This is a genomic window from Corynebacterium sp. HMSC076G08 (genome assembly GCF_001811515.1).
GTDB lineage: Bacteria > Actinomycetota > Actinomycetes > Mycobacteriales > Mycobacteriaceae > Corynebacterium > Corynebacterium hiratae.
Genome location: NZ_KV805035.1, coordinates 1 through 43,018, shown reverse-complemented (window position 1 = coordinate 43,018; position 43,018 = coordinate 1). Strand labels below are relative to the sequence as shown.

General features: G+C 61.1%; 37 protein-coding genes, 5 tRNA genes and 1 pseudogene. 25 read left to right on the top strand and 18 right to left on the bottom strand.

From position 1 onward, the window contains the following. Nucleotides 1-606: 606 nt before the first annotated feature. The 3 genes and pseudogenes from HMPREF2806_RS05555 to HMPREF2806_RS05545 all read right to left on the bottom strand — a co-directional run bounded on the left by HMPREF2806_RS05555 (nucleotide 607) and on the right by HMPREF2806_RS05545 (nucleotide 5,218). A complete protein-coding gene (locus tag HMPREF2806_RS05555) occupies nucleotides 607-1,023 on the bottom strand; it encodes a hypothetical protein (protein WP_070516658.1) in 417 nt (138 codons plus the stop codon). A gap of 346 nt (nucleotides 1,024-1,369) precedes the next feature. Continuing rightward, nucleotides 1,370-1,843: pseudogene (locus HMPREF2806_RS05550) on the bottom strand (transposase family protein); the annotation flags it as partial. A gap of 111 nt (nucleotides 1,844-1,954) precedes the next feature. Further along, nucleotides 1,955-5,218 (bottom strand): ExeM/NucH family extracellular endonuclease, encoded by a 3,264-nt coding sequence (locus HMPREF2806_RS05545; protein WP_232745292.1) that lies wholly within the window; start codon nucleotides 5,216-5,218, stop codon nucleotides 1,955-1,957. Between the two features lie 228 nt (nucleotides 5,219-5,446). On the opposite strand from HMPREF2806_RS05545, the gene purS reads away from it, so the two are divergent. The 3 genes from purS to purL are packed head-to-tail and all read left to right on the top strand — an operon-like array spanning nucleotide 5,447 to nucleotide 8,665. Then, the gene (purS, locus tag HMPREF2806_RS05540; protein WP_039676532.1) at nucleotides 5,447-5,677 is read left to right on the top strand and encodes a phosphoribosylformylglycinamidine synthase subunit PurS; all 231 of its coding nucleotides are present in this window, start codon (nucleotides 5,447-5,449) and stop codon (nucleotides 5,675-5,677) included. Beyond that, the gene (gene purQ / locus HMPREF2806_RS05535; protein WP_049154757.1) at nucleotides 5,677-6,339 is read left to right on the top strand and encodes a phosphoribosylformylglycinamidine synthase subunit PurQ; all 663 of its coding nucleotides are present in this window, start codon (nucleotides 5,677-5,679) and stop codon (nucleotides 6,337-6,339) included. Before purS ends, purQ begins: the two co-directional genes overlap by 1 nt. Before the next feature lie 28 nt (nucleotides 6,340-6,367). Continuing rightward, complete coding sequence (purL, locus tag HMPREF2806_RS05530) at nucleotides 6,368-8,665, top strand: phosphoribosylformylglycinamidine synthase subunit PurL (RefSeq protein ID WP_070516656.1); 2,298 nt, start codon at nucleotides 6,368-6,370, stop codon at nucleotides 8,663-8,665. 137 nt (nucleotides 8,666-8,802) lie between these two features. On the opposite strand, the gene HMPREF2806_RS05525 is transcribed toward purL, so the two are convergent. Both HMPREF2806_RS05525 and HMPREF2806_RS05520 read right to left on the bottom strand, forming a co-directional pair. Further along, the gene (locus HMPREF2806_RS05525; RefSeq protein ID WP_070511040.1) at nucleotides 8,803-9,762 is read right to left on the bottom strand and encodes an Abi family protein; all 960 of its coding nucleotides are present in this window, start codon (nucleotides 9,760-9,762) and stop codon (nucleotides 8,803-8,805) included. 267 nt (nucleotides 9,763-10,029) lie between these two features. Continuing rightward, nucleotides 10,030-11,067: an alpha/beta hydrolase gene (locus tag HMPREF2806_RS05520; RefSeq protein ID WP_070516654.1), complete on the bottom strand. Its 1,038-nt coding sequence runs from the start codon at nucleotides 11,065-11,067 to the stop codon at nucleotides 10,030-10,032. Between the two features lie 243 nt (nucleotides 11,068-11,310). Between HMPREF2806_RS05520 and HMPREF2806_RS05515 the strand changes: the two genes are divergently transcribed. Then, nucleotides 11,311-12,012 carry a PAQR family membrane homeostasis protein TrhA gene (locus HMPREF2806_RS05515; RefSeq protein ID WP_070516652.1) on the top strand — a complete coding sequence of 234 codons (702 nt, stop codon included), beginning with the start codon at nucleotides 11,311-11,313 and terminating at the stop codon, nucleotides 12,010-12,012. Nucleotides 12,013-12,042: 30 nt separating this feature from the next. Here the strand turns inward: HMPREF2806_RS05515 and HMPREF2806_RS05510 are convergent, their stop codons facing one another. The 3 genes from HMPREF2806_RS05510 to HMPREF2806_RS05500 all read right to left on the bottom strand — a co-directional run bounded on the left by HMPREF2806_RS05510 (nucleotide 12,043) and on the right by HMPREF2806_RS05500 (nucleotide 16,188). Next, entirely contained in the window at nucleotides 12,043-12,678 is a 636-nt protein-coding gene (locus tag HMPREF2806_RS05510) for a DUF6891 domain-containing protein (RefSeq protein WP_049157184.1), read from the bottom strand. A gap of 95 nt (nucleotides 12,679-12,773) precedes the next feature. Beyond that, a complete protein-coding gene (locus HMPREF2806_RS05505; RefSeq protein ID WP_070516650.1) occupies nucleotides 12,774-14,858 on the bottom strand; it encodes an acyl-CoA dehydrogenase family protein in 2,085 nt (694 codons plus the stop codon). Between the two features lie 31 nt (nucleotides 14,859-14,889). Next, complete coding sequence (locus HMPREF2806_RS05500; protein WP_070516647.1) at nucleotides 14,890-16,188, bottom strand: acetyl-CoA C-acetyltransferase; 1,299 nt, start codon at nucleotides 16,186-16,188, stop codon at nucleotides 14,890-14,892. A 185-nt stretch (nucleotides 16,189-16,373) separates the two neighbouring features. Here HMPREF2806_RS05500 and HMPREF2806_RS05495 point away from each other — a divergent pair, with 185 nt between their 5' ends. Together HMPREF2806_RS05495 and HMPREF2806_RS05490 are read left to right on the top strand one after the other, a co-directional pair. Further along, nucleotides 16,374-17,714: a 3-oxoacyl-ACP reductase gene (locus HMPREF2806_RS05495; protein ID WP_049157178.1), complete on the top strand. Its 1,341-nt coding sequence runs from the start codon at nucleotides 16,374-16,376 to the stop codon at nucleotides 17,712-17,714. Next, on the top strand, nucleotides 17,715-18,644 hold the full coding sequence (locus tag HMPREF2806_RS05490) for a MaoC/PaaZ C-terminal domain-containing protein (RefSeq protein WP_070511034.1): 930 nt from the start codon (nucleotides 17,715-17,717) through the stop codon (nucleotides 18,642-18,644). It begins immediately after the preceding gene. A 42-nt stretch (nucleotides 18,645-18,686) separates the two neighbouring features. Here the strand turns inward: HMPREF2806_RS05490 and HMPREF2806_RS05485 are convergent, their stop codons facing one another. Continuing rightward, nucleotides 18,687-19,721, bottom strand: coding sequence for an acyl-CoA thioesterase (locus HMPREF2806_RS05485; RefSeq protein ID WP_070516645.1), 1,035 nt, complete (start codon nucleotides 19,719-19,721; stop codon nucleotides 18,687-18,689). Nucleotides 19,722-19,754: 33 nt separating this feature from the next. Between HMPREF2806_RS05485 and HMPREF2806_RS05480 the strand changes: the two genes are divergently transcribed. Genes HMPREF2806_RS05480 through purM form a run of 3 tightly spaced genes read left to right on the top strand, consistent with a single transcriptional unit; the run spans nucleotide 19,755 to nucleotide 22,754 of the window. After that, the gene (locus tag HMPREF2806_RS05480) at nucleotides 19,755-20,159 is read left to right on the top strand and encodes a sterol carrier family protein (RefSeq protein WP_070516644.1); all 405 of its coding nucleotides are present in this window, start codon (nucleotides 19,755-19,757) and stop codon (nucleotides 20,157-20,159) included. Nucleotides 20,160-20,193: 34 nt separating this feature from the next. After that, entirely contained in the window at nucleotides 20,194-21,687 is a 1,494-nt protein-coding gene (gene purF / locus HMPREF2806_RS05475; protein WP_193394662.1) for an amidophosphoribosyltransferase, read from the top strand. A 14-nt stretch (nucleotides 21,688-21,701) separates the two neighbouring features. Then, entirely contained in the window at nucleotides 21,702-22,754 is a 1,053-nt protein-coding gene (gene purM, locus HMPREF2806_RS05470; RefSeq protein WP_070516640.1) for a phosphoribosylformylglycinamidine cyclo-ligase, read from the top strand. Between the two features lie 111 nt (nucleotides 22,755-22,865). On the opposite strand, the gene HMPREF2806_RS05465 is transcribed toward purM, so the two are convergent. Together HMPREF2806_RS05465 and HMPREF2806_RS05460 are read right to left on the bottom strand one after the other, a co-directional pair. Next, nucleotides 22,866-23,093: a DUF3073 domain-containing protein gene (locus HMPREF2806_RS05465; RefSeq protein WP_049157167.1), complete on the bottom strand. Its 228-nt coding sequence runs from the start codon at nucleotides 23,091-23,093 to the stop codon at nucleotides 22,866-22,868. A gap of 188 nt (nucleotides 23,094-23,281) precedes the next feature. Further along, a complete protein-coding gene (locus HMPREF2806_RS05460; protein WP_070516638.1) occupies nucleotides 23,282-24,343 on the bottom strand; it encodes a CAF17-like 4Fe-4S cluster assembly/insertion protein YgfZ in 1,062 nt (353 codons plus the stop codon). 30 nt (nucleotides 24,344-24,373) lie between these two features. Here HMPREF2806_RS05460 and HMPREF2806_RS05455 point away from each other — a divergent pair, with 30 nt between their 5' ends. Further along, nucleotides 24,374-25,261 carry an aminodeoxychorismate lyase gene (locus HMPREF2806_RS05455; protein WP_049157163.1) on the top strand — a complete coding sequence of 296 codons (888 nt, stop codon included), beginning with the start codon at nucleotides 24,374-24,376 and terminating at the stop codon, nucleotides 25,259-25,261. 18 nt (nucleotides 25,262-25,279) lie between these two features. Here the strand turns inward: HMPREF2806_RS05455 and HMPREF2806_RS05450 are convergent, their stop codons facing one another. Then, nucleotides 25,280-25,954 carry a heme-binding beta-barrel domain-containing protein gene (locus tag HMPREF2806_RS05450; protein ID WP_049157161.1) on the bottom strand — a complete coding sequence of 225 codons (675 nt, stop codon included), beginning with the start codon at nucleotides 25,952-25,954 and terminating at the stop codon, nucleotides 25,280-25,282. Nucleotides 25,955-26,017: 63 nt separating this feature from the next. Between HMPREF2806_RS05450 and HMPREF2806_RS05445 the strand changes: the two genes are divergently transcribed. After that, a complete protein-coding gene (locus HMPREF2806_RS05445) occupies nucleotides 26,018-27,058 on the top strand; it encodes a diacylglycerol/lipid kinase family protein (protein WP_049157159.1) in 1,041 nt (346 codons plus the stop codon). On the opposite strand, the gene HMPREF2806_RS05440 is transcribed toward HMPREF2806_RS05445, so the two are convergent. After that, entirely contained in the window at nucleotides 27,055-27,891 is an 837-nt protein-coding gene (locus HMPREF2806_RS05440; RefSeq protein ID WP_070516637.1) for an LmeA family phospholipid-binding protein, read from the bottom strand. The two genes, HMPREF2806_RS05445 and HMPREF2806_RS05440, sit on opposite strands and share 4 nt — an antisense overlap. A gap of 33 nt (nucleotides 27,892-27,924) precedes the next feature. Between HMPREF2806_RS05440 and mshD the strand changes: the two genes are divergently transcribed. The 5 genes from mshD (at nucleotide 27,925) to pstB (ending at nucleotide 33,061) form a co-directional block, all read left to right on the top strand. Continuing rightward, a complete protein-coding gene (mshD, locus tag HMPREF2806_RS05435; RefSeq protein WP_070516635.1) occupies nucleotides 27,925-28,839 on the top strand; it encodes a mycothiol synthase in 915 nt (304 codons plus the stop codon). Between the two features lie 173 nt (nucleotides 28,840-29,012). After that, complete coding sequence (gene pstS, locus HMPREF2806_RS05430) at nucleotides 29,013-30,122, top strand: phosphate ABC transporter substrate-binding protein PstS (protein WP_070516633.1); 1,110 nt, start codon at nucleotides 29,013-29,015, stop codon at nucleotides 30,120-30,122. A gap of 143 nt (nucleotides 30,123-30,265) precedes the next feature. After that, nucleotides 30,266-31,315, top strand: a complete 1,050-nt coding sequence (gene pstC / locus HMPREF2806_RS05425; protein ID WP_049157156.1) for a phosphate ABC transporter permease subunit PstC — start codon at nucleotides 30,266-30,268, stop codon at nucleotides 31,313-31,315. Nucleotides 31,316-31,328: 13 nt separating this feature from the next. After that, nucleotides 31,329-32,246: a phosphate ABC transporter permease PstA gene (pstA, locus tag HMPREF2806_RS05420; protein ID WP_070511015.1), complete on the top strand. Its 918-nt coding sequence runs from the start codon at nucleotides 31,329-31,331 to the stop codon at nucleotides 32,244-32,246. 41 nt (nucleotides 32,247-32,287) lie between these two features. After that, a complete protein-coding gene (pstB, locus tag HMPREF2806_RS05415; RefSeq protein WP_046649300.1) occupies nucleotides 32,288-33,061 on the top strand; it encodes a phosphate ABC transporter ATP-binding protein PstB in 774 nt (257 codons plus the stop codon). A gap of 116 nt (nucleotides 33,062-33,177) precedes the next feature. Here pstB and phoU read toward each other — a convergent pair whose 3' ends face one another. Together phoU and dusB are read right to left on the bottom strand one after the other, a co-directional pair. Further along, a complete protein-coding gene (gene phoU, locus HMPREF2806_RS05410) occupies nucleotides 33,178-33,906 on the bottom strand; it encodes a phosphate signaling complex protein PhoU (RefSeq protein WP_049157153.1) in 729 nt (242 codons plus the stop codon). Nucleotides 33,907-33,974: 68 nt separating this feature from the next. Continuing rightward, complete coding sequence (dusB, locus tag HMPREF2806_RS05405) at nucleotides 33,975-35,120, bottom strand: tRNA dihydrouridine synthase DusB (protein ID WP_046649299.1); 1,146 nt, start codon at nucleotides 35,118-35,120, stop codon at nucleotides 33,975-33,977. A 176-nt stretch (nucleotides 35,121-35,296) separates the two neighbouring features. Between dusB and HMPREF2806_RS05400 the strand changes: the two genes are divergently transcribed. Beyond that, complete coding sequence (locus HMPREF2806_RS05400; RefSeq protein ID WP_046649298.1) at nucleotides 35,297-36,799, top strand: acetyl-CoA hydrolase/transferase family protein; 1,503 nt, start codon at nucleotides 35,297-35,299, stop codon at nucleotides 36,797-36,799. A gap of 90 nt (nucleotides 36,800-36,889) precedes the next feature. Further along, a tRNA-Lys gene (locus HMPREF2806_RS05395) sits at nucleotides 36,890-36,962 on the top strand. 67 nt (nucleotides 36,963-37,029) lie between these two features. On the opposite strand, the gene HMPREF2806_RS05390 is transcribed toward HMPREF2806_RS05395, so the two are convergent. Continuing rightward, nucleotides 37,030-37,362 (bottom strand): metal-sensitive transcriptional regulator, encoded by a 333-nt coding sequence (locus tag HMPREF2806_RS05390; RefSeq protein WP_046649297.1) that lies wholly within the window; start codon nucleotides 37,360-37,362, stop codon nucleotides 37,030-37,032. Nucleotides 37,363-37,445: 83 nt separating this feature from the next. Here HMPREF2806_RS05390 and HMPREF2806_RS05385 point away from each other — a divergent pair. From HMPREF2806_RS05385 to HMPREF2806_RS05365, 5 genes are all read left to right on the top strand, one after another. After that, a tRNA-Glu gene (locus tag HMPREF2806_RS05385) sits at nucleotides 37,446-37,521 on the top strand. A 34-nt stretch (nucleotides 37,522-37,555) separates the two neighbouring features. Next, nucleotides 37,556-37,632: transfer RNA gene (locus HMPREF2806_RS05380), tRNA-Asp, on the top strand. A gap of 234 nt (nucleotides 37,633-37,866) precedes the next feature. Beyond that, nucleotides 37,867-37,940: transfer RNA gene (locus HMPREF2806_RS05375), tRNA-Asp, on the top strand. A gap of 20 nt (nucleotides 37,941-37,960) precedes the next feature. Next, nucleotides 37,961-38,033, top strand: a tRNA-Phe gene (locus tag HMPREF2806_RS05370). Nucleotides 38,034-38,131: 98 nt separating this feature from the next. Further along, nucleotides 38,132-38,425, top strand: coding sequence for a GNAT family N-acetyltransferase (locus tag HMPREF2806_RS05365; RefSeq protein WP_049157635.1), 294 nt, complete (start codon nucleotides 38,132-38,134; stop codon nucleotides 38,423-38,425). A gap of 18 nt (nucleotides 38,426-38,443) precedes the next feature. On the opposite strand, the gene epsC is transcribed toward HMPREF2806_RS05365, so the two are convergent. Further along, entirely contained in the window at nucleotides 38,444-39,007 is a 564-nt protein-coding gene (gene epsC / locus HMPREF2806_RS05360) for a serine O-acetyltransferase EpsC (protein WP_118779504.1), read from the bottom strand. A 114-nt stretch (nucleotides 39,008-39,121) separates the two neighbouring features. Continuing rightward, the gene (gene cysK / locus HMPREF2806_RS05355; protein ID WP_175973585.1) at nucleotides 39,122-40,060 is read right to left on the bottom strand and encodes a cysteine synthase A; all 939 of its coding nucleotides are present in this window, start codon (nucleotides 40,058-40,060) and stop codon (nucleotides 39,122-39,124) included. Nucleotides 40,061-40,313: 253 nt separating this feature from the next. On the opposite strand from cysK, the gene ramA reads away from it, so the two are divergent. Then, a complete protein-coding gene (gene ramA, locus HMPREF2806_RS05350) occupies nucleotides 40,314-41,153 on the top strand; it encodes an acetate metabolism transcriptional regulator RamA (RefSeq protein WP_046649294.1) in 840 nt (279 codons plus the stop codon). A 21-nt stretch (nucleotides 41,154-41,174) separates the two neighbouring features. Then, entirely contained in the window at nucleotides 41,175-42,443 is a 1,269-nt protein-coding gene (murA, locus tag HMPREF2806_RS05345) for a UDP-N-acetylglucosamine 1-carboxyvinyltransferase (protein ID WP_046649321.1), read from the top strand. Nucleotides 42,444-43,018 lie beyond the last annotated feature (575 nt).

The window sequence follows — 43,018 nt, the reverse complement described above, 5'->3', positions numbered from 1 at the left end:
GGGCACCTGGGGTACACCCTATTGTTACGCCGGTGTGCGGCAGAATGTTTCCTGCAAAATAGGGCCGTTACTAGCATTGTTTTAGACGTATCTAGCGGGGTCTAGGCCTTATGTCTAGGCCTTATGTGCTATGTCCATAGGGTTTGAAGCTCCATCAGTATTGCTGGCGGGTGTCCGGCTGCACTGTTGGCGGCGTCTAGCGCGTACTCGGCACTACATGAGGGTGTTGGAGACGCCACGACTCGGTGGTGTTGCGTCAACTTCTACTTGGAAAAGCCAGTTCTTGTGGCTAGCTTCAAACAGATCATCGCGATGTGCATTGAAGATGATGGGGTCTTTACGCGTTTACAGCCAACTACCCGCGCAAACACATGCAGATAAGCGTTTGGTGCTCTTGGGGCAGAGGTTTAAAAGCGTTCATTCGCTTGAAAATGCTGTTTTGCTGAGGTCATTACATGCGCCAGCTTCTCATACGGGCGCGTACGAAGGTACGGTTCCCTCTCTAATTAGGCGTGGTTCATTGAAAAGCGTGTACCCCGAGGAGTTTTCCCGGGGGCACACGCGTGTTTCTCTTAGCTCTTGAGAGCCAAGGAAGTTAGGGCCAATCTACTTAACAACAATCTTTACCATTACCGGCTCGTCATTGACAGTTACTTCCTGACTACCCTCGAGCGCTCGCGCGGAGGAAAGGCTGGAAAGCCCCGAACAAGATGCATTGATGGTATGTGAACCAGGTTCCAACGCGTAGAAGTACACGCCATTGGCATTAGTCGTGTGTACCTTTTCCTGCGAAAGACCAATAAGCCTACATTCGCCTGCCGGGTTACCACTGGAGGTTACAACCTGAATCGTTGAGTCTTCTGCATTGGGCTTCTGCTGCTCATCGTCGGGGAGACCTTGGCCTACACTGATTCCAACAACGAGGGAAATAATGCCCAGAACGGTACCAATGAGTCCGAGAAGATTACTGGGGTTATTAATGAGAGCTTGAACCTGAGCTGGAACCGGGATCGGTGGCTGCATTGTTTTGGATCTCCTTAATGTCATTGAAGGTATTCAGCATGCTTGGGCTGATACGTAGGGCACTGTTTTCAGGGTAGCCGAGCTGACTGATGCCATGCGTGTGAATGCCGATGGCAGCGTTGTCTGTGGTATAAACCGGCGAACCGCTTTGTCCGCCCGTGGTGTCTAAGTTATAGCAGAGTCGAGTTTGGGTTCCTGGCTGAAGGATTCCGCTCTCATTGTCCACAGTTGTCCGTAGTCGCGAATCAGGCCACTACCCTTCTCTCCTGGAAATCCGGTGACAGTTGCTTTTTGCCCGGAGAAAGCGGAAGAAGTATCGCTCGGTTTAATTCCAAACCAGCTGGAAGACTTGGTTGACCAGATCCCATCCCACACCGAGCGCTTTGGCGGTAGTCGACACACTCATCCGATCAATAGCAAGGCGCTGCAAGATCCAGCGAGTGACCCGGTGAGTGAGCTTGGAGCCGTCATCCGTGCAAGCCAAGGAGGCCTGGAAGATCTTTGTCTTACATGAGGCGGCTGTGCACAGGAATCTAGGGACTGTTACGTGCAGCCTAGTGGGGAATCCGACGACAGGAAGATCAACGAGTCGGCGAGTGGTGTGGTCGCGTAACTTACCTGACTGCCCGCAATCCGGGCACACGCCGATAACGGCTACTGGTGTGGCCCCAATGATGGTCAGGGGCCCGGCATCGGCGGCACCGGTGATGGCAAGTCCGATTTCCGCGGTACAGCAGATGGTGTCGGCAACGAGGTTTCCAGTAGGCACTTCACAGTGCGGGTCCCTGGTGTGTTCAGATGGTTGATTAGGAACTTTCATTTTCACACCAGGGGCCCTATATGTTGTGGTGACCCGCTGAACCCGTCGTGGCCAACTTCACCTCGCTACGCACTCTGAAACCGGAAGAGCCATTAAACTCAGGAGAGCGCTCTATTCAGACTCGGTTGGCGCGCAGGCTGCGGCGATGATGCCAAGCGCAGCCAGTAGACCAATGCCACCGGCAGCGTACTGAGCCTCACGCGGGAAATTGCGAGTGAGCGACTCAATCTGCTTCTTCACTGGCTCAAGGCCTGGGATGTTGAGCTTTGCGCCGAAGCTTCCGAGGAAAGCCAACGGAATGGCGAGTGCTGCTGGGATGGTGAGGCCGAGGACCGTCGGCAAGCAGCGCTCACTCACAGAGGAACCACCTGCCGGGGCGGCTGGCTTGTCGCCGGACTTGACGGTTTCTGAGGTGCCGTCGGTGTAGGTGATGACGAGGTTACCGTCGGCATCCGTGGTCACGAACTTAATGCCGCGGCCGTCCTTGCCATCTTTACCGTTTGCGCCATCGCGGCCTGGTGCGCCATCGAAGCCATCGCGGCCCGGCGTGCCCTGGTCGCCCTTCGCGTCGGCGAGGGTACCGAGAATCTCAGAGGTGCCGTCGGTGTAGGTGACGACCACCTCGCCCTTGTCGTTGGTCGTCACGGACTTGATGCCACGGCCGTCTTTACCGTCGGCGCCGTCCTTACCGTCCTGGCCGGCGTCGCCCTTGTCGCCCTTAGGGCCCTTGTCGCCGTCCTTACCGTCCTTGCCATCGGCGCCGACGACCTTGCCAGCATCCTCGGTGGTGCCGTCGGTGTAGGTGATGATGAGATGTCCGTTATCGTCAATGGTGACGGACTTGATGCCGCGGGCGTCGTCAGTCGGCGCTGGGTCCTCGGTCTTGTCACAGTCCTTAAGATCGTCAGCAGAGCGGGAAACCTGGGCAAGGTTGAAGCCCACCTTGACCGGATCGTGGTCGGAGGAGCGGTACGGGTTATCGGACTCAAAGACGTCCCCGCCGGTGTAGTTGCGGCGAGAGTACTCCATGGCAATCGGCTCATCGGAGTTGATGTTCCAGGTCTGTGCCGCCTTGGCGCCGACGTGCTCGTTGGCCAGGATGTGGTCGAGGGAGCCGAGGCGGCCGGAGAACTGGTAGGAGGCCACGTCCTGCCAGTCCTCTTGTGCGTTGAGCTCCTCAACCGGGATGGTGTAGCCGGCGTTGCGGAAGACGGAGATGGCATCTTCCTTGGAGTAAGCGTTCAAGTCACCCATGACGAAAGTGGCCTTCTCCTGCCACTGTGGCTGCTTGGACAAACCATCCAGGACTGCCTGGGCGTGGGCATTGCGCACGTTGGGGTTGTTGCCCTGGCCGTCGCCGGTGTCCTCGTCGCCCTTAGCCACCGAACCCTTGGACTTGAAATGGTTGGTGACCACCACGAAGGAATCCGGGCCCTCAGCAGTGCATTTGTCGGAGACGGGCTGGAACTCGGCGGCGAGCGGGGTGCGGGCGGTGCCCTTGAAACGCTCGTCCTCTAGCAAGGTGGCCTCACCTACTGGCTGGACGCGGTCCTTCTTGTAGATAATCGCGGTGCGGATGACATCCGTGTCCGCCGCGGAGTTCGCTGGGGCCTTGACGTAATCCCACTTCTCAGAACCCGCGCGGGAGTTGAGTTCATCTACGAGGTACTTCACGGCATCGTCATAGGTGCCCCCCACGGTGTTCGCGGCGTTTTCGATCTCCGACAAGCCAATGACATCGGCATCGAGGCCCTCCAGCGCGGTGAGGATCTTGCCCTTCTGGTCATTGAACGCGGACTCGGACCACGCCCCGCGGAAGGTGGGGCTGTCGGAGCCGACGCCGTTGCCAAAGCGGTTCTTGTACGCCTTCGCGCCGTTGTCCTCACCCAAGTTGATGAAGAAGTTCAGCACGTTAAACGCCGCCACGGTGTAATCGCCAGCCACCTGCGGGGCCTCCGGGCGGGCCGGGTCCCACGTAATCGGTAGGTCTGCGGTTACGGAGTCACCCGTAATCATCGTGGTGGGCTGGAAGCGCCACTGCTCGTGGCCGTAGCCCAGGATGACGCCAGAGTCGGCAAACTCCACCTGGTTGGTGGTGCGGATGGTCTTCACATCCGAGCCGTTCTGCATGATGTACGGCAGCTTCGTCGACGCGCCATCGCGGGTGAAGTCACGGGTGGAGCCGTCATCCAAGATGACGTACTTCGCCGCGTTAGACGCTTCCATGTCCTTTTGTTCCTGAGTACCCGGGGAGACGATATCGGTAGGTTGGCGCAGCGCCTCCGTACCCGGGGCCAGGCCCAACTCGCCGTAGCGGTTGAGGCCGTAGTTATCGGTCACCGTGTGCACGCCGGGCTTGAGCAGCATGGACTCGAGCTTTTCGCGGGCCTCGTCGCCTTCCGGCAGGGCATCGATGGTCAGCGGGGTGACGGGATCGAGTGCGGTGTCGAGGACGGAGCCTTGGGCTAGGGCGATTTGGGTCTGGCCGTAGTACTCGTCGACGGAGCCAGTAACCTCGACGGATTCCCCAATCTTTGGGTAGAAGCCGGTGCCGCCGGTGTAGACGAAGACGGCCTCAGAGGCCTCGGTCGGCGCAGTTTGACCCGTGCCCGGAGTCTGGATGGTGAAACCGTTGAGGGACTTCTCACCCTGCCACATGGCGGTGACAACACCCTGGGTGGTGACGTTCTGGCCCTTGAGTGGGGACTCCGCGCCGGTGCCCTGGATTTCCGGGATGGTAACGGTAGCGCCCGGCTCGGCCGGCTGCGGGTCCTCCGGTTGCGGGTTCTCCGGCGCGGTGGCGCCGCCGCCGGAGGAGGTAGGAGTCGGGCCGGCGGTGCTGAAGTCGGCGGCGTTGTCGTCGGTGTCGGTGCCGGCGTCATCACGCTGCGCGGAGGTGGTGTTGCTCAAGGAGGAGGTAGGGGAGCCCTCGCTGAGCGACGTCTCCCCGTACCCCACCACGTCGACCTCGGCCCCGGAGGCGTCGTAAAGCTTCACCGAGCCCTTGGAGCCGGACATGCTGAGACCGCCCTCAGCATCCGGGGTGGGCAGCGGCTCGCCTGTGCCGCCGCCACCTTCCTGGATGAGGTAGTAGCCGCCAGCCGGGATGGAACCGTTAAGCGTGGTCTTTCCGCCGGAGTTGCCCTTGGACGAGAAATACTCCACGGACCATCCGGTGAGGTCGATGGCGGAACCCGTTGGGTTGTAGAGCTCGATGAAGTCGTTGGTGAAAGGGGCGTTCTTGTTGCCGCCGCCACCGTAGACCTCCGAGATGACGGCAGTGGAGCCATCCACCGCGGCGCCGGCCTGGGGGACAACGACGCAGGTAGACACTAATGCAGCGATGGCGAGAGAGCCGATGCGTGTGAGGCGCATGAGAGGTTCCTTTAATCAGCGAGAAAATGACAACGCATCTGGTTCTACCTGCCTTCGCCGCCACGGGATACCGGAGGACAACGCGCGAGCTGGGGGTTAAGCCGGGATTCCCCAAGAATTCTTCAGCCGTTTGGTTTGAATTCACCACCCCAAAGATTCCGAATCTTTCCCGCTGGCGGGATAGACTGGCGGGGCACCTATACTCACGCACAGTAAGGCAGAATTTTCATGGCTCGTGTAGTTGTCAATGTCATGCCCAAGGCCGAGATTTTGGACCCGCAAGGTCAGGCCGTCGTCCGCGCGCTGGGCCGCCTGGGGGTTGCTGGTGTCAGCGACGTGCGCCAGGGCAAGCGCTTTGAAATTGAAGTCGATGATTCGGTCAGCGCCGAGGAACTCGAGAAGGTTGCGTCCACCCTTCTGGCGAACACCGTGATCGAGGACTACGAGGTTATCCAGTAATGAAGATCGGCGTTATTACCTTCCCCGGCACGCTTGACGACGTCGACGCGGCCCGCGCCGCCCGCACCGCCGGCGCCGACGTCGTGTCCCTGTGGCATGCGGACGAGGACCTGCGAGGAGTGGACGCCGTCGTTGTTCCCGGCGGCTTTTCCTACGGTGACTACCTGCGCTCCGGCGCCATCTCTGCGCTGGCCCCGGTCATGCGCGCGGTGGTGGAAGCAGCGAATAAGGGCATGCCGGTGCTCGGCATTTGCAACGGCTTCCAGATTTTGACGGAGGCCGGCCTGCTGCCCGGCGCCTTGACCCGCAACCAGGGGCTGCACTTCCACTGTGTGGATACCTACCTCGAGGTGGCGAACGCGCAGACCTCCTGGACCAGCGAGTTTGAGCAGGGCCAGCGGATCCTGATTCCGGCTAAGCACGGCGAGGGCCGCTTCCAGGCGGACGCGGAGACCGTGGAGCGCCTCGAAGGCGAAGGCCGCGTGGTCTTCCGCTACACGGATAACTTCAATGGCTCCATCAACGACATCGCCGGTATCACCAACGAGGCCGGCAACGTGGTGGGACTCATGCCGCACCCGGAGCACGCCATCGATCTTCTCACCGGCCCGTCCACCGACGGTCTGGGTTTGTTTGTGTCCGCCCTCAAGGTCGTCGCTTAACCCGCGCCGACGGTTATAAGGAGAAACAATGACCGTACACAACGACACCGTCGAGCAGGCGGCCGCGCAGCCCGAGCTGGAGCAGCCCTACCGCGAGTTGGGCCTGAAGGATGACGAGTACGCGCACATCCGCGAGATCCTGGGCCGCCGCCCCACCGACGCCGAGCTGACCATGTACTCGGTGATGTGGTCGGAGCACTGTTCTTATAAGTCCTCCAAGACGCACCTTCGCTACTTCGGCGAGACCATGACCGAGGAGATGGGCTCCAAGATCCTCGCCGGCATCGGTGAGAACGCCGGCGTGGTGGACATCGGAGACGGCAACGCGGTGACCTTCCGCGTGGAGTCCCACAACCACCCGTCCTACGTGGAGCCGCACCAGGGTGCGGCCACCGGCGTGGGCGGCATCGTCCGCGACATCATGGCCATGGGGGCTCGCCCGATTGCCGTGATGGACCAGCTGCGCTTCGGCCCGGCTGATGCTCCCGACACCAAGCGCGTTTTGCCCGGTGTTGTCGGCGGTATTTCGCACTACGGCAACTGCTTGGGCCTGCCCAACATTGGCGGCGAAACTGTTTTTGATGAGTCCTATGCCGGTAACCCGCTGGTCAACGCGCTGTGCGTGGGCACGCTGAAGGTGGAGGACCTCAAGCTCGCTTTTGCCTCCGGTACTGGCAACAAGGTCATGCTCTTCGGTTCGCGCACCGGCCTCGATGGCATCGGTGGCGTGTCCGTGCTGGCTTCTGACACCTTCGAGGACGGCGCCGAGCGCAAGCTGCCGGCCGTGCAGGTGGGTGACCCGTTCGCGGAGAAGGTTCTCATCGAGTGCTGCCTGGAGTTGTACAAGTCCGGCATCGTCGTGGGCATCCAGGACTTGGGCGGTGCGGGCCTGGCCTGCGCCACCTCCGAGCTGGCCGCCGCCGGCGATGGTGGCATGGAGATCAACCTGGACAACGTCCCGCTGCGCGCAATGGATATGACCGCTGCAGAGATCCTCGCCTCCGAGTCCCAGGAGCGCATGTGTGCCGTGGTGACCCCGGAGAACGTGGAGAAGTTCAAGGAGATCTGCGCGCATTGGGATGTCACCTGCGCTGAGATCGGTGAGGTTACCACCGGCAAGCACCTCATTATCCGCCACCAGGGCGAGGTCGTCGTGGACGCCCCGGCCGGCACCATCGCGGACGAGGCCCCGGTCTACGACCGCCCCTATGCCCGCCCGGAGTGGCAGGATGCGCTGCAGGAGTTCCAGGGCGTCGAGAAGCAGGACCTCACCGTGGCGCTGAAGAAGCTCGTGGCCTCCCCGGCGCTGTGCTCGCGTGATTTCATCACCAACCAGTACGACCGCTACGTGCGCGGCAACACCGTGCAGTCCCACCACGCGAACGCTGGTGTGCTGCGCATCGACGAGGAGACCGGCCGCGGTATCGCGGTATCGGCCGATGCCTCTGGTCGCTACACCAAGCTGGACCCGAACATGGGCACCCGCCTGGCGCTGGCGGAGGCCTACCGCAACGTCGCCGTCACCGGTGCCCGCCCGGTGGCCATTACCAACTGCCTCAACTACGGCTCCCCGGAAAACCCGGACGTGATGTGGCAGTTCCGCGAGTCCGTGCATGGGCTTGCCGACGGCGCCGTGGAACTCGGCATCCCCGTCTCCGGTGGCAACGTCTCCTTCTACAACCAGACCGGCGAGGAGCCGATCTTGCCGACGCCCGTCGTGGGTGTCCTCGGCGTTATCGATGACGTCCACAAGTCCATCGGCAACGAGCTCGGCCTCGTGGAGGAGCCGGAGGTACTCGTGCTGCTGGGTGAGACCAAGGATGAATTTGGCGGCTCCATCTGGCAGCAGGTCAGCGCTCGTGAGCAAGGAAATGAGTCGGAGAATGGTTTGAATGGTCTGCCGCCGCAGGTGGACCTGGCCAACGAGCAGCGCCTCGCGGACTTCTTCGTGGGCAACGAAGGCTTGACCGCTGCACACGACATCTCCGAGGGTGGCCTTGCCGTCACCGCATTCGAGATGGCCAAGCGCAGCGGCGTGGGCTTGAGTCTGGACCTGTCCAAGGTCCATGAGGATGCCTTCGTGGCTGCCTTCTCCGAGTCCGCCTCCCGCGTGCTCGTGGCGACGACCGCGGACCGCGTCGACATGCTGCTGCAGCGCGCTGAGGAGTGCGGTGTACCGGCCGTCGTCGTCGGCCAGACCACCGACAACGGTGAACTGGAACTCGGCGGCGAGTCCATCGCCGTTTCTGAGCTGCGTGAGGCCTGGGCTGCAATCCTGCCGGACCTCTTCGGCCACGCGGTCGGGGCAAACTCCGTGGTGGAGTAGGCCCCACTCACGCTGCTTGTCCCGCAGTTTCTAGAAGAAAAGCCCAGCTTCGGCTGGGCTTTTCTTTCCCCGAAGAGCCGCTTCGTAAGACCCACGAAATTCGCAACTGTTTGTTGCTTCAAAGGCATGAAAAGAACTTAAAGTGTCTTTTCATCCCAGTCGCTTTGAATTCCGATACTGGCTTTTTCAACAAGAGGATTCGTGAGGAAGTGCTGGTTTAATGATGCCACTACTTTGTCAGGCCAGGTAGTCCCAGGGGACACGGTTCGTAGCATATGCGCCATGACAATTAAAGCGCCGAATAGCTTTTCACTTTGAATCTCTGGCAGGAGGTAAAGGCTCCCATTGCTACGGATAACTTCAGTTGGAGCCGGAGCAAAAGAACGATTCCATAGCCTTCCATGGTGCGCACACGTATTCCGAATGATAGTTAGCTGCTCGAGCCAACTTGCCAGCGGATGTTTTTTCGTAAGTTTTTGCTTCTGATTCCTATTCAAACTAGCGAAGTCGATCTTTATATCCAGCGCTTCCGAAATCGATCGCTGATCGTTGGATCCTAAGCCTGCATAGAGCTTTGAAATATCCGAAAAATCGAGCACTTCAGCCACAACCCACATGGGATACTGTCCACCGTATTCATCAATGTAGTGCTTCACGGCGTCGTTCTTCTTTGCCCTCGCGAGTCGTCCATACGCTGTACTCAGCCACGACACGTGGTCGAAGTTTGGCCGAAAGTCGTCTGAGCGGAGGTAGAAAGTAGGATCATTGGGGTGTCGAGTACATAGCAGCTCGACGAGCTTGGTTCGCATCGCTACTTCGATTCGCTCCATTCCGTCATGGATCAGGGTGCGGAGTTTCCTATCGGCTTCATATAAGGAGATGACGTGCACAAAATCGGTACCATCGACGAAGTGACTTGAACGACTAGTTCCGTCTTCATTGAATTGTCTGGCTGGATACCAATAGGCAGAAAGTCGGTAGTAGCTAACGTGTGAAAACCATTGTTCAGCTAAAGCTTTGTCGATCTTCATGCCACGGCTTTGCAACCGAATAATATGCTCGTCAATGGTCGCTGCTGGCTTGAGCGATGAAGACATGGGAAGCCAATCTAGAGAGGGGACGAGTTGTTGTGGGGATCGGTTCGGCGGAACGGCGTAAATAGAGATCCAGCCCACTCCGAGTTTCCGAAGAGAAACCGGGCGGGCTGAACTATTAACCAGCATTTTACCGCAGGACCTTGAAATGCGTCAATCCCACTTTTCAGGTAGACGTGCACGTTGAAGGTCTAGTTGTTCATCCGAGGCTCTGTGAAATTAGGGTGCATCGGGGACATCGCCCGAAGTGAGGCGGCAACCTGTTATTACTTAAGCACCGATGGTGCGGGCGATGGTCTGGTCCCAACTCAGCTTCATTTGGTGGGAGAAGAGGCCGAAGGTGTGCGAGCCTTGGGGGCTGAAGTAACGGTTCACGCGCACCCCGGCGTTGCGGGCGTTGCGGGTGAATTCCTCCGAGCAGTGGTTGGCCACCATCTCTATCGCGCGGGGCCCGAGCCACTGGCTGGGCTTGTTCGTGCCATCGATGGGGCCCGGGGTGCCGGAGGCCGAGCCCACGAAGACCTCGACGTCGCGAAGGCGGCCGGGATTAGCGTTGGGGTCGTGCTCGAACCACTGCGGGGAGCCCGGCAGGCCCCACGCGTTGAAGGAGGAACCACCGCCGTAGGCCATCATCGCGGTTGAGGTGGGAAAGCCAATCGCGCCGGAGCGCACCGGGCAGCCGGAGTAGGAGGCCGCGGCCTTGTAGCGCTGTGGGGCGTGGCCGGCGATGTCGAGTGCAGCACCGCCGGTGGAGGAAACACCACCAATGGCATCGCGGCCGGTGCCGTGGAATTCTGCGTCGATCAGCGGGGGCAACTCAGTGGTCATGTAGGTGTTCCACTTGTTGACGCCCAAGATGGGATCCTCGGTATTCCAATCGGTGTAGAGAGAATAGGCACCGCCGAGTGGCATCACCACGTTGACGTTCTTGCCCACGGCCCATTGGCGAATATCGGTGTGCGTCATCCAGTTCATGCCCGCTTGGCCGCCCTCCACGCCGGGCAGCAGGTAGAAGGAGGGGCGCGGCTTATCACTCTCGGGGAGCAGGACGTTATTGGAAATCACCGCACGGTTGGCCGGGGACCACACGTCCACCACCCAGTGGTTGCCGCCCATGTGGCGCTTTGAGGTGATGAAAGGCTCGTCGCCCAGCCAGGGCTGCGGGTTGGTCACGCGCGAGGAAACCTCGCCGATCGTGCTGGACTGAGCGGAGGCGGAGCCGACGCCTGCCGACGCCGCCCCCAGCGCCACCATGGCGGCTGCGAGCAACGCCGTGGTGCGGCGAGGACCTGAGACATAGGAAAACACAAATAGTGGAGTCTACTTTGTCGGCGCTTCCGAACTGCACATAGCAGCAGAAAACCTGGCGGTATCTTTCTCTTAGCCCTTGTCCGATGCAACGCCCCGCCGTATAGTTACGGGTACGTAAGTTTTGAGGGTGAATGCGTTAGTCGCATGACCCGCATTTCAGACAAGGCAAGGGCCCTCACTATGAACGCACCCAGTGCTCACATATCCTCCCCGCAAGAGTTTCCAGTTGAAGACAGCTCTATGCGCGAACACAGCACGATGGAGCAGCTCATCCAGCGCACCTATTGGATGGCGGACCGTGGTCCGCGTCCGCTGACGCGCGGCTGGGGCCATTTCTTTGCTGCGATTGCTTCCCTCATCGCATCGACCGTCCTCATCACCTTTGCGTGGATGACGCTGCCGTGGTGGCAGGGGCTCGCGGTGACGGTCTACGGCGTCGGCGTGGTGGGGCTCTTTACGGTCTCGGCGCTGTACCACCGTTGGCCGTGGGTATCAATGCGCGCGGTGCAATGGTGGCGACGTGCTGACCACGCGACGATTTCTGTGTTTATCGCGGCGACGTACACGCCGCTGTGCGCCATCGTGCTGGAGCCGACGCAGGCGCTATGGATGCTAACTGCGGCGTGGGTGGGCGCCATCATGGGCGTGGTCTTGAATTTGGTGTGGATCAATCATCCGCGGTGGTTGGATGTGGTGGTCTACCTCGTCCTGGGCTGGCTCATTCTGCCGCTGCTGCCAAACCTGTGGCAGTCCGCGGGGCCGGCTGTAGTGTGGCTGCTGTTCGCAGGTGGGGTGGTGTACTCGCTGGGTGCGTTGATGTACGGCTTCAAGTGGCCGGGGCGTAATGCGCGCTGGTATGGCTACCACGAACACTTCCACACCGCGACGATCGCCGCGGCGGTGGTGCACATGGTAGCCATCTGGATGGTTGTGGCGGGCTAGCCCTATACAGGGCTAGCGTTGTGGGGCTATTTACTCGGCATCGGTGAGATCTTCGGCGAGGGGGAATTCGAGAGCGACGTCCTGGCACAGAACGCGCGCTGTCGTCGAGCCATTCCACTCGGGATCAAAGCCCACGGCGCGCAGGGCCTCGACGAGTTGCTCGCCGACCTTGATGGTTGCTTCTTCGTTTTCCTCCATCGCGGAGAAACCGAAGTACAGCTCGCCGTCGTAAATAACTCGGCTGATGTCCTGTCGGTGGCAGTAGGCATAGCCGCTGCGGCCTTCCTTCTCAGCGAGCTTGGAGCCTACCCAGACGCCGTCTGAGAGATCCCAGGCCTCGTTGAACGTGAAGGAGATATCGCGCTGAGCAAGCTCCTCGCGCAGGGCTTCGAGGCGCTTAACATCCTCCGACTTTTCTGTGACCAGCCGGCCGTATTCTGCGGCGACTTCGTCGATGATGGTGTCAAAATCCTCTGGATAAGGTTCCTCGTAGCTGGCCTCCCATTCGGAGGGGTCATCGAGGACTTCAATGTAGTCGTTGTGGATGTCCTGGCGAGATTCGCCGTGGCAGAGGCGCAATGCGATGTCATTGCGAAGCGGACTTGGCTCAAGGAGATCATCGGCGGGTGGGAAGGAACTGGAGAACATCGGATGCTGTGTGGTCATAGCTCAGAGAGTAACCAGCCCCTATCGCTACTTTCAGAAAACTAGGGAGGGCACCCCGCCAGATGGCGAAAGTGCCCTCACTATGCGTGGAGTGACTAGACGTGGAGCGGATCCACTCCGGCCTCGGTCAGCATCGGGATGTTGTGTACCTCAGGCGGAACGCCGAAGGCATCGACGAGCACGACGGACCACGGTGCCAGCGAATCCACGAGGTCGTTGATGGCGGCGCGGGCGGCCTTGATCCGGCCTGCCGGGATCAGGTTGTGTTCCTGGTACCAGCCCGCGTGCTGGACCAAGGTGTCGAAGACGAAGAGGTGGCGCAGCTGCTCAAAGACCTGGCGTGCCAGCGAACCTTCCTCAAGACGCTCCTCTGCCTCAATCATGGCCTGGACCAACAAGGTATCCACGCGGGCCCAGCCGGCGGCGATGAGGTGATCCTGGCACTGATCCACGATGGCGGCAGCCTGCACCTTATCGGCCTTGCGGGCCGGCTGGATGCGGCGCACGAGGGAGAAGAGGATGGACTGGGCACGGTCGTCGATCAGCTTGGCCTGGTAGGTGGCGTCGAAAAGCGAAGCCTCGGAGGGGTTCACGCGGTCCACGAGGCTTTGCAGGCGGGTGGTGAATCCATAGCGGCGACGAACCACATCGGTGGCGGTGGAGGCTGCGTATTTCACGGTGTCCCACGGGCTCATGTCATTCATCGCGCGGCCATAGGCGGTGAGCAGGTTCTTGCCCACCATCTGGATGAGCACGGTGTTATCGCCCTCGAAGGTGGCGAAGACATCGGAGTCAGCGCGGTAGGTAGTCAGGCGGTTCTCCGACATGTAGCCAGCGCCGCCGCAAGCCTCGCGGCATTCCTGGATGGTGCGGGTGGCGTGCTGGGTCTGCGCAGTTTTGATGGCCGCGGCCAGGGATTCCATCTCGCGGGAGGCGAACTTCTGCTCCTCGGTCGGCTCCGTCACTGACCACGTGCCGTCCTCGTGCTGATCGTTTTGCTCCTGGTAGCGCTCCAGAATCTGGTTGTAGAGCAGGTGCAGCGCATAAGTGCGGGCCAACGGAATGAGCAGACGGCGGCGGTGCTGGCGGTGTTCGATGAGGCGCTTCTCAGCGCCGGTCGCGCCCTCAAACTGGCGGCGGCGGTTGGCGTAGCGGATGGCGATGTCCAGGGATGCCTCGGTGGCGGCACCCGCTGCGCCGGATACGCCGATGCGGCCGCGGATGAGAGTGCCCAGCATGGTGAAGAAGCGGGCATTCTTGGACTCGATGGGGGAGGTGTACCTGCCATTTTCGTCCACATCGGCGAAGCGGTTGAGGAGGTTCTCGCGCGGCACGCGGACATTGTCGAAGCGCAGGGTGCCATTGTCGACGCCCACCAAACCACCCTTGTGGCCATGATCACCCAAGGTCACTCCCGGCAGCTCGTTGCCTTCTTCATCGCGGATCGGGACGATGATGGCGTGCACGCCGTGGGAGCGGCCATCGCTGTCAGGGGTGATCAGCTGGGTGAAGACGACGGCCGCACGGCCGTCCTTGGCGGCGTTGCCGATGTAGTTCTTCACCGCGGAATCGGAGGGGGTGTTGATGACGAACTCGTTGGTCTCTGGGTCGAAGGTGGCGGTGGTTTCCAGGGACTGCACGTCAGAGCCGTGGCCGCGCTCGGTCATAGCGAAGCAGCCTGGCAGCTCCAGGCTGGCGGCTTTCTTGACCCACTCGAGGTGGCGTTCAGTGCCGAGCTGATCCAGGGCGCCGCCCCACAGGCCCCACTGCACGCCGGACTTAATAGCCAGTGAACCATCAACCCAGGCTAGGCCCTCCAGGGTGAAGGTGGACAGGTTCGGCTTACCGGAACCGCCGTTGGCGCGGCGCAGGCCGTGGTTGAAACCGCCGAAATCGCGGACCTTGGAGAGGTTGTCAAAGGTGTGCTGGCGCTGCTCTGCCATCGGCAGGTCCGGCTTCGGGAAGAGCGAAGGGTCGTTGAGGAAGGTGCGCAGCTCCTGGCGGAAGGCGGCGTGGGGGCCGTCGAGAAGCGCAGCCAGTTCTGTGGCCACTGAGGGCTTCGGGGTGGTGGGCAGGCGGTGCGGGCTGCGGGCCTCGGCCTTGGGGGCGTCGGTCGTGGCCTGGTTGTTGAGTTCTGGTGAGACGGATTTCGTGTCCGAGGAAGACTTGGTGAGTGGCATGGTGGGGGTCCTTTCTGGGGAGGGAAGTTTCTTAACGCTCGACGATGGCTGCAACACCCTCGCCGCCGGCCGCACAGATGGAGACGAGGGCGCGCCCACCACCGTTTTCTTCGAGAATCTTGGCGGTAGTGGCGAGGATGCGGGTGCCGGTGGCGGCGAAGGGGTGCCCAGCGGCAAGGGAGGAGCCCTTGACGTTGAGCTTGGCGCGGTCGATGGGGCCCAGCGCAGACTGCAGGCCGAGGCGCTCGCGGCAGTAGGTCTCGTCCTCCCATGCGGACAGGGTGGCGAGTACCTGGGAGGCGAAGGCCTCGTGGACTTCGTAAAAGTCGAAGTCCTGTAGCGACAGGTTGTTGCGCTCCAGCAGGCGCGGGACCGCGTAGGTCGGCGCCATGAGAAGCCCATCGGGGCCGTGGACAAAATCGACCGCCGCGGTCTCGGAATCGACGAGGAAGGCGCGGGGCTCGATATTGTGCTCGGCTGCCCACTCCTCGGAGCTCAGCAGGGCGACGGAGGCGCCGTCGGTCAGCGGTGTGGAATTGCCCGCGGTCATGGTGGCCTGCGTGCCGTGCTGTTCGGCATCGCGCTTGCCGAAGACCGGCTTGAGCTTGGCTAGGGCCTCCAGGGAGGAATCCGGGCGCAGGTTGGTATCGCGGTTGACGCCGAGGAATCCGGTGGTGAGGTCATCGAAGAAGCCCTCTTCCCAGGCCTGATGGAGGTTCTGGTGGGAGGCGAGTGCCAGCTCGTCCTGGGCTTCGCGGCTCACGTTCATTTCGCGGGCGGTGATGGCGGCGTGATCTCCCATGGACAATCCGGTGCGCGGCTCGCCGTTCTGCGGCTGCTCCGGGGCTAACTGCGAGGGTCGGATGGAACCGATGAGCTGGGCGCGCTGAGCGGCGGTCTTGGCGCGGGTGAGGTTGAGCAGCGTGCGGCGCAGGGTGTCATTGACGGCCAGCGGGGCATCCGAGGTGGTGTCCGTGCCTCCCGCGATGCCGGCGGAAATTCGGCCCTGGGCAATGGCATCGCCGACGTGGATAGCCGCCGCCAGGGAGGTGCAGCAGGCCTGCTGCACGTCAATAGCTGGGGTGGTCGAGTCGAGCGCGGAACCGAGGACCGACTCGCGAGTGAGGTTGAAATCGCGGGAGTGCTTGAGCACGGCACCCGCGGCGACGAGGCCGAGGCGTTCGTCGTGCAGCCCGTAGCGCGCCACGAGGCCGTCGAGCGCACTGGTGAGCATGTCTTGGTTGGACGCGTGAGCGTACTGCTTATTGGAGCGAGCAAAGGGAATGCGGTTGCCACCGAGGATGGCTACGCGGTGCGGGGGGTTGGTCATCAAAAACTCCTTCGCGAGTGGTCTGGTGCGAATCGCCCCAGTGGGAGGGGGTAGCAATCCCACCGCGCGTTTCGCATCACAACTAAGGTGATATTGTTAGTTCTATCACTCAATTAACGGGCCTTGCAACTAGCAAAATAATGCTCGCAAGGTTGTGAAGATCTCAGAAAGGAATGCGTCACCTTATGCCGCACGTCACCATTGCCGAGAAGCTCATCAACTCTCCGCTTGCCGCCAAAGCGGGTGTACCCCAGGGCCACCCCCTGCGTCGTCATAAAGTAGGCGAACCGGCGCTCGATGGCCCCATCGTCATTGGCGGCCAGGGACGCATCGCCGACTTTCTTCGCTCCCAGCTAGCCGTGGATTACCAGATCATCAACGCCTCTGCGGAGGCCCCGCGCGCCGCCCTCGTCTTCGATGCCACCGGCCTAGAGACCCCCGAGCAGTTGCGCGAGCTGTATGACTTCTTCAACCCACAGATGCGCAACCTCCTGCCGTGCGCGCGCCTCGTGGTTGTCGGCACCACCCCGGAGGCTGCAGATACTATCGACGCCCGGATTACCGCGCGCGCACTCGAAGGCTTTACGCGCTCCTTGGCCAAGGAGATGCGCAAGGGCGGCACCGTGAACCTGGTGTGGGTAGATCCTGCGGCCACCGCGGAGGTGGAGTCCACCCTCCGCTTCTTCCTCTCCGGGAAGTCGGCCTTCGTGGATGGCCAGGTGGTCCGCGTGGGCGCGGTGAGTGAGGGCTCCCCCGCACGCGGAGGTGAGTCAGCGAAGTGGGAGAAGCCGCTCGACGGGCGCCTCGCGGTGGTCACCGGTGCTGCTCGCGGTATTGGCGCTACCATCGCCGAGGTGCTGGCCCGCGACGGTGCCAGCGTCATCTGCATCGACGTCCCGCAAGCTAGCGAACACCTGGCGAAGACCGCGAACAAGGTCAAAGGCACCGCGCTGCCTCTCGATGTCACTGACCCTCAGGCCGCGGACAAGATTGCCCAGCACGCCCAGGAGCGTCATGGTCGAGCTATTGACGTCATCGTCCACAACGCTGGAATCACCCGCGACAAGCTGCTGGCCAACATGAACGAGGGGCAGTGGGACGCTGTCCTTGCTGTTAACCTGCTGGCACCGGTACGCATTACCGAAAACCTCCTCGAATCCGGAGCCCTCGCGCCGGGGGCGGCCGTGGTTGGTGTGTCCTCCATGGCCGGCATTTCCGGCAACCGCGGCCAGACCAACTACGCCACGACGAAGGCAGGCATCATCGGGCTCGTTGATTCCTTGCGCTCCGTCTTGGCGGAGAATGGCTCCACCATCAACGCTGTTGCCCCCGGATTCATCGAAACCGCCATGACTGCGGCGATGCCCACTGGGCCGCGCGAAATCGGCCGGCGCCTGAACTCACTGCAGCAAGGTGGTTTGCCTGTCGACGTCGCGGAGACCGTCGCCTTTTTCGCTGCCTCGGCCTCCGCCGCGGTGAGCGGCAACACGGTCCGCGTGTGCGGCCAGAACCTCATGGGAGCATAAATGAACGTCACCACACTCAACGAGATTCCTGACCTTCCCGCCCTTTACCGCTCACTCATGGTAGGCGCGGTGCCCATCCCCGGGCTGGGGGCCGGCAAGCGCAAGGTCGACGACCCGCAGACCGCCTACCGCGTCGAGGGAGTGCGCGTCGATACCGCGCACCTGGCTCGCTACTGCCAAGCCACGGGCCTGCGCCTGGGCAATGAGTTGCCCGCCACCTACCTGTATGCGCTGGCCTTCCCACTCGCAATCAAGGTGATGGCGGCACAGGACTTTCCTTTTCCCGCAGTCGGCGTGGTGCACCTGTCGAACCGCATCGAGCAGACCCGCCCGCTACGCGTCGACGAAAGCTGCGACATCTCCGTGCACGCGGAAAACCTCCGCCCGCACCGCAAGGGGCTGGTCATCGATATGGTGACCACGTACAGCGTGGGTGGTGAGGAGATCTGGCGCCAGACTTCGGTTTTCCTAGGCCAGGGCGCGAAATTCACCAAGGACACCCCGCGGCAGGTGCGAACGCGCCCTGAAGCCGAGCGCTTCCTCGACTTCCCTGATGATGAGGCGGGAACGCCCACGGCAACGCTGCGCTTTAGCCCCGAGAGCACCCGCGTTTATGCCGCGGCATCCGGCGATAAGAACCCCATCCACGTCTCCACCGTGGGCGCCAAGCTCTTCGGTTTTCCCGCGCCCATCGCGCACGGCATGTATACGCACGCCCGGATGTTGTCGGTGCTCGACGGCACCCTTTCAAGTGCTGTACGCATCAGCGCGGACTTCTACAAGCCGGTTATTCTTCCAGCGACGACGGGCGTGTTTGTGGCTCCGAGTGTCGCCACAAACACTGAGATCGGAGCGCGCACCGTCACGTTGCGCAAAGCCAAGGATCCGAGCACCCTCCACGTGGCGTGTCGGGTTGAGCCGCTGAACTAGCTGCGGCCCCGCCCTAGTGATGGGGTGGAGGGCTGGCCTAGGTTAGTCCACGTGCTGGTGCTGTGGCGCCACCACCAGAGGCTTCGGGGAGTACTTGCCGCGCAGGCCGCGGAGAATACCGGCGTGCTCCCACAGGCGCTTGTCTTCTTCGGTGCGGGGGACAAACTGGCGGGCGGCGAGCGGCTGCCAGTCAGCGTCCATGCCCATGTAGGCCACAGTGGCGTGGATGGCGGTTTCTAGTTTCTCGCGGCCACCGCGCGGGTTACCCGCGCGGACGTGGATCGACATTTGCATCGAGCGGGTATCCGTGCGCATCATGCGGGCATCGACCTCGATGAGGTCTCCGATATGGATAGGCCGGTAGAAGCGAATGCCGCCGGCATAGACCGCCACTGTGTGCTCTCCTGACCACTCCATGGTGCAGGCAGCGCCGGCCTCATCAATCCATTCCATGGCCGTACCACCGTGGACATTGCCGCCCCAGTTGACGTCAGTGGGCTTAGCCAAGAAGCGGGTGACCATTCGAGGGGCATCGGAAGGGCCATCATAAGTCTGCTTTTCCATCTCCGCTTCGATGGCTTGGCGCAGCTCGATGCGGGATTCCGCGGCTTCCCACACACGCTGGTGCTCTACGGTGTCCGGAACCAGCGGCGGCACGGCGACCGACTTACCTGTTTCCGTGTCCTTGGCCACGAAGATGACGAGGCAGTCGCACGCGCGGGTAAAAATGCCATCGCGCGGGTCGGCGGAAAGCACCTCGTTGACGATGTGCATGGAGGAGCGCCCCGTCATCGCAATGCGCGAGCGCACCTCCACGAGGTGGCCTGAGGGGATGGGGCGCGTGAAGTGAATGTGGCCCACATAGGCCGTCACGCAGTACGTACCCGACCATTGGACCGCACAAGCATAGGCGGCCTTATCAATCCATTCCAGGACGCGGCCGCCGCCGATGCCTTGGGCGCCGGCGATGGTGAGATCGGTGGGGGCGGCCATAAACCGCAGGGTGATGGAAGGGGACTTCTCGTGGGGAACGGACTTCTTTTCTTCCGACGAGCTTGATGGCATGGTTGGTGACATGGATAACAAAGTATCAGGGAGCGTGGTTACCGTATGAAGAAGGCCGTTGACGCCGCCACGACCCGCGCCGCCGTCGAGGCAGTGGCGGAGTGGATCCGTGACCCTGAAGGCGTGGAAAAACCAGGTCGCCCCGCGCTTGCGGCCGCTACACGCACCACCGCCCGCCTGCTGGAGGCGGACGCGCCGGGGCACTCCGTGGAGCTGCGGGTCCCCCCATTCGTGGCAGTGCAGTGCATCGACGGGCCTCGCCATACCCGGGGCACCCCTCCGAACGTGGTGGAGATGGATCCCCTGACGTGGCTGCAGCTGGCTACCGGTGTAGTGGGGTGGGAGCAGGCGCTTGGCGACGGCCGCGTGGACGCCTCCGGCTCCCGTGCCCACGAGATTGCTGCCTGTTTGCCCGTGATTCCGTTAGTTTTCACTGGCCGGAACGGCTAGGATTAGCGCCGTGGTAGCTGAACACGTCCAGAGCATGACTAAGCCCCTGTCGACGGATCCCAGCCTGGATCCGGAGCCCCGCGAAGAATGCGGAGTTTTCGGTGTTTGGGCACCAGGCGAAGAGGTTTCCAAGCTAACCTACTTCGGCCTCTTTGCCCTCCAACACCGCGGCCAAGAGGCCGCGGGCATCGCGGTGGGGGATGATGACCGCATCGTGGTCTTCAAAGACATGGGCTTGGTGTCCAATGTCTTCGATGAATCCATCCTGACTTCTCTGCACGGAAACGTGGCTGTTGGCCACACGCGGTACTCCACCGCGGGCGGCAAGGAATGGTCGAATGTGCAGCCGATGTTTGGGACGTCGCCCAGCGGCGTTGACATTGCACTCGGCCACAATGGCAACTTGGTGAATTACGTGGAGCTGCGCGCCGAGGCCGTGGAACGCGGGCTCATCAAGCCGCACGAAGAATCCGTCTCTGACTCCATGTGCCTGTCCATCTTGTTGGCGGATGGCGTCAGCGAGAATAATTCAGTCTTCGACTCGGCACTGCAGCTGTTGCCCAGGGTTAAGGGGGCATACTGCCTGACCTTTACCGACGGGCACACGCTGTATGCCGCTCGCGATCCGCACGGCGTGCGCCCGCTTGCCCTCGGCCGCCTCACCACCGGCTGGGTGGTGGCGAGCGAAACCTGCGCCCTCGATATCGTGGGCGCGCAGTTCATCCGGGAAATTGAACCTGGCGAGCTCGTCGCTATTGATGAGACCGGTATTCGCTCCGAGCGCTTCGCGGAACCCAAGCGCCACGGCTGCGTCTTCGAATACGTCTACCTGGCGCGGCCGGATACCAACATCCAGGGCCGCTCCGTCAATGCGACGCGTGTGGAGATTGGGCGCCGCCTAGCACGCCAGTACCCAGCGCCCGACGCGGACATGGTGATCCCCGTTCCCGAGTCCGGCAACCCGGCCGCTGTGGGCTACGCCCGCGAATCCGGGCTGACCTTTGCACATGGCTTGGTCAAGAATTCCTACGTGGGCCGCACCTTCATCCAGCCCACGCAGTCTCAGCGCCAGATGGGCATTCGCCTCAAGCTCAACCCGTTGCGGGAGGTCATTGACGGCAAGTCCATCGTGGTGGTGGATGATTCAATCGTGCGCGGCAACACGCAGCGCGCGTTGATCCGAATGCTGCGGGAAGCCGGCGCTGCCGAGGTTCACGTGCGCATCGCCTCCCCGCCGGTAAAGTGGCCGTGCTTCTACGGCATCGACTTCGCCTCCCCGGGTGAACTGATTGCTAATGCCAACCCCTCCGATGACCCGGAGGAGGTGGCGCAGACCATCTGCACGGCGATTGGTGCGGATTCGCTGGGCTTCGTCTCCACCGATGAGATGGTGGCGGCCACCGAACAGCCCCGCAGCGAATTGTGCTGTGCCTGCTTCGATGGCGAGTACCCGCTTGGACTGCCCGCCGGAAACCCCAATGCTGAGGCCGTGCGTACCCTGCAGGGCTCGACGACAACTAACGAATAAGGACTAAGTCACTCATGAGCGAGAACACGTATGCTGCCGCCGGCGTCAACATTGAGGAAGGCGACCGCGCAGTTGAGCTAATCACCCCGCATGCCAAGCGCGCCTCCCGCCCAGAGGTCATGGGCGGGCTTGGCGGTTTCGCCGGTCTGTTTAAGTTGGGCGAGTACAAGGAGCCGGTCCTCGCGGCCGGGTCAGACGGCGTGGGAACCAAGCTGGCCGTGGCTCAGGCCATGGATAAGCACGACACCATCGGCATCGACTTGGTTGCCATGTGCGTGGATGACCTCGTCGTGTGCGGCGCCGAGCCGCTCTTCCTTCAGGACTACATCGCCGTGGGTGAGGTTGTTCCGGAAAAGGTCGCGGACATTGTCAAGGGCATTGCCGAGGGCTGCGTGCAGGCTGGTGCAGCGCTGCTGGGCGGCGAGACCGCTGAGCACCCAGGCGTCATGGGCAAGGATGAGTACGATGTTTCCGCCACCGCCGTCGGTGTGGTGGAGGCCGATGAGCTCCTCGGCCCCGACAAGGTACGTGACGGCGACGTCCTTATCGCTATGAAGTCCTCTGGCCTGCACTCCAACGGCTACTCCTTGGCGCGCTACGTGCTGCTGGAGCAGGCCGGTCTGCCGCTCGATGGCTACATGGAAGACTTGGGCCGCACCCTCGGTGAGGAGCTTTTGGAGCCTACTCGCATCTACGCCAAGGACTGTTTGGCGCTGGTATCGGAGTGCGCGGTGTCGACCTTCTGCCACGTCACCGGCGGTGGCCTCGCGGGCAACCTCGAGCGCGTGATCCCGGAGGGCCTGACCGCTGAGGTTAATCGCTCGACGTGGACTCCGGGCCAGATCTTCAAGACCATCTCCTCCGTGGGCAAGGTTGCTCTCGAGGAAATGGAGAAGACGTTCAACATGGGCGTTGGCATGATCGCCGTCGTTGCGCCGGAGGACCGTGAGCGTGCGTTGGCCATGATGACCGCCCGCCACGTTGAGGCATGGGAGCTGGGCACCGTCCGCGTCGCCGAAGACGGCGAGCCGCGCGTCCTCATGACCGGCGAGCACCCAGGGTTCTAGGTTCTGAAGAAAAGGAACAGGGCCGGAGGCGCCCCTCACTAAGAGGGGAGGCATCTCCGGCCCTTCGCTTACGTGCTGTGCATGTACAGAATGGGGAAGTGATTCACGCGCTTAGCGCTCTTCGGAATCATCCTCATCCCACTCGTCCGAGTCCCAGCGATCCGCATAGTCCTCGTAGTCCGCGTACTCCGAGTATTGATCCTCGTCCTCATTGCTGGAGCGCTTGGAGTTCTGTGAGGCGAGTTCACGCTGGAGCGAATCCAGATCCATCTCGGGCGAATTGTACTTCAGCTGGCGTGCAACTTTGGTCTGCTTTGCCTTGGCGCGTCCGCGTCCCATGTGCATGACCCCCTTGAGGTGTGTAGGGCGGTCCAGGGATTCTTGGCCGCCCCATCGTCTTAGTCAGATATGTGTATGTTCCTGTAAGACACCATAGCCTGTGTGACGAAAAAATTCCGAACTACCCCCTAGCGGTGTGCTGAAAAGTGCTCCACCCTGCGGCAAACAGTCCATTGTGTAATACGCCACTATTTTCCGCGCAGGCGATCCACAGCGGCACGGCCGGCCTTCGGGCCCTCATCGACAGGGATGGAATCCGGCTCGATCGATGCTGCTACCGGACCAATGGCCAGCTCTCCATGGTCGAGGGCGCTGCGCTTTACTAGACCAAGCGCGATGGGGCCATACTCACAGTCCTCCACCACGGTGCCGAGCCTGCCCACGCGACGCCCGCCCGACGTGATATCCGCTCCGCTCTCCGGTTGCTCCGGGGCGGAGCCGTCGAGGTAGAGCAGCACCAATAAACGGGGAGAGCGCCCAAGGTTTTCTACGCGCGCGACGGTCTCCTGCCCGCGGTAGCAGCCCTTGTCCAAGTGAACGAACGCGGGCTGCTCCTCGCGGCGCCGGATCCAATGCGGAACCTCGTGGGCGATAGTCTTTGCATCGAGATCTGCGGCTAGTTCGGGCTCGCGTGCCCGCACGCGCTCGGCGGTAAAAGCCATGAGCCCCGCTAAGCTTCCGCCCTGGGCCTCCAACTCTTGCACCGCTGCGTCTAGTTTGTCCCGCGGCACGAGGAAGTCCTGGCGCGGGTAGCCCGGCCAGTGCACGGGCCTCTCCACCAGGGCCGTAGAAGGTTTGTCCAGCGCTTGACCGAGGACGCTGATGACCGCCACGTCTACTTCCTCTACGGTGACCTGGGACCAGAACACCATGGCGGTGAGGAAATCTCGCAAAGACTCGAACTGCGCCGCCGGCACATCGAGGTAGAAGGTTTTCCCGTCGAAAGATAGATCCATGTGGTGCAGGACGTGGCCCTGAATATTGAGGTCAAGGGCACCTGCGGAAAAGCCGGCGTCCACGTCATCGAGCTTTTGACTCAGGAGGTTATTCAGGAAGGCTCGGGCATCGGGCCCAGAAACCGCGATGACGCGGCGATGGGAGCGGTCGATGACGGCTGAACCTGTTTCCACCGCGCGCTGCTCGACGAGGGGGTTGCCGTAGTGCCAGGGGACCCCGGAGACATCGACGAGCGTGGTGCCCTGGAACTCAGCGGCTCCGGGCCGGGAAAGAAGTGGCGAAGAGTAACTCACGCCCTCCGATGGTAGGGCATAATCGGGGCTATGAGCCTTCAGCGCAGAAAAGAGCCGGTCATCTACGTCGTGGAGCCGTTTGGGGGATCGGTGCGGCGCCACATGCCGAACCTACCGTTGGTCTACTGGGATGATGCCGCGGTCACGCGCGGAGACGGGATTTTTGAATCCCTTCTAGTGCGTGATGGCAAGGCGGCGAACCTTCCCCGCCACGCGGAGCGCTTCCGGCACTCCGCCCAGGCTCTGAATTTGCCGGAGCCGCCGATGCACAAGTGGGAGGAAGCCACCGCGTTGGCTATCGCCGAGTTTTATGGTCCCGCCGGCGCGGGGGACACGGGTGGCTCGCCGCTCGAAGCCAAGTGCACGTGGACCTATACCCGCGGCCGGGCCTCCACCGGGGTGCCCACGGCCTGGGTTGCGGTTCAGGAAATCCCGGAGGATGTGGTGGCGCAGCGCGCGAAGGGCGTCAAGGTCATGAGTACGCCGCGATTGTGGCAGGTGGCGGAGGAGCTGCCGGCCAAGACGTTGAACTATGCGGCAACCATGGCCACGCTGCGGCTGGCCCGCGAGCGCGGATTTGATGATGTGATCTTTACCGACCCCGACACGGGGCAGGTCTTGGAGGGGGCTACCTCAACCGTGGTGGCGGTTAAGGGAACCAAGCTGCGCACCCCCGCGGGTAAGGGGATACTCCCCGGAACCACGCAGGCCGCGCTGTTTGAATACGCCTCAGAACAGGGATATCGCTGCAAGGCGAAGGAGCTCAACCTGAGCTACCTCGAGGAGGCTGACTCGGTGTGGCTGGTCTCCTCGGTGCGCACAGCGGTGCGGGTGACGCGCCTCGATGACACGAAGCTCAAGGCGCCGGCGAACGCAGAAGAAATACGCGCGCTGATCGACGCCGCCCTGGCCCGCTAGATTCCCTTATGCCGCTAGCTAGCCTGCTACGCGGGTGAGCTCAGCGGACATGAAGGGGCGCATTTCGCCGTCGACAAGCCGCTCATCGACCCAGCCCAAGTTGTTGTTCGGCATCAGGCCGTACATGCGCTTGCCGGGGCCGAGGTTGGCGGGGCCTGTCTCCGTCACCATGGTGGAGGCGGACTCCAGCTGCCAAGCGCGCTCGTTGAACAGGGAGCCGTAGAAGATCTCGTTGACACCATTGGAGGAGGTGTAGGTCATCTCAATCTCGTCCTTGAGAGAGATGCGCCAGAATCCGGATTCGCGCACGTCCGGGCCCGCCGGGTTGCCCTCGGAATCGATCTTCCAGGTGCGGGAGGTGTAGGTCAGGTAGTTCTCACCGTCGTGGGCGATGATGAGCTGCTGGCCAAAGGCGTACTGCTCGCCGTCGGCGCTGTGGGCCTGGCCTTCGCCCTGCCACACGCCGACGAGGGGGAGAAGCCCCAAGAGTCCATCGTGCAGCGACGGACCCTGACGCAGGTTTGCCGTCTCATCGGGCAAAGGATTCTCTGCTACATCAACGGTGGGGATGTTGCGGGAGGCAGCATCCTTCCATGCTTCCGCGGCTTGGTTGACGGCTGCGTTGCCATCAATCTTGCCGTTCTCCGGCTGGGAGTTTTCCGGGTGATTCTCATTATTCGTCTGTTCGCTCATGCTGCCCCAGCGTAGTCGTGGGGGCGCCGCGGAAACCACTAGGCTCCAGTAGTCTAGGGGGTCATGCGCGCATTGCTGATCTCAAACCCGAACTCCACGAGCCAGAATTCGGCCCTCTTCCGCGAGGTTCTGCCCGTCATTCGGGACGTGGAGGGGCTGCAGCTGCTTGCTCGCTTTACGCATTACCCGGGGCACGCGGAGGATATGGTGCGGGGCATGACCAAGGAAGACTTCGATGTCATCTTGGTTTTCGGGGGAGATGGCACGGTGAACGAAATTGTGAACGGGCTGTTAGGCCCCGCAGATTCCGCGGAACGTCCCAGCCCCCAGGACATTCCGGCTCTCGCGGTGATTCCCACGGGCTCCGCCAACGTCTTCGTCCGCGCCCTCGGCTTCCCCAATACTCCAGTCGAGGCAGCACACGTGCTGGCTCGGATGCTGGAACGCAATACGCGCCGCACCGTGTCCTTGGGAGTGTGGAATGACCGATGGTTCGCGGTTAATGCTGGTTTCGGATTGGATGCCGACGTGCTCGCTCGCGTGGACCGTGCTCGGGAAATGGGCTTTGCAGCTACCCCGTTGCGCTATTTGGCCGTGGCCTTTCAGGCCTATCAGCGCGCCCGCATTCGCCCACCGCGCATTAGCGTGCGTGCGCGCTCCGGCTCGGGAGACACCTTCTCGGCTGATGACGTGCCCGTCATGTTCACCTCGAACACCAACCCGTGGACCTTCCTCGGACCGCTGCCGGTGGTGACGAATCCGCGCAACTCTTTCGACCAAGGCCTTGGCCTCTTCGGGGTGTCAGACCTCGGTGGCATTGATGGTCTTGTGGGCGTGCTCCACCTCTTTGGCGTGGATCACCGCCACTGGCTGAATAAGGTCACGGATGCCCGAACGCTGCACTTTGAGGATGCCGTCGAGGTGGATTTGGTGTGCCCGAAGCCGCACCGCTTCCAGGCAGACGGAGAGTCGGAGGGAACCTTCACGGAGGTGCATCTGGAATCGGAGGCAGACGCGTTGGAAGTCTTCGCTCCTACCGATCCGGCCCCGCCCATACACCGTAACGTGCGCAGGATCCTGCGCGACCTCGTTCGAATCAACTAGTTTTGACGCCAACTCGGCGGCGTCGTCGGTGCGCTGCCTACTTCGTTGGCGGTGTCCTGTGCCTTTTGCGCTGCATCCTCGACGGCCTTTTCCTCCGACCCATCGATTTCGAGAGGGGAGAGCTGCGCCGTCTTCAAAGTGATGTTGCGGCGCTGCACCTCGAACGTAATGGAACCGCCGTGCAGCTTCACGGAGGTGGCCTGGGCAGGCAACGGTAGTTGACGGGTATCCAAGACCAGCCCGAATGCTTTCTTGAGGCGCTCATCATCGGTCCCGTAGACGCTCATGCGAAATTCCGGCCCAACGAGGCGCAACGTTACCGTCGCCGTGGACTTGGTGGTGTCTCCCGGTAGCGTGCCGGTGAGCTCAGCTTCGGCAGACGGGCCGCCGGTGGGGGACATGTCATCGGGGTTGGCGATGGATAGGTCCGTAATGCCCAGCAGGCGGCCGAGGGCTACTCCGTCGATGCTAATGCTGCGCGTGTAAGTGGAGACCGGTGCACCTTCTAGGTCCCCGCTGAAGAGCTGTTCGGGACGAATGGTGATATCGCGCAGCGTCGTGGAAGCGTTGACCATCCCGAGCTTGGGAACCTCCACATCGGAGGAGTTGACCTCGAGGTAAGGAACCTCTTTGGTCAGAGCGCCGAGGGTAAAAGGAACGCCGCCGATGTACACACTGGGGCTATTTTCCAGCTGGGAACTGGCTTTCGCCTTCTGGGCCACGGTGTGCTCGGCATGCATCGCCACCGCGGAATCCGCCAGCCATGCGGTCAGAACCACTCCCGCGACGGCGGCGAGTCGGACGACGGGGCGGCTGAGGTAGATGACGGTCACCCTTCTATTACTACCGCACGTAAGCTGGGAAACATGAATATTGAGACCCTTACCCTGCCGCAGAATCCGGATTTGGCACAGCGCGTGGAGGAGCTGGCCACACGTGCCGAAACGCACGATGGTTATGCGCCGTTCTCCGAGCAGTTTGTGGTCGGCCTGCGAGATGGTCGCCTTGGGCACCGCCACCTGCTCGCACTCGAAGACGGTGAGATAACAGGTGTGGCTGCCGTCGAAGGGCAGACGGTAGAGCTCGTCGTCGACGTCGAACACCGCGGGCGCGGGGTGGGGCAGGCACTTGTCGACGCCCTCCCAACCTCCCCCCAGATCTGGGCACACGGCAACCTCCCGGCCGCCCAGGCGCTGGCGAAGCGCAACGGGATGAACGTCGTCAGGCGCCTGCTCGTCATGGCTATTGAGGGACGGGACCTACGCGCGGCGGAGGAAGCGTCCGCAAAGGTTGAAGGCCTAGAGATCTGCACGTACACGGAGTCGGTCGAGCGTTTCGGGCGCGAGTACGTCGAGGCGGAGTGGTTACGAGCCAACAACGAGGCTTTTTCCTGGCACCCAGAGCAAGGTGGGTGGGACCTGGAGCGTTTACACCGCGGGATGGAAGCCGAATGGTTCGATCCGGCCGACGTGCTCTTCCTGTGGGATTCGCACGGTGGTGAGCACAGTGCCCCAACCATGGCCGGCTTTCACTGGCTGAAATGGCATGAGGAGGACATCCCAGCCTTCGGTGAGGTCTATGTTGTGGGGCTGAGCGAGGCCTATCGCGGGCGCGGGCTCGGCGGCCCGTTGCTCACCGCTGGCTTGCAGCGCATGGTCGCTAAAGGAGCGGACAAGGTCATCTTGTACGTCGAGGCGGACAATGAGCCGGCAGTAAAGGCCTATGAGAAGCTCGGCTTTGGTACTGCGGAGGAGCACTGCGTCTGGGCGAAAAGTGACTAGTCTCACCGCCTTTTGGTACAAGTTAACCGATTGTTCACCTCTTGATCCCTGTGGGGTTAACCCTCCGCATATAGCTTTACTTCCCGTGAGTTAATCGCGCTTGCCTTTGGAGAGGGTAGGGGGCGATTTCCTCGAAAAATCATTCTCTTGTATCCGTACCGGAAAGGTTCCCCGTGATTCGCAACTTCAAGCGCACTGCCGCTATCTTCGGCATCGTCGCCGCCACCTCCACCGCTCTCGTTGCCTGCTCCGAGTCCAACGAGTCTGATTCCGCCGATGGCGGCTCCGACTCCGTAGAGGTCTCCGGTGACCTCTCTGGTGAGGGCGCTTCCTCCCAGAAGTCCGCAATGTCCGTCTTCGAGAAGGCCTTCCTGAACGAGTACCCGGATGCTAACTTCTCCTACACCTCCTCCGGTTCCGGCGCTGGTGTGAAGGCCTTCAACGGTGGCACCGTTGACTTCGCTGGTTCCGACTCCGCCCTGAAGGAGGACAAGGGTGAGGTTGAGGCTGCTAAGGAGCGTTGCGAGGGCAACGATGCATGGCACCTGCCGACCACCATCGGCCCGGTTGCTATCGCCTACAACCTGGGTGACACCGAGGTCAACCTCTCCACCGACACCCTGGCTAAGATTTTCAAGGGCGAGATCACCAAGTGGAATGATGACGCCATCAAGGCTGAGAACGAGGGCACCGACCTGCCGGACAAGAACATCACCGTTATCTTCCGCTCTGATGAGTCCGGTACCTCCGACAACTTCCAGAAGTTCCTGACCGCCGCTACCGGCAACTGGGACAGCGAGGGCAAGCAGTTCCCGGATGCTGTTGGTGAGGGCGCTAACGGTTCCTCCGGTGTGGCTGACCAGGTCGCTTCCATCGAGGGTGCTATCACCTACGTTGAAGCTGGCTACGCTCACCAGAAGGAAGCCGATGGCGTCAAGATTGCCAAGATTGACTTCGGCAACGGCCCGGTTGAGCTCAACGCTGAGTCCGTCGGTGTTGCTCTGGACCACCTTGCTTTCAAGGACACCGGCTCCGAGCACAACATGGTTGTTGACTCCGACAAGCTCTTTGCTTCCAACGACGAGGGCGCCTACCCGCTCATCCTGACCACTTACAACATCGTCTGCTCTGCTGGCTACGATGAGGAAACCTCCGCTCTGGTGAAGGCATTCTTCAACACCGTTCTGGACAACCAGAATGACGAGCTGGAGAACGCAGGCTTCATCCCGGTTGCTGGTGACCACCTCGAGCGCCTGAAGGCAGCTGTCGACGCTATCCAGTAAGCGCCGCTGACTGCGGGCCTTAGTTCCGTAGTTGCCGTTTACATACACACTTCCGCCCCCAATCCGCCGTTAACGAGCGCTTTGGGGGCGGTAGCGTGTCCCGCATTTTTCATTGATCCCGTTGAAAAGGATTCCCTAGTCTCATGGCAGACAATAATCTCACCACAGCGTCATCCACGAAGGAGGATGCCGTTTCGGCGATCCGTCCCAGCGCGCATGCATCCACCGCTGATGCTGCCCCTACTCCGGCCGTTAAAACGGGTGTCAAGCGCCCGGGCGATCGTGTCTTTGAATTCCTGTCCACTGCGTCCGCCACGCTAATCACGGTGATGATCGCTGCCATCGCAGTCTTCCTTGTGTGGCAAGCGGTCCCTTCCCTTGCCGTCAACGAGGGCGGCATCGTAGGTTTCTTCACCTACGGTGAGCGTTGGGAAACCACCGATACCGACGCAATGAAGTTCGGTATTCCGACCATGTTCGGCCACACCGTGCTGATTTCCATCGTGGCTCTCATCATCGCGATGCCGGTAGCACTCGGTATTGCTATCTTCTTGTCCAACTACGCACCAGCCAAGCTGGTGAAGCCGCTGGGCTTCCTCGTCGACATGCTCGCTGCCGTGCCGTCCATCGTGTACGGCCTGTGGGGCTGGCAGGTTCTCGGCCCCGCATTGTCCGGCTTCTACACGTGGCTGCACTCCTGGGCAGGTGGCTTCTTCCTGTTCAAGGTCTATGACAACTCCCCGCACTTTGCGACGGGCCGCAACGTCCTCACCGGTGGCATCGTGCTGGCAGTGATGATCCTGCCGATTATCGCCGCTACCGCCCGCGAGGTCTTCGTGCAGACCCCTCCGGGCCAGATCGAGTCTGCCTTGGCACTCGGCGCCACCCGCTGGGAAGTTATTCGTATGACGGTCCTTCCCTTCGGTATGTCCGGCTATATTGCCGGCTCGATGCTGGGCCTGGGTCGCGCGCTGGGTGAGACCATGGCGCTGTACATGGTTGTCTCCCCGTTGGTCGACTTCCGCTTCTCGCTGTTCGATGGCGGTACCACCTTCGCCACCGCCATTGCCTTGGCGGCCGCAGAGTTCGGTAATGAGATGCGTGCCGGCGCCTACATCGCTGCAGGCCTCATGCTGTTCCTTCTGACCTTCGTGGTCAACGCAATTGCCCGTTCCATCGTGAAGAGCAAGTAAGGAGGGAACAGAGATGACTACGACTACAACCTCTAACTCTGTCCCGGCTTCTTCCGGCCCGACCTTCCTGGATATTTCCTCGAGCCGCAAGACCACCAACAACATCGCCACCGTTCTCGTGTGGGCGACGATGATCATCGCCATGATTCCGCTGCTGTGGGTCCTCTTCGAGCTCATCGTTCGCGGTTCCGGTGCTGTCCTGAGCCCCGAGTGGTGGACCGAATCCCAGCGCGGCATCCTGGATACTGAAGCCGGCGGTGGTGCACTGCACGCCATCATCGGTACGTTCGTTCAGACCATCATCGCGACCGTTATTTCGGTTCCGATTGGTATCTTTACCGCGATTTACCTTGTGGAGTACTCCCGCGGTGGCCCCCTGAGCCGCCTCACCACCTTCATGGTGGACATTCTGTCCGGTGTGCCCTCCATCGTGGCCGCACTGTTCATCTTCGCCATGTGGATTACGCTGTTCGGCTTCAAGCGCTCCGGTATGGCTGTGGCGCTGTCCTTGGTACTCCTGATGATTCCGATTGTGGTCCGCAATACGGAGGAGATGCTCCGTGTGGTCCCCATGGACCTGCGTGAGGCTTCCTATGCCCTCGGTGTACCGAAGTGGAAGACCATCGCCCGCATCGTTCTGCCGACCGCTCTCTCCGGCATCGTCACCGGCATCATGCTCGCCGTGGCCCGCATCATGGGTGAGTCCGCGCCGGTGCTGGTGTTGGTGGGCTCTACGTCCTCCATCAACTGGGATGCCCTCAAGGGCGCGCAGTCCTCGCTGCCACTGATGATGCTGGATATGTACAAGTCCGGTGCTGATCCGGCTGTCTTGGACAAGCTGTGGGGCGCCGCCCTCACGTTGGTTGTCCTCATCGCGATTCTCAATATCGGCGCGCGCATCGTTTCGGCGAAGTTCTCCGTCAAGAAGTAACCGTATTCACTTTCCACCTACCCCCAATAGGAGCACTACTCATGTCCAAGCTTGAGCTCAACGACGTGAACATCTACTACGGTGACTTCCACGCCGTACAGAATGTCAACATGCAAATTCCGGCGAAGGCCGTCACCGCCTTCATCGGCCCCTCCGGCTGCGGTAAGTCCACCGTTCTGCGCACCCTCAACCGTATGCACGAGGTCATCCCCGGCGCCTACGTCAAGGGTGAGATCCTCTTGGATGGACAGAACATCTACGGCTCCAAGGTTGACCCGGTGTCTGTCCGCAACACCATCGGCATGGTATTCCAGAAGGCCAACCCGTTCCCGACCATGTCCATCGAGGACAACGTTGTCGCCGGCCTGAAGCTGTCCGGTGAGAAGAACAAGAAGAAGCTCAAGGAAGTCGCCGAGAAGTCCCTGCGCGGCGCTAACCTCTGGGACGAGGTGAAGGACCGTCTGGATAAGCCGGGCGGCGGCTTGTCGGGTGGTCAGCAGCAGCGCCTGTGCATCGCCCGTGCGATTGCCGTGGAGCCGGAGGTTCTCCTCATGGATGAGCCGTGCTCGGCGCTGGACCCGATTTCCACCCTGGCTGTTGAGGACCTCATCCACGAGCTGAAGGAAAACTTCACCATCGTTATCGTGACCCACAACATGCAGCAGGCAGCCCGCGTGTCCGATAAGACTGGTTTCTTCTCTCTAGAGGCCACCGGCAAGCCGGGCCACCTCGTCGAGTTCGATGACACCACCAAGATCTTCGAAAACCCGTCCAAGAAGGACACCGAGGATTACATCTCTGGCCGCTTCGGCTAAATGCCACTAGTGCCCAAAGCCGGCGCCCTCTCTCACCTGTTTAAGGTCTAGGAGAGGCGCCGGCTTTCTTGTGCTTCGGATCGAGCCGGGTGGATCACCCACGCCCACACGCCTGCCTAGTTGCGGAATTGGCGCTCGAGCTCCGCCATGCGGGCTTCCATCTCGGCGTCGCGCTGCTCCTGGTCGCGCTTGCGCATATAGCGATCCGGGTCCAAGCCCGTGGCCAGGTAGATGATGCGCCCGGCAGCGGCGGCACAATGATCTGCGAATCGCTCGTAGTAGCGTGACAGCTGCGAAGTCTCCACGGCTTGGCGCACCGTTCCCTTCCACTCCCGCTGGGTCAGCATGCGCAGCAGGTGATGGTTGATGTCATCCACGGCATCGTCATCTTCGGTCAGGCGCAGCGCGAGCTCCGGATCGCGGGTGATGAGGATGTCTTTGAGCCCTGCAGACATGTCGAGGACGAGGCGGGTGTACTCCTCGAAATAGCCCATGATTTCTGCCGGTACAACCGGCTCTGGGTGGCGGCGACGCGCGCTCGTTGCAATGTGCTGGGATAGGCGGCCCATGCGGTAGAAATCTTCCACAATATAGATGGAGGAGATCACTTGGCGTAGGTCCTTGGCCATAGGGTTCTCCAAGGCCAGAAGGGACACCGCACGGTCTTCACAGCGCGTGCGGACCTCATCCAGTTCATCGCGCAGCGACACGGCCTCCTCAGCTGGTTGCAGGGAAGCCTCGATTAATGCCTGGGAGGCAAGAGTCATCAACCTATGGACGGTCGTGCTCATGATGATCAGATCATGGGCAAAGTTATCCAACTGTTCACGGTAAGCTGCGCGCATGCCACGTACTTTAGCCCAACTATTGGTCTAGTGCCTGTCGGGCAACACGATCAAGGCAGGTTCTGCTCCTAGCCTCCGGAGTGCATGATCTCCGCGCCTTCCGGAACCGTGGCATCTTCCGGATCATCGAGCCACCCTTCGGGCAGGACCACCTTGGCGGGTGAACCCTGGCGGCCGCGGGCGCCATCGGCGTCGTCGGCAAGCGCGGGCGAGTCCGCCCACGGCGCCAATAGCTCGCGCAGATCCTCCAAGGAATTGACGCGAGAAAGCCCCGCGCGTACCTGGCCGCCCACCGGAAAGCCTCGGAGGTACCACCCAATATGCTTGCGAATATCGCGGCTGGCCTGGCGCTCGCCTTCGTGCTGTGTCAGCAGTTCGGCGTGGCGAATCATAATCTGCGTGACTTCCCCCAAAGTGGGCTCCGGCGGCACCGGCTCACCCCGCAGGTGGGCGGAGAGCTCCGCGAAGAGCCAGGGGCGGCCCAAACAGCCGCGGCCTACGACGACGCCGTCGCATCCCGTTTGCTCCATCATGTCGTGCGCATCGGTTGCCTTGAAGATATCGCCGTTACCCAAGACGGGAATGCCAGTATCCGCTAGGTGTTCCTTGAGGCGGGCAATCTCTCCCCAGTCGGCGTGGCCGGAGTAGCGTTGGGCCGCCGTGCGACCGTGGAGAGCGACGGCCGCGGCACCCTCAGCAACGGCGATCCGGCCGGCGTCGAGGTGCGTTTTGTGCTCGTCATCGATGCCGACGCGCATCTTGACGGTGACTGGAATGTCCGTGCCCTCCGTGGCTTTGACGGCCGCAGCGACAATGTTGCCAAACAAACGGCGCTTATAGGGCAGGGCAGAACCACCGCCGCGGCGCGTGACCTTGGGAACCGGGCAGCCGAAGTTCATGTCGATGTGGTCTGCGAGGTTCTCGTCCACGATCATCTTGGCCGCCTTGTACGTGTACTCCGGATCGACGGTGTACAGCTGCAGTGAGCGCGGCTGTTCTTCGGGGGCAAACGTGGTCATGTGCAAGGTCTTTGGGTTGCGCTCAACGAGGGCGCGTGCGGTGACCATTTCACACACGTAGAGGCCGGAGACGGTTCCGGTCTTCGCTATCTCTTGCTCGCGGCACAGCACGCGAAAGGCCACGTTGGTCACGCCCGCCATAGGGGCGAGGACAACGGGGGAGTTGAGCTGGATGTTTCCGATAGCAAGAGTCACGCCGCCAATTGTGCGCGGAACAAGCCTAGGGTGGCAAATTCTGATGAAAAAAGTGAGGGGTGCACACGGTTTGGGGCAGAGTGCGGTAAATTCGCCACCGATTCGCTAGTGTGGTGCATGTAACTAATAGGAAAGGACCGTAACCTAGGTCTTTTCTGCACATAAAAGGAGGACTCATGTCTGAGAGAATTGCATACGCGCCGTTTGAGAAGCTCGTTATGAGCGCTGACGAGGCAGCTAAGTTCGTCAATCACGGTGACCGTGTGGGAATCTCCGGCTTCACTGGTGCTGGCTACCCCAAGGCCCTGCCTACCGCCATCGCGGAAAAGGCAAAGGCGGCTCACGAGGCGGGTGAAGAGTTCAAGATTGACGTCTTCTCCGGCGCTTCGACTGCCCCGGACTGCGACGGCGTGCTGGCTGAGGCTAACGCCATCCGCTTCCGCTCCCCGTACAATTCCGACCCAGTTCTGCGTGGACGCTTCAACGACGGCTCCGCGCTGTACCAGGACATCCACCTTTCGCACTCCGGTCAGCAGGTAGAGGAGGGCTTCTACGGTGACTTCCAGGTAGCCATTATTGAGGCCGTGCGTATCGACGAGAACGGAAACATCGTTCCGTCCTCGGCCGTGGGCAACAACCTCGAATACATTGAGGCCGCCGACAAGATCATCATCGAGGTGAATGAGTGGCAGTCCCTCAACCTTGAGGGCATGCACGATATCTACCGGATTGAGAAGCTGCCGAACCGTCAGCCCATTCCGATCACCAAGCCGGCCGACCGTGTTGGCACCACCTACATTGAGATCCCAGAAGAGAAGGTCGTGGCAGTGGTCAAGACCGACGCTCCGGACCGCAACGCACCGTTCAAGGCTCCGGATGAGGTCTCCGAGAAGATTGCTGCGAACTTCATCGAGTTCCTCGAGGGCGAGGTCGCTGCTGGCCGCCTTGAGTACGACAAGTTCATCATGCAGTCCGGTGTGGGCAACGTCCCGAACGCTGTGATGGCCGGCCTGCTGGACTCCAAGTTTGAAAACATTCAGGCGTACACCGAGGTTATCCAGGACGGCATGCTCGATTTGATCGACGCCGGCAAGATGACCGTCGCCTCCGCTACCTCCTTCGCTCTGTCCCCGGAGTACGCGGACAAGATGAACGCTGAGGCTGAGCGCTACGCCAAGCACATCATCCTGCGCCCACAGCAGGTGTCCAACCACCCGGAGGTTATTCGCCGCGTTGGCTTGATCTCCTCCAACGGCATGATTGAGGGCGACATTTACGGCAACATCAACTCCACCAACGTCTCCGGTTCCCGCATCATGAACGGTACCGGTGGCTCCGGTGACTTCACCCGTAATGCTTACATCTCCACCTTCGTCTCCCCGTCGGTGGCCAAGGATGGCGCAATCTCCGCCATCGTGCCGTTCGTGTCCCACACCGACCACACCGAGCACGACACCATGGTCATCATCACCGAGTACGGTGTGGCGGACCTGCGTGGTCTCGCTCCGAAGGAGCGCGTGGAGAAGGTTATCGCCGTGGCGCACCCGGACTACCGCCCGCTGCTTGAGGAATACTACGAGCGTGCCAAGGCTAATAAGTTCCAGCACACCCCGCACGATCTGAAGACCGCCTTTGACTTCCAGGTGAACTTCATGGAGAAGGGTGACATGCGCGGTTAATCGCTCATGCCGCTCGGTCGTGGCCCTTACCGCTGGAGGTGAGGGCCATTTCCTTTTCCTTAGTGTCACCTACTAAGATGGATGGGCGTTGGGCCTTTAGCTCAGTTGGTAGAGCTACGGACTTTTAATCCGCAGGTCGCGGGTTCGAGCCCCGCAGGGCCCACAGAAAGAGCCGCCTTCGGGCGGCTCTTTTGCGTTGTAGGGTGGCCCACTCAGCAGGCTTTGCTCCTCTAGCTCTTCACGAGCTTCCGGATGGCCCGCATGGCCTCCTCTAGCTTCTCTGTGGCTACTTGCCCGTCCTCGGCGGCGGCTCCTGCCACGCAGTGCTCTATGTGGTCTTCTAGCAGCGCTAGGGAGACGTTCTCGAGCGCTGAGGTGACCGCGGAGATCTGCGTGATGATGTCGATGCAATATTGGTCTTCCGCAATCATGCGGTGGATGCCTCTGGTTTGGCCCTCGATGCGCTTGAGACGCGCTAAGTATTTTGCCTTTTGCTCGCTATCGGAGTTGTAGCCGTGAACGCCGGGCTCGTGGCAGGAGCAAGTATCGCGCTGGTCAGCCATGGTTTTCCGCCTTTCTGCCGGGGCGATTTGGTTAAGTAGGGATGTCTCCAGTATATTTTTACAAAGTTGCCTCAAGGCAACGGGCCCCCATCGTCTAGCGGCCTAGGACACCGCCCTTTCACGGCGGCGGCACGGGTTCGAATCCCGTTGGGGGTACCAACACTAACGTGTTGGTACATAAGTCAATATGTATGGCCCTGTGGCGCAGTTGGTTAGCGCGCCGCCCTGTCACGGCGGAGGTCGCGGGTTCAAGTCCCGTCAGGGTCGCCATACCAAGCCTCGGAGCGGTGTTTGTAGAAACACGCTTCGAGGCTTGAATTGTTTTGCTTGTCATAGCCCACTCAAGGCGGGGTCGGGACCGATAGGTCTAGGTGCTGTGTGGCAGTCACGTGGACGATACTTCTTTACTCCTAAAAACCGTAGATGACATGCTGATTTGGTGTGTTTCTCAAGCTTTGTGTAGAGTACTTATTCGTGCCCAGCGCACAAGAGATAATTGAAAATGGCCCTGTGGCGCAGTTGGTTAGCGCGCCGCCCTGTCACGGCGGAGGTCGCGGGTTCAAGTCCCGTCAGGGTCGCCGAAGTCCTTGTGGCTTCTGGCCAGATAGCTCAGTCGGTAGAGCACACGCCTGAAAAGTGTGGGGTCGCCAGTTCGATCCTGGCTCTGGCCACAAGAAAGCCCCCTCCAGTACTGGAGGGGGCTCTTTTGTTTCCTTGTTCCCCCGGAGTTGCTCTAGTGGTCTGCTGCTTTTTGGTTTAATGGGGCACCATGACTACTTCAGTTGCGCACCAAACCGATCGATCCCGCTTCGTCATCACCGTCGATGGCGAGGAAGCAGGCTTCGCTGAATACAGTGACTCCGCCACCACGCGCGAATTTACGCACACGGAAATTTTTGAGTCTTTTCAAGGCCAAGGCCTGTCCAAGCCTCTGATCAAGGCGGCGTTGGATGATGACTCGACGATAGCCCGCCAAGTCATCCCAACGTGCAGCGCCGTGGCGCGGTTTATTGAGAAGAACCCTGAATACCAGCGTCTGACTAACCGTGAGGGCAACCTCTAAATACGGAGTCGGCCGCCCTTAGATGTAGAAGTCTGGGTCCACCAGCTTGATGCGCTCATCCTTCTTGCGAGGACGGTTCTTAGCGGGAATACCCGTAGCGGTGTGATGAGGGGGTACATCCTTCGTCACCACCGCATTGGCGCCCACTGCGGAGCCCTCACCGATAGTGATGGGGCCCAGCACCTTGGCGCCGGCGCCGATGGTCACGTTGTCCCCGATCGTTGGGTGGCGCTTTGTCTGCGTGAGAACCTGGCCGCCGAGCGTGACACCGTGGTAAAGCATAACGCCATCGCCGATCTCGGCAGTCTCACCAATGACGATTCCCATTCCGTGGTCAATGAAGAAGCGCCGACCAATTGTGGCGCCGGGGTGGATCTCAATTCCGGTGAAGAAGCGGTTCACCTGGGCCAAGATGCGTGCCGGCCCGCGCCAGCCACGCTTCCACATGCGGTGGGCAATGCGGTGCGCCCAAATAGCGTGGAGGCCGGAGTAGACCACGGCGTTCTCGACGTCGCCGCGCGCGGCCGGATCATGCTCGCGCGCGTTGGCGAGGTCTTCACGAATCATCTTCAAGATGTGCATGCAAACCATCCTATCTAGAAAGAAAAAGCGCCCCCTAGCACAGAGGGCGCTTTTATTCGGGGTGCTCACCGCAGTGCGCTTTGCGACGCCCCGCGGAAAGCCACGCTGGGAACTCTAAGCCTCGCGGATGTCCTCGAAGAGGATGGTGGAGACATAACGCTCACCAAAGTCCGGGGCGACAACCACGATGGTCTTGCCCTTGAACTCTTCGCGTGCAGCCAGCTTGAGAGCAGCGGAGACGTTGGCACCGGAGGAAATGCCGACGAGCAGGCCCTCCTCGGTGGCCAGCTTGCGGGCAGTGGAGACAGATTCCTCGGTGGTGGCGGTGAGAACCTCGTTGAGGATCTCGCGGTCCAGAACCTCCGGGACGAAGTTAGCGCCGATGCCCTGGATCTTGTGCGGGCCTGCCTTGCCCTCGGACAGGACGGGGGAGTCGGAGGGCTCTACAGCTACCAAGTAGGTATCCGGGTTCTGGGAGCGCAGGTAGCGACCAACGCCGGTGACGGTGCCGCCGGTGCCGACGCCGGCTACGAAAGCATCAACCTTGCCCTCGGCGTCCTCCCAGATCTCGGGGCCGGTGGTTGCCTCGTGGATCTTCGGGTTTGCTTCATTAGCGAACTGGGAAGCCAGGATCGCGTTGGGGGTTTCGGCAATAATTTCGTTGGCCTTCTCTACGGCACCCTTCATTCCGGCAGCGCCCGGGGTCAACACGATCTCAGCGCCATAAGCGCGCAGCAGCACCTTGCGCTCGTTAGACATGGTCTCCGGCATGGTCAGGATGACCTTGTAACCCTGGGCTGCGCCGACAAGCGCCAAGCCAATACCGGTGTTGCCGGAGGTGGCTTCAACGATGGTGCCGCCCGGCTTCAGCTCGCCGGCTTCTACGGCGGTGTCGACAATCGCCTTGGCGATGCGGTCCTTGACGGAATTTGCGGGGTTGAAGGACTCAACCTTCACGAGCACCTCGGCGCCGAGGCCCTCGGTCAAACGGTTGAGGCGGACCAGCGGGGTTCCGCCGATGGTTTCTAGAATGTTGTCGTATACAGCCACGATGTGGACTCCTTGTAAATAACTTCCGATGTACAGCAGACACCTTACACCCCGCTACTAGACAAAGTAGTATATAAATTCTGAACAGAGCATTCGGGCATGGTATGTGGGATTTGGGGTGACGGAGTAGGGCGCGGTGCGATTTAGAATTACCCCCGTCGGACGGTTATACTTCGCAAATAGTGTTCACCTACCCCCGTTTCAGGCGGGGAATGTGGGTGCACCTGCTGGTTACCCCCGAGTAAGAGAGAGCCTCATGGAGCCGCACCGACTCAAGGATGATGACGAAGCCGTACGCGCAGCGCTATCGTCGCTGAAGACCGCAACGGGAATTCCCGTTACGATGTACGGAACCTTGCTGCCGGATAATCGTTTGCAGATTACCCACTGGGTAGGTCTGCGCACCCCGGCCTTGCAGAACTTGGTGATTGACGCGAATGTGGGCGTCGGCGGGCGCGTTGTCAGCACTCGCCGCGCTGTAGGTGTATCCGATTACACCCGCGCCACGACGATCAGCCACGAGAACGACCGTTACATCCAGGATGAGGGACTGCACTCCATCGTGGCGGTGCCGGTGACTGTGCAGCGTGAGATCCGCGGCGTTCTTTATGTTGGTGTTCATTCGCCGGTCCGCTTGGGTGACAAGGTCATCGAGGAGGTCACCATGACCGCCCGCTGCCTCGAGCAGGATTTAGCGGTTAATTCCGCACTGCGCCGCGCCGATGGGGGCAAGGGCGGCGCCGCTCGCGGGCACGTGATGAACGGCGCCGAATGGGAGCAGGTGCGCTCGACGCACTCCAAGCTGCGGATGCTGGCTAACCGCGTCAACGATGAGGACCTCCGCAAGGAATTGGAAGCCCTCTGCGACCAGATGGTCTCCCCGGTGCGCGTGAAGCAGACCACCAAGTTGTCTGCGCGCGAGCTCGATGTTTTGTCTTGCGTGGCGTTGGGGCACACCAACGTTGAGGCGGCAGAGGAAATGGGCATCGGAGCCGAAACGGTGAAGTCTTATCTGCGTTCTGTCATGCGCAAACTGGGGGCCCACACCCGCTATGAAGCGGTCAATGCGGCCCGTCGTATCGGCGCGCTGCCCTGATTGTAGGTAAGTTGGGTGGGCGTGAAAGACCAATTTATTGTCTCCGGTGGGGCGCGCCTGCAGGGCACCGTCAAGGTGGACGGTGCCAAAAACAGTGTGCTGAAGCTGATGGCTGCGGCACTGTTGGCGGAGGGCACGACCACGCTGACCAACTGTCCTGAAATTCTTGATGTTCCCCTGATGCGCAAGGTCCTCGAAGGTCTCGGGTGCTCAGTGGAGATCGATGGCCACACAGTGCGCATCACCACTCCGGCCGAGCTGCACTCCAACGCGGACTTCGACGCCGTGCGGCAGTTCCGCGCGTCCGTGTGCGTGCTAGGTCCGCTGACGGCGCGGTGCGGTCACGCCAAGGTGGCTTTGCCGGGTGGAGATGCCATTGGCTCCCGCCCCTTGGACATGCACCAGTCCGGACTCGAAAAAATGGGTGCGAGCACGCGTATTGAGCACGGTGCCGTCGTAGCGGAGGTTGACCACCTGCACGGCGCAAGCATCAAGCTCGATTTCCCCTCTGTGGGCGCCACAGAGAATATTCTTACCGCTGCCGTGCTTGCCGACGGCGAAACTCAGCTCCACAACGCCGCCCGCGAACCGGAAATCGTCGATCTGTGCCTGATGCTTAAGGAAATGGGTGCTGACATCACTGGTGAAGGTACGTCCACCATCACGATTCGCGGTGTGGACAAGCTTCAGCCGACGGAACACGAGGTCATCGGTGACCGCATCGTGGCCGGGACGTGGGCCTATGCCGCAGTCATGACGCGCGGAGATATTACGGTGGGCGGCATCGCTCCCAAGCACCTGCACCTGCCTTTGGAAAAGCTCAAGTCGGCCGGTGCCGATATTGAGGACTATGTCAACGGCTTCCGCGTGCGTATGGATGGGCGCCCCACCGCCGTGGACTACCAAACGCTGCCTTACCCAGGCTTTCCAACGGATCTTCAGCCCATCGCTATTGGACTGTCCGCGGTTGCGGAAGGTACTTCCATCATTACGGAGAACGTGTTCGAGTCCCGTTTCCGATTCGTCGATGAGATGTTGCGCCTCGGCGCCGACGCTCAGGTGGATGGCCACCATGTTGTCATCCGCGGCCAGGAGCGGTTGTCTTCAACGCATGTCTGGAGCTCCGACATTCGCGCGGGCGCCGGTTTGGTGCTCTCTGCGCTCTGTGCAGATGAGACGACTACCGTCCACGATGTTTTCCACATCGATCGCGGATATCCCAACTTTGTAGAGAACCTGCAAACGCTGGGGGCGACCATCGAGCGCACTCAGGAGGAAGAGCTCTACTAGGCAGCAGTGCTTGGCGACGTCCCCATGTAACACACCGTTTCGGTGAACTACCTGGGGATTTGTTGTTTGTTGGGGGTGTGCGTATATTTATCGAAGTCGCCGCGAGGTAGCCGGGAGGTTAACTGGTGGTAGATGTTCGGGCAATGTTTGTTCGGCGGGTTTGACTTTGGTTGAGCTTGTTGGGTAAGGTTGATCGGGCCGCCGCAAGGGGGTTAACGTTTGGTTAATTTTTGTTGTGGTGTGCGGATGATGTTTGAGAACTCAATAGTGTGCCAATGTACTTTTTGTGTTGGTTGATTTTATCATTTTGGCTGCGATACGCCGTATGCGTATCGCGGTTGGTGTATGCCGGATGGCGCTTTTCCTTTAAGCGGCGTCATTGTAAATAATATTAAGTTGTTTGGGCATATTGATTTAAATCTTCTAACTAGGCCAGCCTCCTTTTGTGCCCCGTCGGGTTGGGGGTTGGTTGGATTTTTTCTTTATGTAATTTTTGGATAGCCAGTTCAGGCAGCATTGCTTTTTGTGGTGTTGTTTGTTGTGGTTTGTCTGTTTGTTAGGTTTGGGCTTTTCAC

Excerpts from the sequence above, each read along its gene's own strand:
- HMPREF2806_RS05555 (WP_070516658.1), bottom strand. The coding sequence starts at position 1,023 with ATGCAGCCACCGATCCCGGTTCCAGCTCAGGTTCAAGCTCTCATTAAT.
- HMPREF2806_RS05400 (WP_046649298.1), top strand. The coding sequence starts at position 35,297 with ATGTCTGAGAGAATTGCATACGCGCCGTTTGAGAAGCTCGTTATGAGC.
- purM (WP_070516640.1), top strand. The coding sequence starts at position 21,702 with ATGAGCGAGAACACGTATGCTGCCGCCGGCGTCAACATTGAGGAAGGC.
- purL (WP_070516656.1), top strand. The coding sequence starts at position 6,368 with ATGACCGTACACAACGACACCGTCGAGCAGGCGGCCGCGCAGCCCGAG.
- HMPREF2806_RS05500 (WP_070516647.1), bottom strand. The coding sequence starts at position 16,188 with ATGACCAACCCCCCGCACCGCGTAGCCATCCTCGGTGGCAACCGCATT.
- purQ (WP_049154757.1), top strand. The coding sequence starts at position 5,677 with ATGAAGATCGGCGTTATTACCTTCCCCGGCACGCTTGACGACGTCGAC.
- HMPREF2806_RS05445 (WP_049157159.1), top strand. The coding sequence starts at position 26,018 with ATGCGCGCATTGCTGATCTCAAACCCGAACTCCACGAGCCAGAATTCG.
- HMPREF2806_RS05495 (WP_049157178.1), top strand. The coding sequence starts at position 16,374 with ATGCCGCACGTCACCATTGCCGAGAAGCTCATCAACTCTCCGCTTGCC.
- HMPREF2806_RS05545 (WP_232745292.1), bottom strand. The coding sequence starts at position 5,218 with ATGCGCCTCACACGCATCGGCTCTCTCGCCATCGCTGCATTAGTGTCT.
- HMPREF2806_RS05505 (WP_070516650.1), bottom strand. The coding sequence starts at position 14,858 with ATGCCACTCACCAAGTCTTCCTCGGACACGAAATCCGTCTCACCAGAA.
- HMPREF2806_RS05365 (WP_049157635.1), top strand. The coding sequence starts at position 38,132 with ATGACTACTTCAGTTGCGCACCAAACCGATCGATCCCGCTTCGTCATC.
- HMPREF2806_RS05490 (WP_070511034.1), top strand. The coding sequence starts at position 17,715 with ATGAACGTCACCACACTCAACGAGATTCCTGACCTTCCCGCCCTTTAC.
- HMPREF2806_RS05515 (WP_070516652.1), top strand. The coding sequence starts at position 11,311 with ATGCGCGAACACAGCACGATGGAGCAGCTCATCCAGCGCACCTATTGG.
- HMPREF2806_RS05525 (WP_070511040.1), bottom strand. The coding sequence starts at position 9,762 with ATGTCTTCATCGCTCAAGCCAGCAGCGACCATTGACGAGCATATTATT.
- HMPREF2806_RS05480 (WP_070516644.1), top strand. The coding sequence starts at position 19,755 with ATGAAGAAGGCCGTTGACGCCGCCACGACCCGCGCCGCCGTCGAGGCA.
- HMPREF2806_RS05450 (WP_049157161.1), bottom strand. The coding sequence starts at position 25,954 with ATGAGCGAACAGACGAATAATGAGAATCACCCGGAAAACTCCCAGCCG.
- mshD (WP_070516635.1), top strand. The coding sequence starts at position 27,925 with ATGAATATTGAGACCCTTACCCTGCCGCAGAATCCGGATTTGGCACAG.
- HMPREF2806_RS05510 (WP_049157184.1), bottom strand. The coding sequence starts at position 12,678 with ATGACCACACAGCATCCGATGTTCTCCAGTTCCTTCCCACCCGCCGAT.
- purS (WP_039676532.1), top strand. The coding sequence starts at position 5,447 with ATGGCTCGTGTAGTTGTCAATGTCATGCCCAAGGCCGAGATTTTGGAC.
- HMPREF2806_RS05390 (WP_046649297.1), bottom strand. The coding sequence starts at position 37,362 with ATGGCTGACCAGCGCGATACTTGCTCCTGCCACGAGCCCGGCGTTCAC.
- epsC (WP_118779504.1), bottom strand. The coding sequence starts at position 39,007 with ATGCACATCTTGAAGATGATTCGTGAAGACCTCGCCAACGCGCGCGAG.
- phoU (WP_049157153.1), bottom strand. The coding sequence starts at position 33,906 with ATGCGCGCAGCTTACCGTGAACAGTTGGATAACTTTGCCCATGATCTG.
- pstC (WP_049157156.1), top strand. The coding sequence starts at position 30,266 with ATGGCAGACAATAATCTCACCACAGCGTCATCCACGAAGGAGGATGCC.
- HMPREF2806_RS05465 (WP_049157167.1), bottom strand. The coding sequence starts at position 23,093 with ATGGGACGCGGACGCGCCAAGGCAAAGCAGACCAAAGTTGCACGCCAG.
- ramA (WP_046649294.1), top strand. The coding sequence starts at position 40,314 with ATGGAGCCGCACCGACTCAAGGATGATGACGAAGCCGTACGCGCAGCG.
- purF (WP_193394662.1), top strand. The coding sequence starts at position 20,194 with ATGACTAAGCCCCTGTCGACGGATCCCAGCCTGGATCCGGAGCCCCGC.
- pstA (WP_070511015.1), top strand. The coding sequence starts at position 31,329 with ATGACTACGACTACAACCTCTAACTCTGTCCCGGCTTCTTCCGGCCCG.
- HMPREF2806_RS05485 (WP_070516645.1), bottom strand. The coding sequence starts at position 19,721 with ATGTCACCAACCATGCCATCAAGCTCGTCGGAAGAAAAGAAGTCCGTT.
- pstB (WP_046649300.1), top strand. The coding sequence starts at position 32,288 with ATGTCCAAGCTTGAGCTCAACGACGTGAACATCTACTACGGTGACTTC.
- HMPREF2806_RS05455 (WP_049157163.1), top strand. The coding sequence starts at position 24,374 with ATGAGCCTTCAGCGCAGAAAAGAGCCGGTCATCTACGTCGTGGAGCCG.